Below are 43,912 nucleotides of genomic sequence, written 5' to 3'. Positions count from 1 at the left end.
CCGTCGAGTACGAGGCGCTCCACGCGATGACCCGCCCGGTCGCCGCAACCCTGGAAACCAGTTAACTCAGTCTCCATCAAACCCGGGGCTTGACAGCCCGCGCCGCTGACCGAGAAGTTGGTCCTGGACCTGTTGCAGGCGGTGTGGACCTCCGGCGGCATCCAGGTGTCGGAGGCCGCGACGTTGATGTGCGGGGCGGTGGCAGAAGCGACAGCTGACCAACGAGTTCATCACCAAGAAGAACTACCGCGAGGTCTCCCGCAACGTCGACGGTGTCGCGGTGTCCACAATCGAGACCGACTTCGGCCAGCTCAGCGTCGCGCTCAACCGGGATATGTCGGCCGACCAGGTTGTGCCGATCAGTCTCGGCCAGTGCGCCCCGGTGTTCCTGGAGGCCCCCGGGCGAGGGTTCCTGTTCTCCGAGCCCTTGGCCAAGACCGGCTCGACGGACAAGGCACAGATTTACGTGGCGTTCGGCTTGGAGTACGGGCCGGAGATCGCCCACGGCAAGATCATCGGTCTGACCACGACGACGGTGGCGGCGTGAAGTTCACCAGCAGCCCGCACCCCGAACTGATCGTGCACGACCTCGGCGTCATCTTCCACGAGGGCGAAGCCGAGGTCGCCGACAAGGCGACCATCGATGCCCTGCGCGGATTGCCCTGCGAGCTCGGCGTGCGCGTGGCCGGCGGCAGGCCAACCACCCGGCCCGGCGCCTAACTCAGCAGCGGCCGTCACGGCCCGGTCGATAGCGGAGAAACTTCGGCAATCCGGGCTTAAGCCGCGAGGCCGACAGCCCTCAGCGCACAGTCCACCGTCGAATACATGTCGAACACATTCGCCAACCCGGTCAGAGCCAGCGGGCGCAACACGGCTGGCTGACCGGCCACCACCTGCACGTCAGTCTGCGCCCGGCCGGCCGCAGCACGGGTCTGCACCAACAGCGTGAGACCCGACGCGCTGAAGAACGTCACCGGCGACAGGTCAACCACCATCGTCGGCGGTGCTGACGCCAACTCCTGACGGATCGGCCGGGCAGCAAGACCGACACTGGCGAGATCCACCTCGCCGACGAGGTGGACGATCGGCACCGTCTCTACGTGCTCGACGACAACCTCCAAGTGCTTGACGACAACGTCGAGCGGCGGAGGCATCCGAACCACCCGCGATGTAGCAAGTACGTCCAGAGTCATCACACACTCCTGTGCGGACGGCCACGAGGACGCGCCCGAGCGTCTCCTGCCCGCCCTGAGACAGCGCCACGCAGCGGTCGTGTTCGCTGACCCCTCCTACGGTAACTCCGCCTACACGCCCCTACAACTGCTACTCCCCGTGGCCGCGACAGGGAGTAGCAGCCGCACAGAACCAGCTCTGATTACCTTTCGTAACCCGAACATGCGAGCGGCCCCTCAGCTCGGGGGACTGGCACGAGAGGCCACTCAGCACTGGGCACTGCGGTGCAAATCCCAGCATCGGAACAGTCGCGTCACCGGCACGCATCGTCAACGCTGTCTGGCAGGTGCGACGCCCTGCACGGCTTTGGCCACGGTCGCCGCCGCGCAAGCCCGCTCTCCCCAGGCCCTCGACGACGAGCAGCGAGCACGAGCCACGATGGCTCCTGCTCGACGCCTCAGCCGTAGTCAGCAGCCTGGTACCGGACATGCCGCAACCACCACCGGACATCGCCGTGGGTGTGGTGTCCACGGCCGTGATCCGTGCGCTGGCGACCCCGGCCGACGGACTGAGCACAGAGACTGTCGGGGAGGTGGCCCGCACTGCCGCGCACGCCGGCAGCGGCGGCCTGTACTTCACCGCCGATGAACTGGAACTGTTACGCCCGGTTCCGCCCGCCCCACGGGGCGCGTTCACGATCTGGACGGTGTGAGTCCGCACGTGCTGCCAGGGCCGAGCACGGTGGACCGACCCGGGCCCCAGCAGCAGCGGGCTGCGCGGGGTCTGGACGCGGCGTTACCGACGGTACTCACAGCCGCAACGGCCGCAAGGGGCCAGACAAGCTGCGCGCGGCGACGGTGTCGGCGGGTTGCCTCCTGCCACCGAACAGCGGACAGTGGGGTTATGCGGGCCGACATTTGAGAGCGAGTGAGCGTTCCACAGGTCGACGCCGAAGCCACGCCGCAGTGGCTCGGTCGCTGGCCGTGCTCCAGGATTCCGCTCAACTGCACCAACATGCCGCTGAGCTGTACGAACGGCGTGCACTGACCAGCGCTATCCATGCTGAACACCTGGCATATGCCGGTCACAAGGCGCGGGAACGGTGCCATCGCGCGCACCTCGCGGTCGCCAAGACCCAGCGGTGGCTCGATACACGCCCGCCCACACGGTGAGCCAAGCGAGGGCCTAACAGGCGAGGCCGTGCTCGAGGTTGCTGCCGCACCGCCTCACGCTGATCACATTGATCACCCCGCCGAAGTGCTGCCCGGCCCGGTCGGCCATGACCCGGTCCCAGGTGCGCACGTTCTTCTCGATCGCCTCCCGCCACGACCGGTCGGTCTTGCGCTTCAGCAGCGGGATCAGCGCCTTGAGCGTCTCGCGCGCGTCACCGACCAGGTGCGCGTCCATCGGGTAGCGGATGCCGATCATCCGCCCGTCGATGTCGATCTCCACGCCGCGGGCCTGACCCTCGTCGGGCAGCCACTCGCTGTAGGGGAAGCTGGTGCCGATCATGAACAGGGTGTCGCAGCCCTGCATCATCTCGTCGCTGGGTTTCGTGCCCAGCAGGCCGATCGGGCCGGTGACGAACGGCAGGTCGTCGGGCAGCACCTCACGGCCGAGCAGCGCCTTGGCCACGCCGGCGCCCAGGATCTCGGCCGCTTCGACCACCTCGGGTGCGGCGTGTGCGGCGCCCTGACCGATCAGCATCGCCACCTTGCCGCCCTCGTTGAGCACCTCGGCCGCGCGGCGCAGCTCGCCCTCGTCGGGCAGCATGCGCGGCTGGCTCCAGCCGACGCTGGAGAACACCGAACCGTGCGCCTTGGGCGGCGAGGGCTGCGCCGGCTCCTCCTGCACGTCCTCCGGAATGATCACAGTGGCGACGCCGCGCAGCGTCAGCGCGGTCTTGAACGCCCGATCGATGACGTGGCGCACCTGCGCCGGGTGCATGCACACCTGGCAGAACTCCGACACGTCGGCGAACAGGTTCTCCAGCGAGATCTCCTGCTGGTAGTGCGACCCCTGGGAGGTGCGCTTCTGCTGCCCGACGATCGCCACCACCGGCTGGTGGTCCAGCTTGGCGTCGTACAGGCCGTTGAGCAGGTGCACCGCGCCCGGCCCGGACGTCGCCATGCACACGCCCACCTCACCGGTGAACTTCGCGTGGGCGCACGCCATGAACGCGCCCATCTCCTCGTGCCGGGGCTGGATGAACTCCGGATCCCCGCTCGCTCGATCGAACGCCCCCAGCAGCCCGTTGATGCCGTCCCCCGGATACGCGAACACCCGATGCACACCCCACTCGCGCAGGCGTTCGAGCACATAGTCCGCGACCTTGGTTGTCATGTCTCTCCGCTCCCGAGTTGCCCTGCGACACCCGATGCCTACCCGCTGCCGAGCCCCCGAAACGCACTAACAAACTATTGCTCTGATCAATTGTTTGGCCGCACATCAGCGGGGAACACGCTGCCGGACGACGCTCCGCACGTACATGAGGAGGATTCGCGTCATGACCAGCAGGAGGAGGACACCGCAGGCACTGTGGGTGGTGTGGGAGTGGCAGCTGCGCGGGGCGTGCCGGGACTCCGACAACGCGGTGTTCTTCCACCCCGACCAGGAACGTGGTCCCGCGAAACGGCTCCGTGCCGATCTGGCCAAGCAGGTCTGCCAACGGTGTCCGGTGATCGTCGAGTGCCGGCGGCACGCGATCCGACACGAGGAACCGTACGGCGTGTGGGGCGGCCAGGACGAGGACGAGCGCCGGGCGCTACTCACGCGCCGACGTGGCCAAGCGCAGGTTCTTCAGGCGGAACAACCGTCCTGACCGAAGGACGCGTCCGGCGCTGCGGCGGGCCATGCGGGGTTGATGCGCACCGCCAGGGCTGGCGCCTGCCAGGTACGCACGATCACTGCCAGCAGCGACTCCGCTATGAAGGTGAACCAGGAGTCGTGATGGACCATCAACCACCGCACGTCGTGGAAGCTCCCGACCGGCGGCAGCCCGCTGGCCTGGGGGCCTCTCGCGGAATATCCTTCGGCATACAGGGAGACCCTGGCTCATGATCCTTGTCCGACGCAACTGTTGCCTTACCGAACTATGGTGACCGCGCCTGGCGCCGGGCGCGTTGCCGCCGCACTGCGAGTCAGCGTGTTGGTCGGGGTGTCGCTGGCCGCGGTGGGCGTGGCCGGCTGGCTCACCCATCAGATGTTGCTCGCGACCTCTCTGGGTCCCACGGCCTACGTCATGCTGGTCCGCCACAGCGGCCTGGAGGCACGGGTACGCAACGCCGTCGTCGGGCACGCGGTCGCGTTCACTGCCGGTCTGGTCGCGTTGGCCGTGTTCGGCCTGTGGACGCACCCGTCGGTGGTCGAACTGCACCGCGAGAGCCTCACGCAGAGCATCGCTCAGGGAGTCGCGGTCGGCCTCACCGTGCTCGTGCTGGCGCTGTTCGACATCCATCACGCGCCGGCGGCCGCCACGGCGCTGCTCGTCTCCAGCGGGATCAGCCGCCCAGGTCCACCCCTGATCGGGCTGGTGGTCGGGCTCGCGGTGACCATCCTGCTGACCAGCGCGCTGAGCCGGTACGTGCCCGTGCCGGCTCGTAGGCTGAGGTCCTCCGACGGACAGGAGCACACCATGGCAGTCGACCCGAAGCGTGCCGACATCGAACGATTCACCAGCGAGGACGACGGCGGGCCCGTCGTGATGCTCAACCTGCTCCGCTTCGCCGACGGCGGTCGAGCCGACTACGACGAGTACGCACGCCAGGTCGGGGCCAGGTTCCTGCCGGCGGTGGGCGGTGAGGTGCTCTACTCCGGCACTGGCTCGACGGCTCTGGTCAGCGGCGAGGACGGCCCGTGGGACGCCGTTCTCCTGGTGCGCTACCCCAGTCGGGCCGCGTTCCTGACGATGGTCTCCGACCCGGAGTACCGCGAAGTTTCCCGGTTGCGCACCAAGGCGCTGCGCTCCGCCGTGTTGCAGGCGACCGCACCCTGGCGCCAAGTCTGAGTCCGCAGTTCACACCGTACCCAACCGGGTACCCGCCGCCCATCGGCTTCTACGGTGGGAGGCACAGGTGGCAAACGGATTCGTTTCCGCCCTCCGAGAGGGAAACAACGCGCTGATCGCCCGGATGGCCGCGATCGCGGCGATCGGCGGGCTGTTGTTCGGCTACGACACCGGCGTGATCTCCGGAGCGTTGCTGTACATCGGGCAAGAGATGCACGCCGGCACGTTCGAGCAGGAAGCGATCGTGAGTGTCCTGCTGCTGGGAGCCATGGTCGGCGCGGTCGGATCCGGCTGGCTGGCCGACCGAATCAGTCGGCGCTGGACGAAGGTGCTCTCCGGCTCGGTCTACTTCGTCGGCGCGCTCGGCTCGGCCCTGTCGGTCGACGCCGGCATGTTGATCGGCTTCCGGTTCCTGCTGGGCCTGGCCGTGGGCGCCGCCTCCTTCGTCAGTCCGATGTACATCTCCGAACTCGCGCTACCACGAGCCCGCGGCGGCCTCACCTCGTTCAACCAGTTGGCGATCACCATCGGCATCGCCGTGTCGTACCTGGTCGATTTCGCCTTCCACGACGTCTCCGACAACTGGCGGTGGATGCTGGGCATTGCGGCGGTGCCGGGCGCGGCCCTGGCCATCGGCATGCTGGCCGTGCCGCACTCGCCTCGGTGGCTCGTCGAGGCGGGCCGCACCGGTCAGGCACGTGAGGTGCTCAGCCGGCTACGCAAGGGCGATCCGCATGCCGACGTGGAGGCCGAGCTCGCCGACATCCGCCGGTCGTCCGCACAGGCTCGCGGCAGCCGCCTCTCGGACCTGAGGGGCCGGCGGGTGCGCCCGTTGCTGTGGATCGGCATCGGTCTCGCGGTGGCACAGCAGTTCGTCGGCGTCAACACGGTCATCTACTACGCGCCGAAGATCCTGTCCGCCACCGGAGTCAGCGCCGGTGGCGCGATCGGCCAGACGGTGTTCATCGGCGTCACCAATGTGGTGTTCACCGTGGTGGCGATCCTCCTGCTCGATCGGGTCGGACGTCGAGGCCTGCTGCTGACCGGCACCGCCGGCCTGCTGGTCGGCCTGGCCGCGCTGGCGGTCTTCTTCGCGGTGGCGCCGCTCCAGCACCAAGCGCCCTGGCTCGCGCTCGCCGCCCTGCTGCTGTACATGGCGTCCTACGCGGTCGGGCTTGGTCCGGTTTTCTGGCTGATGATCTCGGAGATCTTCCCGCTGCGGGTGCGCAGTGTCGCGATGTCCGCCTGCACGGTGGTCAACTGGGCGGCGAACTTCGTGGTGTCCCTGACGTTCCTGACCTTGGTGGACTGGATCTCCCGCTCGGGGACGTTCCTGCTCTACGCCGTGATCGCCGCGGTCGCGCTGGTGCTGTTCTGGTGGCGGGTGCCCGAGACGAAGGGCCGCAGCCTGGAGGACATCGAACGGCAGCTGACCGGCGACCACACCTGAACGGACTCGGCCGCCCGTTTGGGCGGCGCCACCGCGGGCACGCCGGGTACGTGGCCACGGTCAAAGGCACTCCCGTCATCGCCAAGCCGCAGAAGATCGCGTTCGCGGTCGGGGCGTTCAACTTCGGCGCCGCGGTTCTGCACATCCTGGCGCTCAGTCCCGTCCAGCACTGGGCGCAGTTGGTGACCGGCGTGGTCGGTCTGCTGCTGGCCGGCCGTGAGGACCGAGCCCGGCTGTTCGGTTTGCTGCTCATAGTCTGCTACGGCGGAATGCTCGCGTGGGACCTCGCGGCGGCCCGCCAGTTCGACGTCTACCTGCCGGTCCGGATGATCGTGTCCGGCATCGCGATCGAGGTCGTGACCGGCGGCGAGGCAACCAGAAGATGACTGTCGCTCGAATTGTGGCCGCCAGCCGTGTGACCGCCACCGGCGCGGGTAGCCCCCGTTGTCCGTCCACATGAAAAGGAGGCACAGATGCACAGGACAACGCGCAGTGCGGCACAGCTTCTCGGTGTCGGGGTTGTTGCCGCCGCGATGACGGCCTGCGGTCAGCAGTATGGTCCCATTGCAGCCGTATCCACTTCGTCCGTGACGCAGACCGTCACCTCATCCACGACGCACGCCCGGACGGCGGACCGGTGCACCACCGAGGCGCTGACCGTCGCGCTCGGGCACGGCAGCGGCACCGCCGGGCACTTCTACATTCCGGTGACCTTCACCAACAACAGCGCCGCGGCGTGCACGATCACTGGCTATCCCGGCGTCTCCTACGTCACCGGCAAGGGCGGCGACCAGATCGGGGACGCGGCGGCGCGGTCGAACGCCGCCACTCCCACCGTGACGCTCCACCCGGGACAACAGGCGTCGGCGACGGTCGACCAGGTGGACGTGGCGAACTACCCGGCCGGCAGCTGCCAGCCGGTCGACGCCGCCGGCCTGCGGGTGTACCCGCCGAACGATACGGTCCCGGTGTTCCTCACCGAGCCGCATGCTCGCGCTTGCGCCAAGCACATGCCGACGCAACAGCAGTTGTCGGTTCGTCCGGTCAAGGAAACCGCCGCTCAGCCACCGGCCAGCTGACCCAGCGTCACCTTCACCGTCGACGTCGTGCCGGCCCGCTTGACCTGGACCGGCACGGTGTCACCGGGCTTGGACTTGGCCAGCACCGCCTCAAGCGAACTCGTGTCCGTCACCGAGACTCCGCCAACAACGGTGATCACGTCACCGGGCTTGATGCCGGCCTTGTCCGCGGGGCCACCGGGATCGACCCGAACCACACCAGCCCCAACTGGTCGGCCATCGTTTCCGACGACAGTCTCAACCGCGATGCCGAGCGCCGCCCGGTGCGAGTTGGTCACCTTGCCGTCGCGCACGATCTGCCCGGCGATGTCGGTGACGGTGCTGCTGGGGATGGCGAACCCGATACCCTGCGCGGCACTCCCCCCGAGTTCGGGGGTCGGTCGCCGCCAGTGTCGGGATGCCCACCACCTGGCCGGCGGTGTCGACCAACGCGCCGCCGCTGTTGCCCGGGTTGATGGCTGCCGAGGTCTGGATCGCGTCGGTGATGGTCGTGCCCGGAGAACTCGCACTCGGTGGCTCCGACACGCTCCGCCCCACCGCGGACACGATGCCCTCGGTGACGCTGCCGGTCAGCCCGAGCGGGTTGCCCATCGCCAGCACGATCTGCCCGACCACCAGCCTGCCCGAGTCCGCGAACTTCGCCGGCGGCGGCGCGGCGCCGTTGATCCGGACCACCGCCAGGTCGTCCGGCGCGTAGGCGCCGAGCAGGTGCCCGGTCAGCGGCGCGCCACCGGTGGCCGGGCTGACCTGCATGGTGTCAGCGCCGGCGAGCACGTGCGCGTTGGTGACGATGTCGCCACGATTGTCGAACACCACGCCGGACCCGAGGTCCTTGTCGGTCGAGATCCGCACCACCGAGGGCAGCACCTGGCGCACGACCTGTTCGAACGTGCCCTCGATCGCAGCACCGCCGCCGGTCGTCACGGTGCTGGTCGGTGTCGGCTCCTGCCGCGCCGAGCCCACCGACGTGCACGCCCCACAGAGCAGGGCGACCGCCAGCATCGGCGCGAACCGGACACGAAGTCCCATCGGCGACATGCCTCCCGTCATGAGTCCTTGCCCACGAATCGTTCCCAGCGACGCTGTTGCTCCGCGCGGGCGTCGTCCAGCTCGGTCTCCTCGCCGGGCGGATCTGGGTTGAACATCGTTCCCGGTACCGGCTGGCCCGCCAGTCCCAGTTCGTTCGGTCGGCGCGGCACGCGCGAGCCCTCGTAAGGCAACGGCTTCTGTTCGCCGTCCTCGTCGACGGGTCCGATCGGCTGGTGCGCCTCGACGAAGTCGCCGGCGGGCGTGCGGCGGAGGATGCCGGTCTCGACGCCCTCCTCCAGTACGGTCCGTTCCTTGCGTTGCAGGCCTCGGCAGAACCGGTAGGCGAGGAGATAGGCCAGCGGTGGCAGCACGATGAGCGCGATGCGGCCGATCCAGACCGTGGCTTCCAACGCGATGTGGAACTTGTCGGCGATGATGTCGTTGCCGCCGGACACGAGCAGCACCAGGAAGAAGGTCACAGCCATCACGCCGATCCCGGTCCGCACCGGCATGTCGCGCGGGCGTTGCAGCAGGTTGTGGTGCGCCCGGTCGCCGGTCAGGCGCTTCTCGATCCACGGGTACACCGCGGCCACACCGATCATGACAATCGGCAGAACCACCGCGGGCCAGAACGGCACCGGCACCCGATAGTGGCCGCCGATCAGGATCACCCACGCCGGCATCAACCGCAGCGACCCCTCCAACCAACCGATGTACCAGTCCGGCTGCGAACCCGCCGACACCATCGAGGCCTCGTACGGGCCGTAGTTCCAGATCGGATTGATCTGCGCGACACCGCCGAGCAGGGCCAGCATGCCGGCGACCGAGATGAAGAACGCGGCGCTCTTGAGGGCGAACGTCGGCAGGATCCGTACGCCGACAACGTTGCGTTCGGTGCGCTTCGGTCCCGGGAACTGGGTGTGCTTCTGGTACCAGACCACGGCCAGGTGCACCGCGATGAGCGCCAGGATCAGCCCGGGAATGAGCAGCACGTGCACGATGTAGAGCCGGCTGTCGATGATCTCGCCGGGATACTCGCCGCCGAACACCAGCCAGTGCAGCCACGTGCCGATCACCGGGACCGACAGCACGATGCCCGACATGATGCGCAGGCCCGTGCCCGACAGCAGGTCGTCAGGCAGCGAGTAGCCGGCGAAGCCCTCGACCATGCCGAGCGTGAACAGCACGATCCCGAGCACCCAGTTGGTCTCCCTCGGCCGGCGGAACGCGCCGGTGAAGAAGATCCGCAGCATGTGCGTGATGATCGCGGCCATGAACAGCAACGCGGCCCAGTGGTGGATCTGCCGGACGAACAGGCCGCCACGCACCTCGAAGGACAGGTCCAGCGTCGTCTGGAACGCCCGCGACATCTGCACGCCGCGCAGCAGCGTGTACGAGCCGTGGTAGGTGATCTCCTGTAGCGACGGGTCGAAGAACAGCGCCAGATACGTCCCGGTGACGAGCAGGACGATGAAGCTGTACAGCGCTATCTCGCCGAGCATGAACGACCAGTGCGTCGGAAACACCTTGCTGATCTGCCGGCGCAGGCCCGACATGAAGTGGAACCGGTCGTCGACAGCCCTGCTCACCGTGCCCGACTCGAACAGCTGACCGCGGGGCTTCTCCCGAAACCGGCTCATGACCCCAGCTCCCAGAATCCCGGCCCGACGGCGCCCGAGAAGTCCCCCCGCGCGATCAGATAGCCGGTCCCCTCGTCCACGGCGATGGGCAGTTGCGGCAGCGGACGCACCGCCGGTCCGAACACCGGCACCGCCGAGCGCAGCACGTCGAACTGCGACTGGTGGCACGGGCACAACAACCGGTCGGTCTGCTGCTCGAACAGCGACACCGGACATCCCAGGTGCGTGCAGATCTTCGAGTACGCGTAGAGCTCGCCGAAGTGGTAGTCCGCCAGCCCCGGTCGCGGCGTGACGTGTTGCCCGGGCCGGAGCTTGATCAGCTGCGCCGGGTTGTCCGCACGAGTGAGCGCCTCCGACAGGGCGTCCGGGTCGCCTCGTTCGGACTCCCGGAACGGGAACACGGTGAGTATCGCGCCGGAATCGAGGTCCCCCGGCCGGACGAGCACAACGTCGTGGGGGTCGCCGGTGTTCTGCCGAAGGAAGACGGTTTCTCCGTTGGGCGAGTGCCAGCCGGTGTGCCAGAGCGTGTCCCGCGCCTTCGGCTCGCCCCACGGATTGCGGATCAGGCCGCCCACCGCGACTGCCACGGCGCCGAGAGCGGGCAACGCGACGCCGGCCCCGGCAAAGCCCAGCATGAGCCTCCGACGCGGCACTCCGCTGCGTTGTGCCGCGTCAGTGAGCATCGCCGAGGTCTTCGCGCGCCCGAACTCCGGCGAGGGCTCGTCATGGCGCTGCTGGACGGCTTCCTCTTCGGGCAGGAACTTCTTGGCGTAGAGAAACAACCCGATCGCCAACGACAGCAGACAGCCGCCGCCGCACACACCCAGCAGCGGCGTGTACCAGGAGTACCCGTCGGCGCCGGTATGCTCCGGCGGCACGTATCGCCAGGGCCATCCGATGTAGACCACCAGGAAGCCGAGCCCGAACAGCACCGCCAACCCCAGGAATGACAGAGTATGCCGGCGGGCTCGCCGCTCCGCGCGAGTACCGAAGACCGGCCATCGGTCGAGGTAGCGGGTCAGTCGCACGCTGTCGTCGGCCAGCCCTTTGTGCACCAACTCGGCCCGCGTCAGACCGCTGGCCGATTCGCGCTTGTCTGCCATCCGCACCTCCGCCCTCCCGGCAGTCACCACGGTCCATCTACCCGGCCGAGCCCAGCACAAACGTGTCTATGTGCAATTGTTTCTTGATGCACTCGACTGGGTTCGAAACGACGCGGTGAACCCTGCGAGTCGCCGCCGCGTACCCGTCGACGCAGTAGGCAACAGTCAGATCATGCAACCTTCGTAGTGGAGGCCCTCGATGGCACGCCGACCCGTTCGAACACTGCTGTTCGTCCTGTGTGGCACCGTCGCGGTGCTGTCGAGCGCCTCCTGCGCGGCAGCGCAGCCGACGGCGGTGGCCCCACCGCCGAGCACGGTCCTCGCGACGATCCAGCCCTCAACGGCCGACCAGTCGCTGACTGAGACCCAGTACGGGCCGCTCAGCGCGGCGGACATGAAGCTGATGAACCTGGTGCGGGAGACCAGTCTGCGGGAGATCACCACGTCCCAGTGGGCGGCACAGCGTTCATAGAACCCGCAGGTCAAGCAGGCGGCGCAGACGATCATCTCGCAGCACGTGCAGCTGCAGAACATGGACCTGCAGGCGGCGAAGACGCTGGGCATCACCCTGCCGGGCAAGCCCGCGCCAGACATGCAGGTCGGCATCGACCGGATGCGCGACGAGACCGGCGTCGTGTTCGACACGGATTACACGAACACGCTGCGTCAGGCCCACGGCGAGGCCTTCATCCTGATCGCCCAGGTCCGCGCCGACACCCGCAACTCGGTCGTGCGGCCACTCGCGGACGCGGCCAACGACTTCATCAAGACTCACATCCAGGTGTTGGAGAAGACCGGCGATGTCGACTACACCCAGTTGCCGATACCGGCGGTGTCGTAGCACAAGCCAAGTATTGTCTTGCACAATTGTTGCGGCAGGAGGTGTCAACCCGGACCGATCGGCGTCGACCACGACGGCACGGACACCGCGGGTGACGCTGTCATGGGCCGCGCGATGCCGCGATACACAGACGCCCGTTGGTGGCGCTGCACACCTTGTGGACCGAGCATCTGCCCGGACGTCCGCCCGGGCGTGACCATCGAATGCGGCGCGGCGGCCGCCGCACCGGGGCGGGCATTGGTCGACCGATCCCTTGGGCTCGACGAGTCACTTCGTGCTGCGCCACGCGGTCCGCCGCGTCGCCCTTGGTCCGCAAAGAGCCTTGCGCGGTCTGAGCAGGTGGCTGCTCAGCCGTTGACCGGAGCGGTGAACACGGGGGTCGGATCGCGTGGCTCCTCCGGATCCACGAGCACGAGCACCTCGTCGCCGGCTTGCAGCACGGTGGTGGCCCGCACGTGCAGCGGCTGCGCGTCCCGAATGACCATGCTGATCCACACCGTCTCGCCGATGTCGAGCTCCTCGATCGCCCGCCCGTCGGCGGCAGCGCCCGACGCCACCCGCAGCCGCCGCAGCCCCTCAGGCCGCTCACGAAACCGCACACCGAGGCCCCACGGCGTCGGCTCGACCTCGCGCATGGGCACCCCGCACCAGCGCGCCACCACTGGCACCAGACCGCCCTGCACCAGCACCGAGAAGGCCACGACAACGAAGATCACGTCGTAGATCCGGGTGCTGTCGCCCATGCCGGAGGCGACGGCGAAGGTGCCGAGCAGGATGGGCACCGCGCCCTTGAGCCCGGAGAACAGCACGAACACCCGCTCCCCCAGCCGCAGCCGCACCGGCAGCAGCACCAGCCCTACGAACAGCGGCCTGATCACGAACGCCAGCAGCACCGCGAGCACCAGGCCGATCACCCAGGCGTTGCCGTCGGGCAAGCTGTGCAGATTCACGGTCAGGCCGAGCACGACGAACGCCACGATCTCGGCGATGCTGGACAGCGAGGCGTGGAACCGCTTGATCTCCGCCTTGTACGGAGCCCGCTCGTCGCCGACCAGGATGCCGGCGACGAACACCGCCAGGAAGCCGGACCCGTGCGCCACGGTCGCGATCCCGTACAGCGCCATGGCCATCGCCAAGGTGCGCAACGCGTACAGGCCCTCGCTGGGCAGTTGCACGTGCCGCATCACGATCATCAGCAGCTTGCCGCCGACAACCCCGACCACACCGCCGATCACCATCTGCAGCACGAAGTCGCCGGCAACAGAACCGACATTCAACCCGCCGGCGAGCAGACTGACCATCAGCGCGATGCCCACGGGGTCGTTGGCGCCGGACTCGCCCTCCAGGATCACGCCGGTGCGCCCGGTGATCTCGCGGCGGCCCAGTACGGAGAACACCACCGCGGGATCGGTCGGCGAGAGGGCGGTGCCAATGATCAACGCGATCTGCCAGTCGAATCCGAACAGCAGATGCGCGGCCACGGCGACGACCGCCGCGGTGACGAAAGTACCCGCCACACCGATCCAGGCCACCGGCACGGCCGCGGACCGGAAACGCTTCCAGCCGATGTGCATCCCGCCGTCGAACAGCACGATAACCAAGGCGACGGTGACGATGCGCTGCACCACGCTCGTCGACAGACCGCCCAACACCGGCACGAAGTCCGACGCGGCCGCGGCACAGACCAGGAAGATCACCGGGGCGGGGATGCGCAGCCAGCCGCTGATCCGGTTGGACAGCACGGCGGCCAGCGCCGCGAGTGCCGCCACCAGCACGATCAGTCCGAACGGCTCGACATCCGCCACCGCGCCTCCCCTGTCCCGTCAGTCATCGGGAGGATAGCGGCGAACCACCAATGCCGGCTCATCGGCGATTCGTCCAGGAGTCGAAGACCGCGGCCGCGGCCCCCACTCCGAACAGGGCGATGCCGATCTCCGCGGCGTCCAGAACGACCGCCGCCGTGCCGACCAGTGCCATGGTGCCGACGAACACCCAGCAGAACGGGTCCACCGGCCCGAGCGGCACGCGTGGCGGTCTCAGTCTCATGTCGGCTCCGGCGGGGTGAAGGCGTTCAAGTCGTGGATGCCGAGCTGCTTCTCGATGCCTGCGATCTGCGCCAGGAAGTGGGCGATGGCGTTGTCGCCGTAGTCGCGGCGCTGGGCCTCGGCGACCTGCTCGGAGATCAGCGCGAACTGCCGGTCGGTGGTGACGCGGCGGAAGGCCGGGAACACCTCGGTGTCCTCACGGGCTTCGTGCGGCTCATACATGGTGACGAACGCGTCGAGCCAGCGGGCGACCCGCGCCCGTCCGGCGGCGGTGCGCAGCCCGGGCGCGGCTGGCATGCCGTTCATGGCCATCGCGGACGTGGCGCCGATGATCGCGACGGTGATCTTGCGGCCGCGGTCGTGTTGGACCAGCAGGGTCCGCACGGTGTCGGCCAGCGTGTTGGCCTTGACCAGCGCCGGGAAGATGAAGCCTTCCTCGATGCCCTCGTGGAAGCTCTCGATGTAGTCGTGCACGATCTGGGCGGAGTGGAAGATTGTGTTCGGGTCGAGGGCGTCGCCGGTGCGCAGCCGTCGGCTGCCCTCGCGGTAGATGAGCAGGATCCGCTTGAGCAGTCCGTGGTCGGTCATCAGATCCTCGGTGGCTGGCAGCTGTGTCCGGTCGGCCGCCGGGATCAGCTCGTCGGCCACGATGGCACCGCTGCTGCCCAGGGTGAGGCCGGCCAGTCCGACGCCGCCGAGCACGACGGCGCGGCGCCCGATCGGGTGGTCGGTCATGAGACTCCCGTGGATTCGACGACTTGTCCGGAGGGGCGGATGACGTACCAGGGGCCGCCGTTGAGGTTGAGCGCCTGCCCGTTGGCCTGGCCCGGCGCGAGGTCGCTGGCGTAGGTGTAGAGCGGCCAGCCGGCGTAGGTGATCACCTGGCCGCCGTCGGGATCGAACGTGGCACCGATCATGGCGGCGCAGACGCCCGGCCCGGCGGGAGGCCTGCCGGTGGGTGGCTCGAACAGCGGCGGCCAGCTGCCGGCGCAGGCGTCGGTGCAGCTGACGGCCTGGTGCCCGTCCGGCTCGAAGACGTACAGCGTGAAGCCGCCGTCGGTGGTGAGGACGTCGCCGAGGCCCGGCAGCTCCCGGGCGCGGATCGCTCCCCGCGCGTAGGCCATGCTCGGCCGTGGGGCGGGTGGGGCGGGTGGGGCGGCTCCGGGCGGGGTGCAGGCGGTGGACAGCAGGGCCGCGGCCACCAGCACGCTAGCGATCTTCACGATCGTTCGCCGGGACGCGGGGCTGTGGCATCGCCATGCGCGCCAGCATCGTGTTGTAGGCCTCCAGCGCGGCGTCGGAGTCGAGGTCCTGGTTCTCATTCAGGTCGACGCCCGCATCGGTCAGCGCTTTGCGCCGGGCCGCGTCCAGCCAAGGGCCGGTGTCGTTGCGGCCGGCGTTGGCGATCCACTGCCCGATGAGCACGATGCCGATCAACATCATCAGGCCGTCGCCGCCGACCCACATCGCCACGCCGCCCCAGTGCAGGTCGGTCAGCGGATCCGGGCCCCACGTCCGGTGCTGCGCGAGATAGCCGGGGAACGGCTCGTAGGCGGTCATCATCAGCACCACGCCGACCACGGCGTCCACGACCATCGCGATGAACAGCACCAGCAGCCGCAGCAGGTGGGAAACCTTGCGCCGCACCGGCTCGTCGCCGACCAACGGCAGCAGCAGGAGGTACCCGCTGACCAGGTACAGCACCTGCTCGACGCCGTGCACCACCGGGTGCTCCAGCATCACCTGCATGAACGGCGTCAGGTGCGTGCCGACCAGAACCACCGTGTAGCAGGCCAACCCCAGCGCGGCCGAGGTGTGCACGGTGAACTGCGCGGACGTCGCGCGACGGGCCAACTCCAGTGGGTGGCCGAGCACCAGCAGCGCCGGCACGACCATGATCAGCAGCAGGTGCTGGGCCATGTGCATCGAGAACAGCATGTGGCTGTAGGCGTCCACGCTGCTGTCCACAGCGATCACCAACGCCACCAGCGCCGCCGCGAAGCACAGCGTCCGTCGCACCGGCCAGCCACGAGCCCGGGTGACGGCCCACCCGTACAGCGCGGCCGCGACCAGCACGAGCGGGTCCGCGACCGGCGAGAACGTCCAGGTCGTGAAGAAGGTCGACCAGGTCAGCGGAGTCATCGGGTGAACGCGATCGCGTGCGCGCCGGGCTGGGCTTCGGTGTCCAGGTCGACCGGGAAGCCCAGGATGGGTGCGATCCGCTTCCAGGCATGCGGATGCGCCCGGCGGTAGTCTCGCAGTACGGCCAGGGTTTCCACGGAGTCGAGGAACCTGTGCCGCGGCCTTTCCCATCGCTGAGACGAAATGCGGATCTCCGCGGCCGGTGCGGCCTTGAGGTTGCGGTACCAGTACGGTTCCCGCCCCCACGCGGCGATCACCACCACTTCGGGTGTCGCCGGGTCGTAGCGCACGACCTCGGCCACCACCTCCCGCCGCAGCCCCGACTTCCGCCCGATGTGCGCGATGTAGAGCAGGCGGTGGCCGAACAGCCGGCCGAAGCCGTTGCGGTAGAACCAGATCGGCAGCCTCAGTAGCGCTCTGAGCATGCCTGTCGGCTTGTGTTCCACGAGTTTCATGCCTGGTTCCTCACGGGTTCGGGTTGCAGGGCGCGCAGCAGTGACTGGTGGGTGAGCCAGCCGACGAGCTCGGTCGCCTCGTCGTCGAGGACCGGCAGGCCGGTGCCCTGCGCGCTAACCAACGCACCCAGCGCTTCGGGCAACGGCGAGGCGCAGGTGACCAGGGGTGGCAGCTCGGCCAGATCGGCCACCGTGTGGTCACGGGACTGCTCATCCCCCAGCGCCTCGGCGACCGCCCGCGCGGTCACACAACCGTGGTAGCGCCCGTCCGCACCGACCACCGGCAGGATGCCGTGGCCGGACAGCGCCAGCGCGTGCGCGGCGGTTCGCAGGTCCGTCTGTTCGTCCAGTGGTTCCGGCAGGTCCTCCACCACGGTGGCGACGGTCATTCCTGCCAGCACGGCCGGCTCTGGGCGGGCGTCCAGGTCGATGCCACGCCGGCGCAGTTTGAGCGTGTAGATGCTGTCCCTGCTCAGGGTCCGGCTGACCAAGGTCGCGATCACGATCGCGGCCATCAACGGCAGGATGATCGTGTACTCGCCGGTCAGCTCGAACAGCACGATCACGGCCGTGATCGGGGCCCGGGCCGCGCCGGCGAACGCCGCGCCCATGCCGATCAGGCCGTACACCCCGGGCGAGCCGGCGATCCCCGGCAGCACCGCGTGGGCGATCTCGCCGAAGGCGGTGCCGGCCATCGCGCCGATGAACAGCGACGGCGCGAACACCCCGCCCGAGCCGCCGATGCCGATGGTCAGGCTGGTCGCCACGATCTTGCCCACCAGCAGCAACACCAGCAGCCCCAGCACGTACTTGCCCTCGACGGCGTTCTGCAGCACCGGGTAGCCGACGCCGTACATCTGCGGCAGCAGCAACAGCAGCCCGCCCAGCAGCAGTCCGCCGACCGCCGGACGCAGCCACTCCGGGAAGCGCCACGCCCAGTCGCACAGGTCCTCGATCCAGTACAGAACCTTGGTGAACAGCACGCCGATGCCACCGACGACCGCACCGAGCAACACGAACAGCAGGTACTCCCACGGGGAGCGCACCGAGAACGCGGGCAGCTCCAGGAAGGCTGTCGAGCCGAAGGCCGCCCGGCCGATCACGCTCGCGGTGACGCTGGCCAGCACCACGGCGCCGAAGGATTCCACCGCGAAGTCCCGCAGTATCAGCTCCATCGCGAAGAACGGGCCCGTCAGCGGGGCGTTGAAGGTCGCTGCGATGCCCCCGGCAGCGCCACACGCGACCAGCACCCGCAGCCGCGACTCCGGCAGCCGGAACACCCGCCCGAGGGCGGATCCCCACGCGGAGCCGATCTGCACGATCGGGCCCTCGCGACCCACGGAGCCACCGGAGCCGATGCACATCGCCGAGGCCAGCGCCTTGACCACTGTGACCTGCGGGGCAATGCGGCCGCCGCGCTTGGCCACCGCGTACATCACCTCCGGCACGCCGTGGCCGCGGGCCTCAGGCGCGAACCTGTGCACCAGCGGTCCGTAGAGCAGGCCGGCGACCACGGGGGCGAGCAGCAGGAACCAGGGTCCCAGCCACGGCAGCCAGGGGTGGGCCTGCCCGCCGGCCACGGAGTAGTCGGCGTGCCCGGAGAAGAGGCGGGTGAAGCTCCCGATCAGCCAGCGGAACACGATCGCGCCCAGCCCGGCGCCCGCGCCGATGACCACCGCGAGCACGACGATGCCCGTCCGGCTCTCGCGCAGCCACTCACCGACCGGCTGCCGCGCCGGCAGCGGCAGCCCGCGCCGCCATGTTCCATTTCCCTGTGCCACCGTTGTAGTATGCAATACTTGCACTAGGTATTCGTGGTGACTTCCGTGACAGGACGGGGTACGGCCGATGAGAGCGATGGTGTGCGGTGCCGCTATCGCGGGCCTGACCACGGCGTGGTGGCTGTGCCGGTACGGCTGGGACGTCATTCTCGTCGAACGCGATCCGGCCCTGCGCGCCGCCGGCTACCTGATCGACTTCGGCCGCCCCGGCTACGACGTGATCGACCGGATGAACCTGCTGCCCCAACTGCGCGAGGTCGCCCAGCACATCCCCGCCGCCGTGTTCGTCAACGCCGACGGCAGGCAGACAGCCCGGCTGGACTTCTCCGTGGCCGAGCGCCTGATGGACGGCAAGATGGCCAACCTCATGCGCGGAGACCTGGCCCGCGTGCTGCACAACGCGCTGCCCGACCACGTGCGACGCCGTTTCGGCACGACCGTCCGCAGCGTGCGGGAGTTCATGGGTGAGGTGCAAGTCACGCTGAGCGACGGCAGCGAGCACGTCGTCGACCTGCTCGTCGGCGCGGACGGCGTTCGCTCCCATACCCGCCGCATGGCCTTCGGGCCCGACGAGCTGTACTTACGCCCGCTCGGCTACCACACAGCGGCGTTTCTGTTCACCGACGCGCGAATCGCCGCCGAGCTTGGCCCCCAGGTGCGGATGCTCACCCTGCCCGGCCGACAGGCCGGCTTCTACCGACTGCCCGACAGCCGCATCGCCTCGTTCCTGATTCACCAATCCTGCGCACGTGACCTGCCCGCCGACCCGGTCGCCGCAATTCGCGAGGCCTACGCGGGCATGGGTTGGGTCGTCGACGCCGCCCTGGCCTCCTGCCCACCGGCTGACCAGGTCTTCTACGACCTCGTGGCGCAGGTCAAGATGCCCACGTTGAGCCTGGGGAACACCGCGTTGGTCGGGGACGCGGGGATGGCGGTCTCGCTGCTGGCCGGCCAAGGCGCTTCGCTGGCCGCCTACTCCGGCTACCTGCTGGCCCGCCACGTCCGCGACGCCGCCGACATCCCGCTGGCGTTGGCCGGCTACCACCGCGACCTCAACCCGGTCGTCGACCGTCAGCAACGGGCCGGCCGGCGAGCCGCGAACTGGGTCATTCCCACCCGCCGCTGGCAGATCATGGTGCGCGACACCGTCGTGAGCGCGGCCGGCCTGCCCGGCCTGAGTCGGCTGCTCGCGCCGCTGATCGCCGGCGCCGACGCGCACGTGCCGGTGCCCTGACCTGCTGGCAAGATGGTCGCTATGCGCCGTGCAACATTTGCCGAGGGCAACGCCGGAGTGGACGCCGTGACCGACGCCCTGCTCACCGCGTCGCGACTGCTGGTAGCCCTGTCCGCGCGGTCCATCGCCGCGGTCGAGGACTCGATCACCCTGCCCCAGTTCCGCCTGCTCGTGGTCCTACACACCCGCGGCCCGCTCAAGCACGCCGTGCTGGCCGAGCACCTCGGCGTCACACCGTCCACCACCAGCCGCATGGTCGACCGGCTGGTCGGCGTGGACATGGTCCGCCGGGACGCCAGCCCCAACTCCCGACGGGAGATCATGGTCGAGCTCACCGACGGGGGTCAGCAGGTCGTCCGCCAGGTCACCGCCCGACGCCGCAAGGAGATCGCCAAGATCGTCGCGAAGATGCCCGAGGACACCCGCCGCGGCATGGTCGACGCCCTCAACGCCTTCGCCGAGGCCGGCGGCGAGCCGCCGGTCGGCACCTCGCTGGACGCCATCTGGTCCTGACCTCGACATCCCAAGGCAATCGTCAGGCTCGACCTGGCCGCACCGTTGGACGCGTCGTCCGAATTGTGATGCACTGGCCAACAATTCCGCTAGGAAACTGTTGTCGAGCCGAGCGCGGGGCGTCACACGAATGCACAACCCAGGACCGCTGGAGCTGGAACACGCGTGCTGGGACGCGATCGTCGCCGGCGCCGCAGTGGAGTTGCTCGACGGCCTGATGACCGACGAGGCCGTCCTCCTGCTGGCGGACAACGCGCTGCGACGCAAGGAAGTCCTTGAGTACTACGCATCCCCTGCCCCGTGGCGCGCCTGTCGGCTGGAGGCCCCACGGGTAGTTGAGCTGACCGACGCCGCCGCCGTGGTGATCTACACCGCCGTACTGCTCCGGAACGACTCGATCGTGCCGGAGCGGCTGGCGTGCACCAGCGTCTACGTGCTCGACGGCGGCACCTGGCGGCGGAGCTTCCACGAGCAGGGAGCGCTGTGAGCGTCCGCGTGCTGCTCGTCGAGGACGACGAGCTGATCACCCAAGCCCTCCAGCTGGCCTTCGCCGACGAGGGCTTCGACGTGCTCACCGCGGACACCGGCGAGAGCGCGCTGGCCCTGCTGGACACCACCGACGTCGACGTGGTGCTGCTCGATCTCATGCTGCCCGGGGTGGACGGCCTGTCTGTGTGCCGCACCCTGCGTGGCCGTGGCGACCTGCCGATCATCATCGTCACCGCCCGCACCGACACCACCGACGTGATCGCGGGTCTCGAGGCCGGCGCCGACGACCACGTCACCAAGCCATTGGTTGCCAGCGAACTCGCTGCCCGCGTCCGCGCCCTGCTACGACGCCGCATGCCGGACCGGCCGGCCACCTTCACGGTCAGCGACATCCACATCCGGCCCGATGAAGGCATCGTGCGGCGCGACGGCGCCGAGATCCACCTGACCCGCACCGAAATCCGGCTGCTGGTCGAGCTCGCGATCGCCGAGGGTCGCATCGTCAGCCGGGAACAACTGCTGCAACGGGTCTGGGGTTACGACTACTTCGCCGACACCCGGCTGCTGGACGTGCACATCCGCCGGCTGCGCCGCAAGGTCGAACCCGACCCGGACACGCCGACCATCGTGCTGACGGTCCGCGGCCATGGCTACCGGATCGGCATCGGACCCTGAGGGAAGGCGAACGACATGCGGCTGTCGCTGCGTTGGCGCGTGGCGGTCGCGTTCGGTCTGGGCTCCCTTGCGCTCACCAGCGCGCTCGCGGTGACGACGTGGCAGCTGGCGTCGGGCTACATGCTCGGCCAGCGCGAGGTGAGCGCGACCCAGCAGGCCGAGGTCAACGTCCGGCTCGTCGACGCGTCACTGCACACCGGCTCCTCCGGACTGGAGGAACTGCTCACCGGCCTGACCACCGACCCCAACTCCTCGATCCTGCTGCGCCGACCCGGCCGCTGGCTGACCAGCGGCCGCCAGCTCGGTCCGACCGCACTCCCGCAGTCGCTGCTCGGCATCGCCCACAACCGGACCGCCGCACGGCAGCGGCTCATGGTCGGCGACATCCCCGTGCTCGCCGTCGGCCTGCCGCTGAGCGCCGAGAACGACTTCTACCTGCAACTGTTCCCCCTCGAACAACTCGACAGCACGTTTCGTTTCCTGAGCACGGTGCTCATGATCGGCACCGCCCTCAGCGCCCTGTTCGGCGTCACCCTCGGGTTCTGGACCAGCCGCCGCGCACTGCATCCGCTGACCGTGCTGACCGCCGCCGCGTCGAGAATGGCCGGTGGCGACCTCACCGCACGAGTGCCCCAACAGGACGATCTCGATCTGCGCCCATTGGCCGCCAGCTTCAACGCCACCGCCGACGCCCTCGAACACCGCGTCCGACAGGACGCCCGCTTCGCCGGCGACGTCAGCCACGAACTGCGCTCTCCGCTGACCATCGTGGTCAACGCAGCCGAGGTGCTGCGGCGACGCAAGGACGACATGCCGCCGACCGCGCGTCACGCCGTCGACCTGCTCACCACCGTTGTGCACCGGTTCCACCACATGGTCGTGGACCTGCTGGAGATCTCCCGCGGCGACCAAGAGGACCGGGCCGAGGAACTCGAGGAGGTCGAACTGGTCGGTCTCGTCCGGCACGTGCTGGCCGCCCGGCCGTGCGCGGACGTGCCGATCGAGCACGCCGATCCTCCGCCGGTCGTGCTCGCCGACCGGCGTCGGCTCGACCGCGTCTTCGCCAACCTGCTGGACAACGCCGAACACCACGCCGCCGGTCCCGTACGCATCGGCGTGGTGCGCCGCGACGGCCGGGTCCGGCTCGAAGTCGACGACAGCGGTCCCGGCGTGCCGATTCCATTGCGGGAACGCGTGTTCGAGCGCTTCGCCCGCGGCACATCGGCCGGCCGTCGCGGCAACGACGGCGGCAGCGGCCTCGGGCTCGCCCTTGTCGCCCAACACGTCCGCCGGCACCACGGCCAGGTCTGGGTGGAAGACCGGCCCGGCGGCGGCGCCCGGTTCGTGGTCGAACTTCCGGAGGCGCGGTGAAACGGCTCCTGGCTCTCGTGATCCTGGTGGCGGCGCTGGCCACCGCGTGCGGCGTCGCCATGCAGGACGCGCCCGAACCGCTCAGCCCCACGCCGTCCCCGCCGACCCCGACGATCACCCAGCGCACCGCGACAACCACACCCGTGCCGTCATCGTCAGACAGTCGTCAGGTGCAAATCCCGGCGACCGGGCCAGGATGACAATCGACGCCGCCGATCCGAAAGGAGGAGCCGACGTGCAGGACGTCACGAACGTGGTCGCACACTTGGTCGACGAGTTCCACGGCATGGTGCCCGAATCCCTCGTGGCCATGACCGTGCAGACCGCTCGGAAAGACCTCGCCGGCCAGATCGCACCGGAAGCCATGGACGAGATGCTCCACTGCCTGGTCCGCTACCGTCTCGGCAGATCGCTCACGGGTGGACGCTGACCCCCTGCCACACAACGACTTCCGAGGTACCGCAGTGAGCAGAACCCGCTCCATGCCCGCCGACGCGGAGGTCGTCTTCGACGTGCTCACCGACCCGGACAGCGCCGCACACTGGCTGCCGGACAACCTACGTGTCGAGCTCACCGCGCCTCGCCTGCTGCGCATGTGGTTCGCCGCCCGGCCCGAGTTCGACGTCGTCCGCCGCGTCCACATCGACTGGCGCTTCCTGCGGATCACCATCGGCGACCCGAACACGGAAAGCAGCTTCACCGCACGCCTGCGCGTGATCACCATCGTGCCCGGGCATTGCGCGGTCACCATGGACGTCAACGGCGGAGGCCGGGTACGCACCCGTGGCCGCACCGATCTCTGGACCGAGCACGCACTGCACCGACTGGCCGAACACGTGCGCACTCGATCTGACGCCCTTGTCGGACGCCCAACAGAGCCGTCCCGGACAAAGAACTTGCTGGATCCTACGCTGACGCCCGAAGGACCGGATCCGCTCGTCGCGGACATGCCACACGGACCGGGCTCGTCGACGCGGCACGACTACCAGACACCACATCCGAACAACTCACCGCCGAGCTGACCAGCTCCACACTCGGCGGCAGGCCCTCGTCTTGCACGACGAGTAGTTGCACGTCACCGCCGACACGGCAAACAGCGGGCAGTGAGTCGGATCCGCTTCACCCAAGATAACAAACGAATCCGAGTCACTGCCCGCTGAGCTCAATCACCCGAAGGCAGACCCATGCCTGCGCTTGGCTGAACCGGCTCCTTCGCGGGGCCTGCGCCAACGCGCCGTCCGGCCACCGTGACGACGACATGGTTCCGCTGTCCACGATGGACACGCGGCCCGAGGCGAGCCCCTGTGTCATCGGCATGGCGTCGGCACTGACCAAGCGCCCATAAGCCTAATAGGCCGTCGGCATCCCCAGCGGCGGCGAGCTCGATCTACATTCGCACACTCACGGCGGCGGACACGCGATTACGAGCGCCCGCCCGCGCACAGCGAGGCGTTGCTCCTCTTCACCGCGATCACCCTGATGACCCGCCGGCACGCCCGTAAGCCGGCTCGGTAGCGGCCAGGCGCTCAATCTGTGTCACTTGGTGACCACCAGGTGACCGGTGTCTGCAGGGCGATTTGTCGAATCCCAGGAAATGATGGAAGAGCGTCACCGTAAGCAACCAGCCGCCGACACGCCGCGCGAACACCCGAACCGCGCCGGAAGGACACATCATGACCGCCACCGCACCCACGGCCCCGACTGCGCCAGGGGTGCGGTCCTGGTGGGGAATCCCGTTCGCCACCGCCGAGCGATACCGCCGCCCCGTGCTCGCGGACTTCGACCCGGACCGCCCCTACGACCGCAAGGGCGTCGCCCCTGTTCAGCCCGACAGCGGCGACTGGCTCGAAGCGGACAGCGGGACCGGCGAGGACTGCCTGAACCTGAACGTCTGGGCCCCAGCGCAGCCGACCAGAACGGCGCTACCGGTGGCCGTGTACATCCACGGCGGCGGATTCGAGTTCGGCGCGAACACGCAGATCACCTCGAACGCCGCCGGTCTCGCCGCATCGGGGCGTGTGGTGAGCGTGTCGGTCAACTACCGGCTCGGCGCGCTGGGTGCGGTCTCGCTCTCGCAGTACGGCGGGCGGCTCGCCGAGGCCAGCAACCTCGGCCTGCAGGACATCATCGCCGCGCTCACCTGGATCAAGCAGAACATCGCCCACTTCGGCGGCGACCCCGGCCAGGTCACCGTCTACGGCCACAGCGCCGGCGCCTATTCCACGTTCGGGCTGCTCGGTGCGTCCGCCGCGGACGGGCTGTACCGGCGACTCGCCGGGTTCTCCGCCGGGCCCACCCGGCTCCAGCCCGCCTGGTGGGCCGAGGAGCTCGCGGAGCGGTTCGTCACCGAACTCGGCGTCGCGGGCAACCCCGACAAGCTGATCGACCTCGACCCGGCCTCCCTGGTGACCGCCCTGCACAAGGTCACCCCGACCGACCTCGGAGTCCGCGGCGGGATGGACAGCAAAAGCCTCGGCGTCGTCCTGGACACCGGCCAGCCCGGCGCAGTGCTGCACGCCCACCCCATGGACGTCCTGGCCTCGGGCTCGCACCGGGACATCGACGTACTCCTGAGCATGGCCAGCGACGACATGGGCTGGTGGGTGGCCAACGACCTCGACCGGTTCGACCCGCACACCGTCGACCGCATCATCGACGAAATCGCGGGCTGGCGCATCCCCCGCTCCCGCGCGAAGAAGATCGTCGATGCCTACGACCAGGGCGGCCGCACCCCCGCCGAGGTCCGCGCCGCGCTCCTGACGGACTACATCTTCGGGCTCCCCGCCGCCCGCGGCGCCCTGGCTCACGCCGCTGCGGGCGGCAACGCCCACCTCCTCACGATCGGACCGGCCGAGGGCAGGCCCGCCGTGCACGGCAGCGAGATGTACGCACTCGTCGGCCAGGAACAGCCGGGCCGCAGCCCTGAACAGGCCGAGCGTGACGCGCGTATCCGCGACCTCGTGCTCGACTTCGTCACCGGCGAGCAGACCCGTCTGTGGCCCGTCGTCACGGACAGGCCCACCTCGGGAAGCGTCGGCAACCCGCCCTTCGAGGCCACCGCCCACTACCAGCAGGCGCTCGACCTGTGGGAGAACATCGCCCGTCCCTAACGGTCACCGGGCGATTCCGAGATGCAGAACGGCGCAGGGTCACCACCGACTGATCACCCGGTACCTGCGCCTGGAGCCCCGGCTCCGCCTTCACATCCCCGGGGGACGAACAGAGCAAGGAGGCTCGGCATGAGCCAACCGACAGCAGCAGCGGGCGACGCCGCATTGGTGACGATGCGGGCCGTCGTCGTGACCCGGCCCGGCGGCCTCGACGCACTGGAGATCAAGGACGTGCCGGTGCCGGTACGCAAGCCCGGCTGGGTGCGGATCAAGGTGAAGGCCTTCGGCGTCAACGAGTCCGAGGTCAGCACCCGCAAGGGCGAGTCCGACGCGGAGGTCACCTACCCGCGCATCCCCGGCATCGAAGGCGTCGGCGTGGTCGATGAAGCCGACGAGGACAGCGGACTGCGGCCGGGACAGCAGGTGGCCACGATGATGGGCGGCATGGGCCGCTCCTACGACGGCGCGTACGCCCAGTACGTGACCGTGCCCGCGGAGCAGGTCATCCCGTTCGAGACCGGCCTGTCGTGGGAGGTCGTCGGTGCGCTGCCGGAGATGTTCCAGACCGCGTACGGCTCCCTCGCCACCGGCCTCGGCCTGCAGGCGGGGCAGACGCTGCTGATCCGCGGCGGCACCTCCACGGTCGGGTTGAGCGCGGCCACGATCGCGAAGGACCTCGGAGCCACCGTGCTGTCCACCACCCGCAGCCCGGAGAGGGCCGGTGAACTGCGGGCCGCGGGCGTCGACCATCCCCTCGTCGACAACGGCACCCTCGCCGACCAGGTGCGCGAGCTGGCGCCGGACGGCGTCGACGCCGCACTGGAACTGGTGGGCTGCTCGGTCCTCGCCGACACCCTCCGCACCGTCCGCCGGAACGGCACGGTCTGCTTCACCGGAGCCCTGGCGGGCCAGTGGACGATCCCCGACTTCACCCCGTTCATGATCCCCACCGGGGTGCGGTTGACCTCCTACGGCGGTCAGGCCGCCGACCTCCCGGCCGAGGTCTTCGCCCACCAGCTCCAGGCCATCGCCGCGGGGCGCCTCACGGTCCCGGTCGCGAAGGTCTACCACGGCCTGGAACAGGTCCGTGCCGCCCAAGCCGACGTCGAGTCCGGCACCACGCCGGGCAAGCACGTCGTCGTCCTGGACGACTGAGAAGTCGCTCCCCGTCGTTTCCGAAGGAAAGAACAGAGGACAGACCAGACAGCAGCAGATTTTTCGGTGCCTTGACCATCCGGCCTCCGTTGGACCCGGAGCTCGCGCCCGTCGAGCAGGCGCGGGGCGCTGTTTTTCCGGCCATGTCGGATGAGACCCTGCCGGAGATCCGACGGCAGATCGCCGAGTATTCCCCCGGGTTGGATTCGGAGGCTCTGACCGTGGGCGGCAGGGTGCGGTGGAGGAGCGCCAGGTACCCGGGCCGGAAGGCGCGCCGGACATCACTCTGCTGATTCTCAGCCCCGTCGAGGACCGAGGGCCCAGGGGAGGCATCCTCAGCCTCCACGGTGGCGGGATGATCATGGGGGGGACGCCGGGACCACATGAGTCATCTCCTCCCCCATGTGATCGAGGGGAGTGCGGTCGTCGTGTCGGTCGAGTACCGACTGGCTCCGGACCACCCCGATCCCGCGCCGGTCGAGGACTGCTACGCGGGGCCGGTGTGGATGGCGAAAAACGCGGCCGAACTCGGTATCGACCCCGAGCGGCTCCTGATCGCCGGAGTCAGTGGCGGCGGCGGCCTCGCGGCGGGAACCGCGCTACTCGCCCGCGACCGCGCCTTTCCCAAACTCAGCCACCAGATTCTGATCTGCCCCATGCTCGACGACCGCGTCGAGACGCACGGCAGTCGCATGGTGGACCGCGACGGCGTGTGGGACCGCTACAGCAACCTGTACGCGTGGACCTCCCTGCTGGGCGAGCGGCGCGGAGGCCCCGTCGTGTCGCAGTACGCCGCGCCGGCCCGCGCCGAGGACCTCAGCAGGCTGCCGCGCACCTACATCGACACCGGCTCGGCGGAGGGGTTCCGCGACGAGATCCTGATCTACGCCGGTCGCCTGTCCGAGGCGGGCGTGAGCGTCGATCTCCACATGTGGGGCGGGGGCTTCCACTCGTTCGACATGGCGGCGGTCATGCGGCTGAGTCGCGCGCCTCCAGCGCGACCCGCGAGGAGTTCATCCGGCGGGCACTTGATGCTTGATCGTCGGGCCCACGCGGCCGACGTCGCCCTCACAGAGGCCGATCTCGCCGCGATCCGCGAGATCCTCCCGACCGGCGGATTCGGCCCCCGCTATGCCGAACAGCATGCCCCCCAACTGGGTTTGACCCACTCCAAGTGACCTCCGAATCGACCGGGAGTCCCGCAGCATGAACGTCCGGAGGTCAGGGGCCGCGGCCGCGCTCCGCTCACGGTTCGGGCGTGGCTTCGCGGGCTGCGAAGGCGGCCGGGGTGAGACCGGTGCGGTCGCGGAAGAAGCGGCCGAAGTTCGCGGGATCGGTGAAGCCGATTTCGACGGCTACAGCCCTGGCGTCCCACCGGGCGCCTCCCAGCAGGCGCCGGGCTTCCAGGAGGCGCCGCTCGTCGATGAGCTCACGGACCCCCTTGCCGGTGGCGTCCTGGGCGGCGCGGCTGAGGGTGCGGACCGAGCAGCCGAGCAACTCGGCGTAGTCCGCGGCGTGGTGCAGTTCGCGGAGGTGCAGCTCCAAGGCGTCCAGGAAGCGCCCGTACCTGTCGGCGCGGCCGGTGCCGGCCGTGGCCGTGCCGGTGAGGGCGATGCCGGGCGAGTTGGCCAGGCGCAGCAGCAACGATTCGAGCAGGCTGAGCCGCAAGGCGTGGTGGAGGTCGAGGGGGCGGCGGCCCAGTGCGCGGTGCTCGTCCAGGAGTTGGAGTGCCGTCTGCTGGAGCCAGGCGGTGTCGTCGGGGTGCGGGCTGAGCACGGCAGGGGCCTCGTGCGCGGTGAGCGGGGCCAGGAGACGGGCGAGGTCGGGCCGCAGCACGTCCGGTTCGAACAGGATGAACGGGCCGCGGGCCGCGCCGGGCGGATGCCAGCACTGCGCGTGACCTGGACGCACCCACAGCCACTGGCCTGGGGCGACGGCCTGCGTGACGTAGTCGACGTCGTGCCGCAGTTCGCCCTCGGTGATCGCGATGAGGTAGTGGAAGGTGGCACGGCCCGGACGGGGCGGGTTCCACGGCCAGTCGCCGTGCTGGGCGAAGAAGTCCTCGATGGTGCTGACCTCAAGGCCATAGGGAGTACCGACCGGGGGCTGGAAACCGTACAGCCGAACCGCGACCGGTCCAGCCTGATCGCGCGCGCGGGTGTGTCGCTTGTGGACCATCACGTGTCCGCAGCTTACTGCCCGTTTCTGCATGTTCAGGGAAAGGATGGGGTGTGCCGCCGCGACCGCGCGGCACGCTCTCCGCGTCCTTCGATGCCACAACCCGTCACCACCCGAGGAGGCAACGCCCCGTGAACGGATCGATCCTGCAGAAAACCGCCGCTGACTGCGCCGAGGAACTTCCCGGAGCCCGCCTGGAGCATCCCTTCGGCCCCGACTGGGAGGTCTACAAGGTGCGCGGCAAGGTGTTCATGCTGATGACCGAAGTCCCAGGGCGGCCTGTCGTGATCCTCAAGGCGGACCCCGGCGAAGCCCTCGCCCTGCGGGAGCACAACAGCCACATCACCCCCGGCTACCACATGAACAAGAAGCACTGGATCACCCTGGAGGGCGGGGACGGCGTCGACGAGACGCTGGTCGAGGAAGTCGTCACCGACTCCTACTTGCTCGTGGTCTCCCACCTGTCCAAGGCCGAGCAGCCCGTCGACCCGCACACCTACGGCGGCGGCATACGGGCGGCCCGGTGAGCGCGGCCGGTGACCGGCTCCAGGATGCAGCGCGTGCCACGGCCCTCGCGCTGCCCGGGACGGACCACGGTTACCCGTTCACCGAGCACCTGGACGTGTACAAGGTGGCGGGCAAGGTGTTCCTGATCGTCACCGACGACCCGGAGGACCAGATCATCACGGTCAAGTGCGAACCCGAACACGCCCGCGCGCGAGAACGTGGCCACGCCTCGATCACACCGGGCCGCTATCTCGACAAACGGCATTGGATCTCGCTGGGGCCGGGCCCCGGCATCACCAAGCGACTGGTCACTGACGCGGTCGCGGATTCCTACGACCTGGTCGTCGAGCGGCTGCCGCGACGCGACCGCCCCAGCGCTCGATGAGCGCCGCGAACTCCCCGCTGGCGCCGGACACGCACCAGCCCCTATAGCGAGCGTGGACGCGGCTGCCCCACCCCCGCGCTGGCCTGAGGCAACACGAAGGGTCGCCGGCACGACAAACAGCGGGCAACGAGCAGATCCGCATCGCCCAACATAACGAAACGGATCCGACCGCTACCCGCTGTCCAAAACGCCCGGTGTTCGGGTTGTGGCACATAGTAGGCCGCCTGGGACTCGAACCCAGAACCTACGAATCAAAAGTAGACTGCCTCCATGTCGAAGCGCCTGGTGCGCTGGTTCACGGGCCCGATGGCCGATCCCGTGCTGGCCGTCGTGTTCACCGTTCTCGGGTTCCTACCGTTCACGGCCGTGCTCGGGGCGAGTTTCGGGGATCTGCCGAAACGGCCGCCCGACGTGTTCGCCGTCCTGCTCACGCTGGGGATGACGGTGCCGCTCGCGGGCCGCCGGCGGTGGCCCGCCGCGTCGTTCGCGGTGATTGCGACATGTTTTGCGGTGCACGAAGTGGTTGCGTACCCCGCCACGGCGGGCACATTGGGGCTGCTGGCCGCGCTGTATTCGGTCGGTGCGCTGCAGGAGAGGCGCCGCTGGGCCGTCGCGATCGTGAGCACCGCCGGGTATCTCGGATTCTGCCTGGCCTTGGTCCTGCGGCGTTCGCCGGAGGGGATCGCGGACTTTGTGGTGTTCTACGCGGCATTGGTGGCGGGCGTGGGGATCGGCGCGTTGGTGCGGGCGCGGCGCGCGGAAGAGGTGGCGCGGCGCCGGTTGGAGGCCGAGGCTGCGAAGGCGGCGGAGCGGGCACACATCGCGCGTGAGTTGCACGATGTGGTGACCCACCACGTGACCGCGATCGTCGTGCAGGCTGGTGCGACGAAGTACCTGACGGGCCCGCCGGAGCGCGTAACTGAGTCGCTGGACACGATCGGTATGACGGGGCGGCGGGCCCTGAAGGAGTTACGGTCGTTGCTGAGCGTGCTGGAGGCGACGGGTGAGCGGGCCGAGGCGAGTGAGATGCCCGGGTTGGATGACGTCGTGGAGTTGGTGGCTCTGACGAAGAACGGTGGGCAGCCGGTGCAGTTGGTGGTGGAGGGGGCCGCGATGGCACTGCCGGAGAACGTGGAGCTGGCGGGATATCGGGTGGTGCAGGAAGCACTCACCAATGCAGTGAAGTACGCCGCGGGGTGTCCGACGGGCGTGCGGATCGGTTACCTGGTGACGGCCGTGGAGATCGAGGTGGCTAACGCGGGCGGGACCGTGATGCCGGAACGGGAGCTTTCAGGTGGGCGGGGGTTGAGCGGTCTGCGGGAGCGAGTGGAGGGCTTGGGGGGCGAGTTGGCAGCGGGGCGTGCCGCTGATGGAGGGTTCCGGGTATGGGCGAGGATTCCGATGACGAGCGGGGCATGATCCGGGTACTGATCTGCGAGGACCAAGCGTTGATCCGTGCCGGTTACGCGGCGATCTTCAACTCGCAGCCAGACCTGGATGTCGTCGGTGAAGCGGCGGACGGGCCGGCCGGGCTCGAGGCGGCGCTGCGGCTCGAGCCGGACGTCATCGTGATGGACATCCAGATGCCGCTGATGGACGGGATCGAGGTGACGACACGGCTGGCGGGCGCCGGCGTCGCGAACCCGGCGAAGATTCTTGTCGTCACGAATTTCAACGTCGACCAGTACGTCTACGCGGCACTCAAGGCCGGCGCCAGCGGATTCCTCCTGAAGGATTCACCGCCGGAGGAGCTGATCAACGGAGTTCGCACGGTCGCCAGGGGCGAGTCGCTGCTGGCGCCGGTTGTCACGCGCGCGCTGATCGGCCGGTTCGCCGAACGCATCCGCCCCGCCGAACAGGCCCCGCGTCGACAGGCGCTGGAGGCCCTGGCGCCCCGCGAGCGGGAGGTGTTGGGGCTGGTCGCGCAGGGCCTGTCGAACGCGGAGATCGCGGCGGAGCTGGTGATCGGCTCGGAGACTGTGAAGACGTACATGTCGCGGATCCTGACGAAGCTCAACCTGCGGGACCGGGTTCAGGCTGTGGTGCTGGCGTACCAGTCGGGGCTGGTCGCGGTTCAGGACTGAGCTGCGGATCGGCGGACGATCAGGTTGTAGCGCTTGATCTTGCGGAGGAAGTACGCGATGGGCGCCAAGCAGACGAGCACCGCGATGAGGCTCGCTTCGGGGCCGAAGGAGCCCCCGGTGAGCAGCGCGGGGCCCGACAGCGTGGTGGTGAGCAGGCCGTGCGCGGTGCCCGTGGCGCCGGAGACGGTGGTGCCGAAAACTCCGGATTCGACAAGGTTCCAGGCGAAGTGGAAGCCGATCGGCAGCCACAGCGAGCGGGTGGCGGCGTAGCAGATGGCGAGCGTGACGCCGGCTTCGATGGCGATCGCGAATGCGCCCCACAGCGTCGCTCCGGTGTTGAGCAGGTGCGAGCCGCCGAACAGGACCGCTGACAGCGTCACTGCGATCCACGTGCCGAACCGGTTCTGGGTGATTCGGAAGATCACGCCGCGGAAGAGCAGCTCTTCGTTGACTGCGGCGCTGGCCATCACGCCCACGCTGGTCAGAAACCCCCAGAACGAGCCACTGGCGAAGTGGCCCCAGCCGCCGAACAACCCGATGAACAGCATCGTCGTGACGAAGGCGCCGGTGCCGATCGCGGCTCCGCGGAGGAGCCCGGGCAGTGCCTCGGTTCGGTCCAGCTCGGGGACGCTGGGGCGGCGTTCGAGCCGCCGCGACAGGTGGGTGTACACGAAGAGTCCGGCTGCCGCGGTGGCGATACCGACGACGACTGAGAGGGGACCGAGGCCGGACAAGCGCGCGTTGATGAGACTCGCGATCGCCACCACGGCGAGCATCGCGATAAACAGGATCGGGAAACGGAACTTGCTGGGTGTGTCCGTCTTCGTTTTCATGCTGGGAAAGCTAGCCTTCCTCGGGCATCCAGGAATCCCCGTGGTGAGAACATTCGGTTGTAGCTCTCACGGGGGACAAGGCATCAGGCGATAAGCTCAGCAGCTCGCTGATCGCTGTAGTCCCACTTCCTGGCGACCATCCGACGATGCCAGGCCAGCAGGGTCACTGGAGTTACGGAGAAGAGCCCCTTCCAGTGTCGTCCGGCAGCAGCCGGGAAAATGTCGCCAGCCACAACCGGTCTGCTGGCATGTAGCGAACCCAGGTGATCTGACGGCGTAGCACCGCGTTCTCGTGGCGGAGCACCAGCAGTTCGGCATTCGTGGACAGATCGCGACGCAGCAGCACGGCCGGAACGCCCAGCAGGCTACGCGCGATCACATAGAGCAGCGACAACAGCACCGTGTGGTCGTTGCAGGTGGCCAGCTGGCATTCGGAACGGAACCTCCATAGCCGGCAATGGTTCCAGCAGCCCGCAGGAGCCGGTGCGCGACCTAATGGACAAGTGCTCACGCCAACGCGCGGCGGGCACGACATCCCATCAGCGATCAAGGCTCCTGACCACTGGTGAGGGCACGATCTGATCCGAAAATCGACGTGAGTGGGCAGGCGAAGCACTTGGGGCTTACCCCTGGATGTTGGACACGGGGTTATGCGACTTCGGGAAGCGTAGCCGATGTTGAGCCAAGGCTGTTCTCGTAGACGGTCGGTGGCCGCTGCCCGAGGTAAGAATGACGGCGTCGGGTGTTGTAGCGATGCACCCAGCCGAACGCCGCCAGCCGTGCTTCCCTTGCAGTGCACCAACTTCCGGCACCCTGCAGGGTCTCACGTTTGAACGACGCGTTCAGGCTTTCCGCGGCGGCGTTGTCCGCCGAGCTGCCGACAGCGCCCATCGACTGGGTCACCCCCGCCGCCTGGCAGGCCTGGGCGAACGCCCGAGACACATACCAGGCCCCGTGGTCGGAGTGGAAGATCGCCCCGGCCAGACTGCCCCGGACGCGCTCGGCCGCGTGCAGGGCGTCGATCACCAGCTCGGTGCGCATGTGATCAGCGATCGCCCAGCCGACGCGAGCACAGGTCCATCACCGTCGCCAGATACCAGAACGAGCCGTCGGCGATCGGCAGGTAGGTGATGTCCCCGACGTAGCGGGTGTTCGGCTCCGCGGCGGTGAAATCCCGCCCGATCAGGTCCGGGGCCTTGGCCGCGGCCGGATCCGCGATGGTGGTGCGGTGCCGGCGGCGTAGCCGCACCCCGGCCAGCCCACGCTCGCGCATGACCCGCGCGACGCGCTTGTGGTTGACGACCTGCCCGTCCTCACGCAGCTCCGTAGTGACGCGCGGGACACCGTAGGCGCCGGCCGATTCCTGGTGGATCACGCGGATACGCGCCTCCAGCCGGTCATCGGCCGCCGCCCGGGTGGCCCGGTCCGCGGCGGTGGCCCTCCAGTGGTAGAAGCTGAACCGGGCGATCCCGATCACCTGACACAACCGCTTCACGCCGTAGCGGCGCTGGTGGTCGGCGACGAACTGGAAGCGGTTCACCAGCGCGTCTCCCCCGCGAAATACTTGGCCGCCTTACGCAAGATCTCGCGTTCCTCCTCCAACTCGCGGACCTTCTTACGCAGCAAGGCGTTCTCGGCCTCCACGGTGCCCCGGAACCGATGCTGCCGCCGGCTGGTTCGAGGCCGGAGCGGAGGATCGGCCGTGCTGCCTGTCCTCGTTGCGGATCCAGCTACGCAATGTCTCCGTGTTCACCCCGAGATCCCGGGCCACCGCGGCGACTGTCACGCCCGGACGAGACCGGTACAACGCGACCGCGTCGGCCTTGAACTCCGGCGAGTAGTGCTTCATCGCCATCTATGCAGACTCCAGTCCACCCAGGCCATCACGGTCTGAGTGTGTCAGGTGTCCAACATCCGGGGTCAAGTCCCGGCAACCGACACCGATTTTCACCCCTCAACGGGTCCCACCAGAGATACAGCGACTGACCCCAGGACTCCGACGGTCCAGGCGAGGGAAGTGCTCACTCACCAGCGGCTACCAGGCACCGAGTCTGCCAGCGTGGCTGACCCGGCAGCTCCCATTAGGCCAGGACGAATCCGCTGCGCGGCCGGGCCGGCACTCGGCGCAGGGAGATGGTCAGATCCTGGGGCGGCACCTCGTAGTCCAGCCGGGCCAGGCGGGTGGCCAGCGCCGCGAGTACCGAGACCGCGATGCCCTCGCCCGGGCAGCGGTGGCTGGTGTCGGGCCACCCCGCGCCCTGCGGCACGAGTTCGAACGCGCCGATGTCGTGGCCGACGAACCGCTCCGGCGAGAAGGCGTAGGGATCTCCGAACAGCTCTGGGTCGTGGTTGTGGCCGTAGATGTCCAGCAGCACCAGGCTGCCGGCCGGAATCGGCTGCCCCTGCCACTGCATGTCCCGGGCCGCGAGGCCGCCGAGGAACGGCGCGAACGGGTAGAAGCGCCGCACCTCATGCGCGAACGCCTCGGCGAAAGCGCCGCCGGCGGCGAGATCCGCGCGGTGCTTGGGCCAGCGGTGCAGGGCGTGCGCCGCGAACGTCACGAACCAGCTCAGCGCGACCGTCGGCCGGATCACGTTGAGCAACTCGACCGCCCGCACCTGCGGGTCGCCGATGTGCGCGGACATGACGTCGTACAGGAAGCCCTCGGTGACGCCGGCGAACCGCTTTTCCTGGCGCCGGCGGGCAAAGCGGGCCTTGAAATGCCGCGGGCCCGGCGTCGCGAAGCCGTCGACCATCGCGATCAGGTCGGCGGCCAGCGTCGGCACCTCGGCCGGCGCCACCCGGATGCCGGCCCAGTCGCACACCGCGCGGGTCAGGATCCGGCTGGTCTCGTCGAACAACACCGCCGGCCGGTCCCAGGTCGGCACCGTTTCGTCCCAGACCTCGGTCACCCGTTCGGTCAGGTCCGCGACGCCGTCCGGTCCCATCACCGATCGGAACATCGCCTTGCGGGCCCGGTGTTCCGCGCCGTCCAGTGTGTGCACGGCGCCGTGGCCGAACAGGGTGCTCAGCACCGGGCCCGGGATCGCGCCGTGCCGCCGGATGTTCTGCTCGTCGTAGAAGAACTGGGCGGCTTCGACGCCGCCGATGCAGACCGCGCGTTGACCCATCAACCGGGTTCGCACGGTGGGCGTCTCACGGCGCCGGTCCGGCAGCCACGCATAGCCCTCGGTCAACAGCTGCACTGAGTTGTCCATCACTTCTCCGCACTGCCGGGTTCGCTCATCTTGCGGTGCATCGCGGCCATCGCCTTGTCCGGCAACACCTTCGCCGCCGCCGCCTGCGCCTTGTTCGCGAATGAGCCGGCGACCACGCGGTCCTTGCCGGCCATCATCGCCTCGTAGCCCTGCTTGGCCACCACGGCCGGGTCGTCCTTGTGCTCCGACGCCCCGAGCTTCGTGTCGCCCATGTCGGCGCGGTCGAAGAACTCCGTCTCCGTCGGGCCGGGCATCAGCGCCGTCACCGTGACGCCGCTGTCCTTGAGCTCGTCCCGCAGCGCCTCCGAGAACGACAGCAGAAACGCCTTGGAGGCGTTGTACACCGTCTGGAACGGGCCCGGCATGACCGCCGCGATCGACGACGTGAACAGGACCCGGCCGCTGCCGCGCACCGCCATGCCCGGCAGCAGGCGCTTGGTCAGGTGCACAGCCGACCGCACGTTCAGGTCGACGACGTAGAGCTGGTCCTCAAGCGTCGAATCGCCGACGAACGGGCCCGACACGCCAACCCCGGCGTTGACCACCAGCGCGTCCACCGGCCGTCCCGTCCCCGTCACGCGCTCGACCAGTTGCTCGACGCCGTCCGGCTTCGTGAGGTCCGCCCGGACGGCCTCCACGGCGACGTTGTTGGCCCGCAAGGCGTCCGCGGCGATGGCCAGCTCGTCGTCCTCCGCGCAGGCGATGATGTCGAAGCCGTTGGCCGCGAGCTGGTGGGCCAGCTCCAGCCCGATGCCGCTGGACGCCCCGGTCACCACCGCGAGCGGATTGAGGGGTGTGGTCACGTCTCCTCCTTCGATGGGCTCCACGAAGGCCATACCCCACAGCGCGGCCGCTAATCCGGCTCAGCTGGCCAGCACCTGCGGCGAGAGCGTCTTGAGCATCGCGTTTGTCCACTTCAGCTGGCGCAACGTCTCCGGATGGCAGCGTCGAGTGAGCTCCACCAACTCGCTGTCCTTCACCGCCTGCGCGCCCTGGGCCAGCAGCTCCCAGTCCAGCGACACCCCGGCCGCCATCCGGTGCAGCTGACGCAGGTCGGCCAGCAGCAGCACGCCCGGCACGGCCTGGCGACCCGTCACCACGCTGAACCCCTTCCGCAGCGGTGCGAGCAGCCCCGCGCTGCGCGGCATCTGTCCGCCGACCTTGACGCCGTACCGTTCCCCCGCCCCGGCCAGATCCCGGATGTGGTCCGCCGACCACGCGGCCAGATCCTTGGCCACGTAATGGATCTCGTGCTCGGCGCGATGCCGGTCCGCCGCCTTGAGCAAGGCTCGGGCCAGGGACTTCTCCGACCGGTGCAGTTCCCGGATGGCCAGTCCGATCTTCATCGCCGACCTCCCGACCCGGGCGTGCCATCGTCTTCTCGGACGCCGGCCGATGGACCGCCGTGGGTGGGCGAGATCTCGGTGGTTACCGGCGCCGCTGCCGCGGTGGTCGGCGCGGGCGCGGGCCGGTCCCCCGCCTTCACCCGCTGCACCGCTGCCGCCGCCGTCTTGAAGATCGGCTGCTTGGACACGGGATCCCAGTCCGTCGGCGTGAGCTCGTTGGCGGCCCGGTCATGGCCCGGATCGTCGGTGTCCCAGTAGCCGTAGTGGAACGGCAGGAACACCACGCCGTCCCGGATGGCCGACACCCGCAGCGCGGCTTGGACGGCGCCGCGGGCGGTGCGCACCTCCACCACATCGCCTTCGACGGCCCCGATGCGCTCGGCGTCGTGCGCGGACATCTCCAGCCAGGGCTGCGGCGCGGCATCGCGCAGCTGCGGGGCGCGACCGGTCTTGGTCCGGGTGTGGAAGTGGTAGACGGTCCGGCCGGTGATCAGCACGAACGGGTGGTCCGGGTCGGGCTTCTCGTGCCGCTCCACGTACTGGGCGGCCTTCAACATGGCCTTGCCGTCCGGATTGGCGGCCCGGTACTCCACCGGTTCGGTCGGGGCACCGGTCACCAGGTCGCGGCCGTAGCTCTCGCAGTAGTCGGGCCGGGCGAAGAACGTGCCGTCGGCGTAGAGCCGGTCGACGCCGTCGGGGTGGTCCTCGTTGCACGGCCACCGCACTCCGCTGACCTCACGTAGCTTGGCGTAACTCAGGCCGCTGTAGTCGCAGGGCCGACCGGCGGACGCGCGTTTCCACGCCTCGAAGGCCGACTCCGCGTCGTGCCACGGCGGGAACGGCCGGCCGTCGCGGTCGCGGAATTCCATGCGGCGGGCGTAGTCCAGCCAGATGTCGAGGTCGGCTCGGGCCTGGCCGGGCGGCTCGACGGCCTTGTCGTTCAGGTGCACCGTGCGGTCGGCGTTGGTGGCCACGCCGGTCTTCTCGCCCCAGATCGCCGCCGGCAGCACGACGTCGGCCAGCTCGGTTGTCTCCGTGGGGAAGGCGTCCTGCACGACCAGGAACAGCCGGTCCTGGCCGAGGATCGAGCGCACGCGCCGCAGTTCGGGCAGCGACACCGCGGGATTGGTCGCCGACACCCACAGCATCCCCAGCGTGCCGTTCTCGGCGTAGCGCAGCATCTGCATCAGGTGCGTCGGCGGCGCGAAGTGTGGGATCTGCGAGACGTCCAGGTTCCACAGCCCGGCGAGCTCGGCGACGTGGTCGTCGTTGGCCCAGTTGCGAAACCCGGTGAGGTCGCCGTCGGCGCCGCACTCCCGGGTGTTCTCCGCGGTCGGCTGCCCGTTCATCTGCAGCACGCCGGCCCCGGGCCGGCCGAGCATTCCCCTCAGCAGCACCAGGTTGTTGACCTGAACGGCGGCCGCGGTGGCTTGGTGGGACTGGTAGAAGCCCTGGAGCACCGTACACAGCAGACGGTCGGCACGGCCGAGAAGCCTTGCGGCTGACCGGATCTGCTCGGCGGGCACGTCGCAGATCCGCGCCGCCCGCTCCGGCGGGTAGTCGGCCACCAGCTCGGCGAAGTCGTCGTAGCCGACGGTGTGGGCGTCGACGTAGTCGTGGTCGACCCAGTCGTTGGCGATGAGCTCGTGCAGGATGCCATTCATCAATGCGACGTTCGTGCCGGGCAACGGTGCCAGGTGCAGCGTGGCCGCCTGGGCGACCGGCGTCCGGCGCGGGTCGACGCACAGCAGCGCGGGCGGCGTCGGGCCGGCGAGCCGGTCCAGGATCCGATCCCACAGCACGACCTGGGTCTCGGCCGCGTTGTGCCCGAACAGCGCGATCACGTCGGCATGGTCGACGTCGTCGTAGCAAGCGGGCTGGCCGTCGCAGCCGAAGCTCTCCTTCAGCGCCGCCGCGGCGGTCGCCGTGCACAGCCGTGTGTTGCCGTCGAGGTGGTTGGTGCCGATGGCCCCGTGCGCGATGGCCGACAGCGTGTAGTACTCCTCCGCGAACAGCTGGCCGCTGGTGTAGAAGCCGATCGAGCTCGGGCCCCGGTCGTCGAGCAGCTCCTTGCTGCGCTTGACGATGAGCGACATCGCTTCGTCCCATGTGGACTCGGCAAGCCGGCCGTCGCGACGGACGAGCGGGGCGGTGAGCCGGTCGGGGCTGTTGTTGGCCTGCCAGCCGAACAGGTCCTTGGGATCGAGCCGGCCGCGGTTGACGTGATCGTCGGCGCGGCCCCGGACGCCGACCACGCGGCCGTCCTTCACCGCGATGTCCAGGCCGTCGCCGTTGGAGTGCAGGATCGCGGCCGCGCGCACCCAGGCGTCCACGTCCTGTTCGGCGATGCCGTCGGTGAGGTGGCTGTCGACACGGACCGGCCACCGCTGCCCGGGTGCGTACGGGGTCCGGGCACCCCAGGGATCGGCGATGCCATCACGTATCATCGCGAACCTCCTCGTCGTCGTAGCGACGAGTACCCGGCCCCCGAGCGGGCTACACCGGGCTGTCAGGCGGCGCAGGCCAGGCGCACGCCCGTCAGGTTCAACGCCTCGATCACATGGGCCGGTGTGGACAGTCCGGTGCGCAGCACCACCGTGGCCCCGCGTTCGTGGGCGTGATCGTCCAATGCCATCAGGCTGCGGTGGTCGATGAAGCTCAGCTTGGACCCGTCGAGCACCACTCGGTCGCCACGGGGATCGGGGTCGGCGCGGCGCAACGCCAGTGGGAACAGCTCGGCGCCGAGCAGGTCCAGGTCACCGGCCAGCTCGGCCGAGCAGTCGGCGTCGGTCGATGCGTACAGCCGGAAGGGTGCGATGTCTCGATTGTTGACGGGGTGCATGCACGCCAGCTGAGCCACTGCCCGCAAGCCCAGCTCGGCCCGGTCGTAGCCACACAGCGCGGCAAAGGGCTGCGCGGTCATGTAGTCGTCGATGAGGTGCTCGTAGCGGGCGAACGCGTCGAGTTGCGTCGGCCGACGGACCATGGTGGTCACGTCCGTCGCCACCCGGAGCCCGGCGAAGCCGTCGGCCAGGGCCTGCTTGGTCGCCGCGGCGTACGTCGCGACCTGCGCCTCAGGCTCGATGACGGCGTCCGGCCGGTACGCGTCGCGGACCGGCGTCACGGCCGCCGCCCCCTGCCGCAGCGCCTCGTCCATCCCGTCGGCCGCGCGCAGATCCGCCGCGAGAGCGTCCTCGGTGTCGTCGCCGATGTAGCAAACACGCTGGCCGAGAGCCAGCCCATCGGCGAGAAACTCGCGAGCGCGGCGACGAAACTCGGCGTCGACGTCGTAGCTCCAACACACGTGGTCGTGGGGCCCGAGACCGCGCCCGTGCTCCACCGTTCCGTTGGCCCGCATCACCGAAGCGTACGCCCGTCACCGATTGCGCGCAGCACTCAGCGGCACGCAACCCCCGTCGGGACGGCTTGAGTCTGCTCGATGACATTGTTGATTGTCAACGCCGCGATGACGCCGGCGAGGGCGAGGGCGGCGACGCAGGTGGCGACGGTGAGGTAGAGCTCGGTCTCGATGGGCCATCGCAACCGGAACCGACCGCCGGTGACGCGCCGATGTCGGCCGCCGCCGTGCAGATCGCGGCGATCAGTGGCAGCACGATCGAGGCCGCCACGGCCAGCACGAACCGGTGGCCGGGCTCCTCCGACACGTAGTCCGACAGCCGGTGGCGGCCAGCCACGCCGATCACCTCGCATCCGACACTCCTTGCACTACGGTGGTGTCGATCCCTCAGCAGTGCAAATGACGGTAGCGGTCATGTCAACTGTGGTGGAAGCCCTCTCACACCAGTACAATCGGCCGAGTGAGAAGCGGGGAGTTCGCCGCGGTGCTGGACGAGGAGTGCTCGACCTGGTCCAACGTGGCGCTGGCGGCCGAGATCACCCGCCGGGGCGGGGACGTCGGCCACGGCTACATCGCGCAGCTGCGCAAGGGCCGCAAGGACAATCCGACCCGCAGGACCATCGAGGACCTCGCGGGCGCGCTCGGCGTGCACCCGGCCCGCTTCGTCGGCGGACGCCGCGAACTGCACCCCGGGGAACGGCCGTCGTGGCGCGAGCACGCCCTTCGGCAGCTGTTCGACACCGCGGACCGGCCACGGTCGCCCGAGGAGGTGGCGGCGGCGATCGGGTCGATCTCCGGCAGCTACCTGCGCGAGCTGCTGACCGGCGCCAGCGACAATCCGAGGTTGCGTCACATTCATGGACTCGCCGGGTATTTCGGCGTGCCCGCCGCGTACTTCTTCGACGCCGACCTGGCCCGGCGGGTCGACGAGGAGCGGACCGATCTGGAGGCGATGCGTGACCTGGGGGTCATCGAGTTCGCCACCCGGCTCAGCGAGCGGGCGCCGCACCTGAGCGCCAGGACGCGGGCGGCCGCCATCCGCGCCGTGACACAGGCACTGCGGACCGAGGAAGGCGAGCGATGGAGTTTCGACTCCCCCACCGTCGACGGGGACGGCGCCAGTTAGTCGACGCCGTCGTCGCCGAACTGGCCGTGCCGCCGGAAGTGTCGCACCAGGCCGCGGCCCGCCGCGTGTGCGAGGTCATCCGCGACCGCCTCGGCGGTCCGCTGGAGGTGTGCTTCACGCCGATGGGCGAGGCGGGGCTGAGCGGGCTGACCCTGGCGCTGGCCGACGGCCGGTACCTCGTCGTGTGCGCGGATTCGCCGCGCTGGTACCACCGGTTGCAGATCCTGCTGCACGAGCTCGCGCACATCGCGCTCGACCACGAGCGGACGCCCTGCGCGCGCAGCGGTTTCGCCGATCCGCGCGAGCGTGAGGCCGAGGAGTTCGCCGACGCGCTGCTCGCGGCGCTGACCGAACGGCGGCCACGCCGGGGCGACGAGGTGGGCTGGTGATGGTCGCACTGAACGCCGGCTACGTGGTGTTCTCCGCGCTGGGCATGATGACCCTGATGTTCCGGATGCCGGCGGTCGGGAGCCGGCGGTGGGATCCACGGGCGTGGAGCGGGTATGCGTTGATCAACTGCGGCGCGTCGCTGTTGACCTCCCTGGGCCCGCTGGCCGGCTCCGCCGATCGCCCGCTGCCGCCCGCTGCCGTCCGGGTGGCCATCGGCACGGCCCTGGTGTCGGGGATCGTCGGCGGCGTGACGCTGTTGGTCCGGTCGACGTCCCCCTGGATGCGACGATTGCTCGGTTGTTACGATATTTCCCTTGTGACCGTGAACATTCTGGTCGCGATACTGGTGATGTCGATTCCGGGCCGGTGTCCCTGGTGGATGGCGCCGATCTATGTGCTGCCACCCGTGGTCGGCGCCGCCGTGCTCGTCTACCGTTGCCTACGCGTCGCCGCGCGGGGCCGCTTGGACGTCGTGGCGTGCATTGTCGGCGTGCTGGCCGTGACGCTGCTGATCTACCAGTTCGGGCACCACCGCACCGGGACGGTCTTCCTGCCGACCACTCCCCTGGTCGCGCTCGTCGCTCGCCTGCCGGCCGGGGTCGACGTCGCGCTTCGGGCCTGGCGGTGGGCCGCGATGTGGCGGATCTTCGGCCAGCTGCGCCCGCTGCACCGCCACGTCGACCCCGCGACGGTGTTGGTCCGCAGTGGAAAGCGGTTCGATCCACATCACCGCGTGCGCCGGGTGCTGCTCGAACTCGGCGAGTGGCGCTGGGCGCTGACCTCGCGCTTCGACCCCGACGTCGCCGCCGGCGTCGAGCGCCGGGCCCGCCGCGCCGGGCTCAGCGGCACGGCGCTGCTCGCAGCCGTCGAGGCCGCGCAGCTCAAGGCCGCCACACGAAGCGAGCATCGGCACGCCGCCGGCATGGCCCCGACCGCTGACGGCATCGGCGTCGTCGATGAATGCGCATGGTGGACGGCGGTCGCCCGCGCCTATCGCGCATCGTTGCAACCATACTGAAAACGTTTACAGTCAATTGTGAACGCGAGCCCCTGAGCACGGTCAAGCGGCTGGAATACGCCTTCCGCGTTGATGTTTTCCGTTGCTCTCACTAGCTTCGCCTTCGCTTCCCGCCCAACCCGGTTCAGCCACATGAACGTTTGGGGTGCACATGTCTGTGAAGCGTTACGCGGCCGCC

Annotated in this window: 48 protein-coding genes and 3 pseudogenes; 29 read left to right on the top strand and 22 right to left on the bottom strand. The window is 69.2% G+C overall.

Translation table 11 applies throughout. From position 1 onward, the window contains the following. The first annotated feature begins 214 nt into the window (after positions 1 to 214). Positions 215 to 547: a DUF5309 family protein gene (locus AB0M73_RS42170; RefSeq protein WP_363904032.1), complete on the top strand. Its 333-nt coding sequence runs from the start codon at positions 215 to 217 to the stop codon at positions 545 to 547. Beyond that, positions 544 to 720, top strand: a complete 177-nt coding sequence (locus AB0M73_RS42165) for a hypothetical protein (protein ID WP_363904018.1) — start codon at positions 544 to 546, stop codon at positions 718 to 720. The genes AB0M73_RS42170 and AB0M73_RS42165 overlap by 4 nt, the downstream gene beginning before the upstream one ends. Positions 721 to 776: 56 nt before the next feature. On the opposite strand, the gene AB0M73_RS42160 is transcribed toward AB0M73_RS42165, so the two are convergent. Next, on the bottom strand, positions 777 to 1,193 hold the full coding sequence (locus AB0M73_RS42160; RefSeq protein ID WP_363904015.1) for an STAS domain-containing protein: 417 nt from the start codon (positions 1,191 to 1,193) through the stop codon (positions 777 to 779). Positions 1,194 to 1,660: 467 nt separating this feature from the next. Here AB0M73_RS42160 and AB0M73_RS42155 point away from each other — a divergent pair, with 467 nt between their 5' ends. Then, positions 1,661 to 1,885 (top strand): hypothetical protein, encoded by a 225-nt coding sequence (locus AB0M73_RS42155; protein ID WP_363904012.1) that lies wholly within the window; start codon positions 1,661 to 1,663, stop codon positions 1,883 to 1,885. Between the two features lie 578 nt (positions 1,886 to 2,463). On the opposite strand, the pseudogene AB0M73_RS42150 reads toward AB0M73_RS42155, so the two are convergent. Further along, positions 2,464 to 3,516 (bottom strand): annotated as a pseudogene (locus AB0M73_RS42150) (thiamine pyrophosphate-binding protein); the annotation flags it as partial. Between the two features lie 163 nt (positions 3,517 to 3,679). Between AB0M73_RS42150 and AB0M73_RS42145 the strand changes: the two are divergent. The 5 genes from AB0M73_RS42145 to AB0M73_RS42125 all read left to right on the top strand — a co-directional run bounded on the left by AB0M73_RS42145 (position 3,680) and on the right by AB0M73_RS42125 (position 7,708). Then, entirely contained in the window at positions 3,680 to 3,994 is a 315-nt protein-coding gene (locus tag AB0M73_RS42145; RefSeq protein ID WP_363904009.1) for a WhiB family transcriptional regulator, read from the top strand. Between the two features lie 276 nt (positions 3,995 to 4,270). Then, the gene (locus AB0M73_RS42140; protein WP_363904006.1) at positions 4,271 to 5,179 is read left to right on the top strand and encodes an HPP family protein; all 909 of its coding nucleotides are present in this window, start codon (positions 4,271 to 4,273) and stop codon (positions 5,177 to 5,179) included. Positions 5,180 to 5,246: 67 nt separating this feature from the next. Then, complete coding sequence (locus tag AB0M73_RS42135) at positions 5,247 to 6,629, top strand: sugar porter family MFS transporter (RefSeq protein WP_363904003.1); 1,383 nt, start codon at positions 5,247 to 5,249, stop codon at positions 6,627 to 6,629. Between the two features lie 50 nt (positions 6,630 to 6,679). Further along, a complete protein-coding gene (locus AB0M73_RS42130; RefSeq protein WP_363904000.1) occupies positions 6,680 to 7,015 on the top strand; it encodes a DUF4383 domain-containing protein in 336 nt (111 codons plus the stop codon). Positions 7,016 to 7,216: 201 nt separating this feature from the next. Beyond that, complete coding sequence (locus AB0M73_RS42125) at positions 7,217 to 7,708, top strand: DUF4232 domain-containing protein (RefSeq protein ID WP_363903997.1); 492 nt, start codon at positions 7,217 to 7,219, stop codon at positions 7,706 to 7,708. On the opposite strand, the gene AB0M73_RS42120 is transcribed toward AB0M73_RS42125, so the two are convergent. The 4 genes from AB0M73_RS42120 to AB0M73_RS42105 form a co-directional block, all read right to left on the bottom strand. Then, positions 7,690 to 7,905, bottom strand: a complete 216-nt coding sequence (locus AB0M73_RS42120; protein ID WP_363903994.1) for a PDZ domain-containing protein — start codon at positions 7,903 to 7,905, stop codon at positions 7,690 to 7,692. The two genes, AB0M73_RS42125 and AB0M73_RS42120, sit on opposite strands and share 19 nt — an antisense overlap. A gap of 40 nt (positions 7,906 to 7,945) precedes the next feature. Further along, entirely contained in the window at positions 7,946 to 8,737 is a 792-nt protein-coding gene (locus AB0M73_RS42115) for a trypsin-like peptidase domain-containing protein (RefSeq protein WP_363903991.1), read from the bottom strand. A 17-nt stretch (positions 8,738 to 8,754) separates the two neighbouring features. After that, positions 8,755 to 10,293 (bottom strand): ubiquinol-cytochrome c reductase cytochrome b subunit, encoded by a 1,539-nt coding sequence (locus AB0M73_RS42110; protein WP_363904029.1) that lies wholly within the window; start codon positions 10,291 to 10,293, stop codon positions 8,755 to 8,757. A gap of 80 nt (positions 10,294 to 10,373) precedes the next feature. Further along, positions 10,374 to 11,480, bottom strand: a complete 1,107-nt coding sequence (locus AB0M73_RS42105; protein ID WP_363903988.1) for a ubiquinol-cytochrome c reductase iron-sulfur subunit — start codon at positions 11,478 to 11,480, stop codon at positions 10,374 to 10,376. A gap of 199 nt (positions 11,481 to 11,679) precedes the next feature. Between AB0M73_RS42105 and AB0M73_RS42100 the strand changes: the two genes are divergently transcribed. Together AB0M73_RS42100 and AB0M73_RS42095 are read left to right on the top strand one after the other, a co-directional pair. Continuing rightward, positions 11,680 to 11,952 carry a hypothetical protein gene (locus tag AB0M73_RS42100; RefSeq protein WP_363903986.1) on the top strand — a complete coding sequence of 91 codons (273 nt, stop codon included), beginning with the start codon at positions 11,680 to 11,682 and terminating at the stop codon, positions 11,950 to 11,952. Between the two features lie 12 nt (positions 11,953 to 11,964). Continuing rightward, positions 11,965 to 12,321 (top strand): annotated as a pseudogene (locus AB0M73_RS42095) (DUF4142 domain-containing protein); the annotation flags it as partial. Positions 12,322 to 12,668: 347 nt separating this feature from the next. On the opposite strand, the gene AB0M73_RS42090 reads toward AB0M73_RS42095, so the two are convergent. From AB0M73_RS42090 to AB0M73_RS42060, 7 genes are read right to left on the bottom strand one after another with little or no spacing between them, the layout of a single operon-like run. Further along, positions 12,669 to 14,126 carry a potassium/proton antiporter gene (locus tag AB0M73_RS42090; RefSeq protein WP_363903983.1) on the bottom strand — a complete coding sequence of 486 codons (1,458 nt, stop codon included), beginning with the start codon at positions 14,124 to 14,126 and terminating at the stop codon, positions 12,669 to 12,671. Between the two features lie 58 nt (positions 14,127 to 14,184). Then, a complete protein-coding gene (locus AB0M73_RS42085) occupies positions 14,185 to 14,367 on the bottom strand; it encodes a hypothetical protein (RefSeq protein ID WP_363903975.1) in 183 nt (60 codons plus the stop codon). Further along, a complete protein-coding gene (locus AB0M73_RS42080; protein ID WP_363903972.1) occupies positions 14,364 to 15,101 on the bottom strand; it encodes a hemerythrin domain-containing protein in 738 nt (245 codons plus the stop codon). The genes AB0M73_RS42085 and AB0M73_RS42080 overlap by 4 nt, the downstream gene beginning before the upstream one ends. Next, positions 15,098 to 15,589, bottom strand: a complete 492-nt coding sequence (locus AB0M73_RS42075) for a hypothetical protein (RefSeq protein ID WP_363903969.1) — start codon at positions 15,587 to 15,589, stop codon at positions 15,098 to 15,100. Before AB0M73_RS42075 ends, AB0M73_RS42080 begins: the two co-directional genes overlap by 4 nt. Next, the gene (locus tag AB0M73_RS42070) at positions 15,576 to 16,508 is read right to left on the bottom strand and encodes a cytochrome c oxidase assembly protein (protein WP_363903966.1); all 933 of its coding nucleotides are present in this window, start codon (positions 16,506 to 16,508) and stop codon (positions 15,576 to 15,578) included. Before AB0M73_RS42070 ends, AB0M73_RS42075 begins: the two co-directional genes overlap by 14 nt. Next, positions 16,505 to 16,963, bottom strand: a complete 459-nt coding sequence (locus tag AB0M73_RS42065) for a nitroreductase family deazaflavin-dependent oxidoreductase (protein ID WP_363903963.1) — start codon at positions 16,961 to 16,963, stop codon at positions 16,505 to 16,507. The genes AB0M73_RS42070 and AB0M73_RS42065 overlap by 4 nt, the downstream gene beginning before the upstream one ends. Continuing rightward, complete coding sequence (locus AB0M73_RS42060) at positions 16,960 to 18,744, bottom strand: chloride channel protein (RefSeq protein WP_363903960.1); 1,785 nt, start codon at positions 18,742 to 18,744, stop codon at positions 16,960 to 16,962. Before AB0M73_RS42060 ends, AB0M73_RS42065 begins: the two co-directional genes overlap by 4 nt. A gap of 67 nt (positions 18,745 to 18,811) precedes the next feature. Between AB0M73_RS42060 and AB0M73_RS42055 the strand changes: the two genes are divergently transcribed. From AB0M73_RS42055 to AB0M73_RS42005, 11 genes are all read left to right on the top strand, one after another. Continuing rightward, complete coding sequence (locus AB0M73_RS42055) at positions 18,812 to 19,978, top strand: FAD-dependent monooxygenase (RefSeq protein ID WP_363903957.1); 1,167 nt, start codon at positions 18,812 to 18,814, stop codon at positions 19,976 to 19,978. A 21-nt stretch (positions 19,979 to 19,999) separates the two neighbouring features. Beyond that, on the top strand, positions 20,000 to 20,491 hold the full coding sequence (locus AB0M73_RS42050) for a MarR family transcriptional regulator (RefSeq protein WP_363903954.1): 492 nt from the start codon (positions 20,000 to 20,002) through the stop codon (positions 20,489 to 20,491). Positions 20,492 to 20,621: 130 nt separating this feature from the next. Continuing rightward, positions 20,622 to 20,978, top strand: a complete 357-nt coding sequence (locus AB0M73_RS42045; protein WP_363903951.1) for a nuclear transport factor 2 family protein — start codon at positions 20,622 to 20,624, stop codon at positions 20,976 to 20,978. After that, a complete protein-coding gene (locus tag AB0M73_RS42040) occupies positions 20,975 to 21,655 on the top strand; it encodes a response regulator transcription factor (RefSeq protein ID WP_363903948.1) in 681 nt (226 codons plus the stop codon). Before AB0M73_RS42045 ends, AB0M73_RS42040 begins: the two co-directional genes overlap by 4 nt. Before the next feature lie 15 nt (positions 21,656 to 21,670). Then, a complete protein-coding gene (locus AB0M73_RS42035; protein ID WP_363903945.1) occupies positions 21,671 to 23,026 on the top strand; it encodes a HAMP domain-containing sensor histidine kinase in 1,356 nt (451 codons plus the stop codon). After that, complete coding sequence (locus tag AB0M73_RS42030) at positions 23,023 to 23,226, top strand: hypothetical protein (RefSeq protein ID WP_363903942.1); 204 nt, start codon at positions 23,023 to 23,025, stop codon at positions 23,224 to 23,226. Before AB0M73_RS42035 ends, AB0M73_RS42030 begins: the two co-directional genes overlap by 4 nt. A gap of 35 nt (positions 23,227 to 23,261) precedes the next feature. Continuing rightward, positions 23,262 to 23,456, top strand: coding sequence for a hypothetical protein (locus tag AB0M73_RS42025; RefSeq protein ID WP_363903939.1), 195 nt, complete (start codon positions 23,262 to 23,264; stop codon positions 23,454 to 23,456). Positions 23,457 to 23,490: 34 nt separating this feature from the next. Next, positions 23,491 to 24,048 carry an SRPBCC family protein gene (locus AB0M73_RS42020; RefSeq protein ID WP_363903936.1) on the top strand — a complete coding sequence of 186 codons (558 nt, stop codon included), beginning with the start codon at positions 23,491 to 23,493 and terminating at the stop codon, positions 24,046 to 24,048. A 648-nt stretch (positions 24,049 to 24,696) separates the two neighbouring features. Beyond that, positions 24,697 to 26,136 (top strand): carboxylesterase family protein, encoded by a 1,440-nt coding sequence (locus AB0M73_RS42015; protein ID WP_363904026.1) that lies wholly within the window; start codon positions 24,697 to 24,699, stop codon positions 26,134 to 26,136. Between the two features lie 129 nt (positions 26,137 to 26,265). Then, positions 26,266 to 27,291 carry a zinc-binding dehydrogenase gene (locus tag AB0M73_RS42010; RefSeq protein ID WP_363903933.1) on the top strand — a complete coding sequence of 342 codons (1,026 nt, stop codon included), beginning with the start codon at positions 26,266 to 26,268 and terminating at the stop codon, positions 27,289 to 27,291. 404 nt (positions 27,292 to 27,695) lie between these two features. Further along, positions 27,696 to 28,469, top strand: a complete 774-nt coding sequence (locus AB0M73_RS42005; RefSeq protein ID WP_363903930.1) for an alpha/beta hydrolase fold domain-containing protein — start codon at positions 27,696 to 27,698, stop codon at positions 28,467 to 28,469. A 67-nt stretch (positions 28,470 to 28,536) separates the two neighbouring features. On the opposite strand, the gene AB0M73_RS42000 is transcribed toward AB0M73_RS42005, so the two are convergent. Beyond that, the gene (locus tag AB0M73_RS42000; RefSeq protein WP_363904024.1) at positions 28,537 to 29,469 is read right to left on the bottom strand and encodes an AraC family transcriptional regulator; all 933 of its coding nucleotides are present in this window, start codon (positions 29,467 to 29,469) and stop codon (positions 28,537 to 28,539) included. Positions 29,470 to 29,600: 131 nt separating this feature from the next. On the opposite strand from AB0M73_RS42000, the gene AB0M73_RS41995 reads away from it, so the two are divergent. The 4 genes from AB0M73_RS41995 to AB0M73_RS41980 all read left to right on the top strand — a co-directional run bounded on the left by AB0M73_RS41995 (position 29,601) and on the right by AB0M73_RS41980 (position 32,445). Further along, entirely contained in the window at positions 29,601 to 29,996 is a 396-nt protein-coding gene (locus AB0M73_RS41995; protein WP_363903927.1) for an MmcQ/YjbR family DNA-binding protein, read from the top strand. Next, entirely contained in the window at positions 29,993 to 30,361 is a 369-nt protein-coding gene (locus tag AB0M73_RS41990; RefSeq protein WP_363903924.1) for an MmcQ/YjbR family DNA-binding protein, read from the top strand. Before AB0M73_RS41995 ends, AB0M73_RS41990 begins: the two co-directional genes overlap by 4 nt. Positions 30,362 to 30,631: 270 nt before the next feature. After that, the gene (locus AB0M73_RS41985; RefSeq protein WP_363903921.1) at positions 30,632 to 31,780 is read left to right on the top strand and encodes a histidine kinase; all 1,149 of its coding nucleotides are present in this window, start codon (positions 30,632 to 30,634) and stop codon (positions 31,778 to 31,780) included. Next, a complete protein-coding gene (locus AB0M73_RS41980) occupies positions 31,747 to 32,445 on the top strand; it encodes a response regulator transcription factor (protein ID WP_363903918.1) in 699 nt (232 codons plus the stop codon). The genes AB0M73_RS41985 and AB0M73_RS41980 overlap by 34 nt, the downstream gene beginning before the upstream one ends. Here AB0M73_RS41980 and AB0M73_RS41975 read toward each other — a convergent pair. The 8 genes and pseudogenes from AB0M73_RS41975 to AB0M73_RS41940 form a co-directional block, all read right to left on the bottom strand. After that, positions 32,436 to 33,278, bottom strand: a complete 843-nt coding sequence (locus tag AB0M73_RS41975; protein WP_363903915.1) for a type II CAAX endopeptidase family protein — start codon at positions 33,276 to 33,278, stop codon at positions 32,436 to 32,438. The genes AB0M73_RS41980 and AB0M73_RS41975 overlap by 10 nt on opposite strands. Positions 33,279 to 33,450: 172 nt before the next feature. Next, entirely contained in the window at positions 33,451 to 33,678 is a 228-nt protein-coding gene (locus tag AB0M73_RS41970; protein ID WP_363903912.1) for a hypothetical protein, read from the bottom strand. 248 nt (positions 33,679 to 33,926) lie between these two features. Then, positions 33,927 to 35,133 (bottom strand): annotated as a pseudogene (locus tag AB0M73_RS41965) (IS3 family transposase). A gap of 226 nt (positions 35,134 to 35,359) precedes the next feature. After that, entirely contained in the window at positions 35,360 to 36,496 is a 1,137-nt protein-coding gene (locus AB0M73_RS41960) for a cytochrome P450 (protein WP_363903909.1), read from the bottom strand. Continuing rightward, positions 36,496 to 37,299, bottom strand: coding sequence for an SDR family NAD(P)-dependent oxidoreductase (locus AB0M73_RS41955; protein ID WP_363903906.1), 804 nt, complete (start codon positions 37,297 to 37,299; stop codon positions 36,496 to 36,498). Before AB0M73_RS41955 ends, AB0M73_RS41960 begins: the two co-directional genes overlap by 1 nt. Before the next feature lie 60 nt (positions 37,300 to 37,359). Then, complete coding sequence (locus AB0M73_RS41950; protein ID WP_363903903.1) at positions 37,360 to 37,842, bottom strand: hypothetical protein; 483 nt, start codon at positions 37,840 to 37,842, stop codon at positions 37,360 to 37,362. Next, the gene (locus tag AB0M73_RS41945) at positions 37,839 to 40,289 is read right to left on the bottom strand and encodes a molybdopterin-dependent oxidoreductase (RefSeq protein WP_363903900.1); all 2,451 of its coding nucleotides are present in this window, start codon (positions 40,287 to 40,289) and stop codon (positions 37,839 to 37,841) included. The genes AB0M73_RS41950 and AB0M73_RS41945 overlap by 4 nt, the downstream gene beginning before the upstream one ends. A gap of 62 nt (positions 40,290 to 40,351) precedes the next feature. After that, entirely contained in the window at positions 40,352 to 41,200 is an 849-nt protein-coding gene (locus tag AB0M73_RS41940) for an MEDS domain-containing protein (protein ID WP_363903898.1), read from the bottom strand. A 68-nt stretch (positions 41,201 to 41,268) separates the two neighbouring features. Between AB0M73_RS41940 and AB0M73_RS41935 the strand changes: the two genes are divergently transcribed. From AB0M73_RS41935 to AB0M73_RS41920, 4 genes are all read left to right on the top strand, one after another. Further along, positions 41,269 to 41,511: a hypothetical protein gene (locus AB0M73_RS41935; protein ID WP_363903895.1), complete on the top strand. Its 243-nt coding sequence runs from the start codon at positions 41,269 to 41,271 to the stop codon at positions 41,509 to 41,511. A 149-nt stretch (positions 41,512 to 41,660) separates the two neighbouring features. Next, complete coding sequence (locus tag AB0M73_RS41930; protein ID WP_363903892.1) at positions 41,661 to 42,326, top strand: helix-turn-helix domain-containing protein; 666 nt, start codon at positions 41,661 to 41,663, stop codon at positions 42,324 to 42,326. Continuing rightward, complete coding sequence (locus AB0M73_RS41925; RefSeq protein WP_363903889.1) at positions 42,281 to 42,715, top strand: ImmA/IrrE family metallo-endopeptidase; 435 nt, start codon at positions 42,281 to 42,283, stop codon at positions 42,713 to 42,715. Before AB0M73_RS41930 ends, AB0M73_RS41925 begins: the two co-directional genes overlap by 46 nt. Next, positions 42,715 to 43,734, top strand: a complete 1,020-nt coding sequence (locus AB0M73_RS41920; protein WP_363904021.1) for a DUF6545 domain-containing protein — start codon at positions 42,715 to 42,717, stop codon at positions 43,732 to 43,734. Before AB0M73_RS41925 ends, AB0M73_RS41920 begins: the two co-directional genes overlap by 1 nt. The last annotated feature ends 178 nt before the right edge of the window (positions 43,735 to 43,912 follow it).

The organism is Kutzneria sp. NPDC051319, assembly GCF_040682195.1.
GTDB lineage: Bacteria > Actinomycetota > Actinomycetes > Mycobacteriales > Pseudonocardiaceae > Kutzneria.
The sequence above is the reverse complement of the archived record's forward strand: the minus strand, read 5'-3'. Positions and strand labels throughout refer to the sequence as shown.

Excerpts from the sequence above, each read along its gene's own strand:
- AB0M73_RS42160 (WP_363904015.1), bottom strand. The coding sequence starts at position 1,193 with ATGACTCTGGACGTACTTGCTACATCGCGGGTGGTTCGGATGCCTCCG.
- AB0M73_RS42155 (WP_363904012.1), top strand. The coding sequence starts at position 1,661 with ATGCCGCAACCACCACCGGACATCGCCGTGGGTGTGGTGTCCACGGCC.
- AB0M73_RS42145 (WP_363904009.1), top strand. The coding sequence starts at position 3,680 with ATGACCAGCAGGAGGAGGACACCGCAGGCACTGTGGGTGGTGTGGGAG.
- AB0M73_RS42115 (WP_363903991.1), bottom strand. The coding sequence starts at position 8,737 with ATGGGACTTCGTGTCCGGTTCGCGCCGATGCTGGCGGTCGCCCTGCTC.
- AB0M73_RS42110 (WP_363904029.1), bottom strand. The coding sequence starts at position 10,293 with ATGTCGGGCCTGCGCCGGCAGATCAGCAAGGTGTTTCCGACGCACTGG.
- AB0M73_RS42105 (WP_363903988.1), bottom strand. The coding sequence starts at position 11,480 with ATGGCAGACAAGCGCGAATCGGCCAGCGGTCTGACGCGGGCCGAGTTG.
- AB0M73_RS42100 (WP_363903986.1), top strand. The coding sequence starts at position 11,680 with ATGGCACGCCGACCCGTTCGAACACTGCTGTTCGTCCTGTGTGGCACC.
- AB0M73_RS42085 (WP_363903975.1), bottom strand. The coding sequence starts at position 14,367 with ATGAGACTGAGACCGCCACGCGTGCCGCTCGGGCCGGTGGACCCGTTC.
- AB0M73_RS42080 (WP_363903972.1), bottom strand. The coding sequence starts at position 15,101 with ATGACCGACCACCCGATCGGGCGCCGCGCCGTCGTGCTCGGCGGCGTC.
- AB0M73_RS42070 (WP_363903966.1), bottom strand. The coding sequence starts at position 16,508 with ATGACTCCGCTGACCTGGTCGACCTTCTTCACGACCTGGACGTTCTCG.
- AB0M73_RS42065 (WP_363903963.1), bottom strand. The coding sequence starts at position 16,963 with ATGAAACTCGTGGAACACAAGCCGACAGGCATGCTCAGAGCGCTACTG.
- AB0M73_RS42055 (WP_363903957.1), top strand. The coding sequence starts at position 18,812 with ATGAGAGCGATGGTGTGCGGTGCCGCTATCGCGGGCCTGACCACGGCG.
- AB0M73_RS42050 (WP_363903954.1), top strand. The coding sequence starts at position 20,000 with ATGCGCCGTGCAACATTTGCCGAGGGCAACGCCGGAGTGGACGCCGTG.
- AB0M73_RS42045 (WP_363903951.1), top strand. The coding sequence starts at position 20,622 with ATGCACAACCCAGGACCGCTGGAGCTGGAACACGCGTGCTGGGACGCG.
- AB0M73_RS42035 (WP_363903945.1), top strand. The coding sequence starts at position 21,671 with ATGCGGCTGTCGCTGCGTTGGCGCGTGGCGGTCGCGTTCGGTCTGGGC.
- AB0M73_RS42010 (WP_363903933.1), top strand. The coding sequence starts at position 26,266 with ATGAGCCAACCGACAGCAGCAGCGGGCGACGCCGCATTGGTGACGATG.
- AB0M73_RS42000 (WP_363904024.1), bottom strand. The coding sequence starts at position 29,469 with ATGGTCCACAAGCGACACACCCGCGCGCGCGATCAGGCTGGACCGGTC.
- AB0M73_RS41985 (WP_363903921.1), top strand. The coding sequence starts at position 30,632 with ATGTCGAAGCGCCTGGTGCGCTGGTTCACGGGCCCGATGGCCGATCCC.
- AB0M73_RS41980 (WP_363903918.1), top strand. The coding sequence starts at position 31,747 with ATGGGCGAGGATTCCGATGACGAGCGGGGCATGATCCGGGTACTGATC.
- AB0M73_RS41975 (WP_363903915.1), bottom strand. The coding sequence starts at position 33,278 with ATGAAAACGAAGACGGACACACCCAGCAAGTTCCGTTTCCCGATCCTG.
- AB0M73_RS41960 (WP_363903909.1), bottom strand. The coding sequence starts at position 36,496 with ATGGACAACTCAGTGCAGCTGTTGACCGAGGGCTATGCGTGGCTGCCG.
- AB0M73_RS41950 (WP_363903903.1), bottom strand. The coding sequence starts at position 37,842 with ATGAAGATCGGACTGGCCATCCGGGAACTGCACCGGTCGGAGAAGTCC.
- AB0M73_RS41945 (WP_363903900.1), bottom strand. The coding sequence starts at position 40,289 with ATGATACGTGATGGCATCGCCGATCCCTGGGGTGCCCGGACCCCGTAC.
- AB0M73_RS41940 (WP_363903898.1), bottom strand. The coding sequence starts at position 41,200 with ATGCGGGCCAACGGAACGGTGGAGCACGGGCGCGGTCTCGGGCCCCAC.
- AB0M73_RS41925 (WP_363903889.1), top strand. The coding sequence starts at position 42,281 with ATGGAGTTTCGACTCCCCCACCGTCGACGGGGACGGCGCCAGTTAGTC.
- AB0M73_RS41920 (WP_363904021.1), top strand. The coding sequence starts at position 42,715 with ATGGTCGCACTGAACGCCGGCTACGTGGTGTTCTCCGCGCTGGGCATG.